Genomic DNA, 56,241 nt, shown 5'->3' with positions numbered 1-56,241 from the left:
GACCGGGGAACCGCGGGAGTGGCCCCCTGATGCAACAACCGGTGGGACGGGCCGGTGTCCGTGCGTCCGCTGCAAGGAGGTACGGACCCGGCGGTCTTGAGTCACCGACATGTCTTCCGCCCGATGCCGAAGCGCGAGCGGTGCGGTCGGGCCCTTCCGGGGGCTGGGGGCAGGCCTCGGCGCAAGGGTAGAACGAGCGGGCGGAAGCGGACAACGCCTTTCCGTACTCCGGGATGACCATGGCCCTGCCGCCTGCCATGCGTAACGCCGCCGATTAGTTCCGGCACGCTTCTCGGTCATTGACCCCGTAGCCGCGAGGATGAAGCCGCAAGAGCGGGCACGTGGCTGCCGAAGACGACTCACCTAGGAGACCTTGAGATGCGTACGTTGATCAGCACCGCCTTCGTCTCGCTCGACGGCGTCGTGGAGGCTCCGGGCGGCGAGGCCGGCTACCGGAACGCCGGCTGGACCTTCAAGGACATCGAGTTCCTGCCCGACGCGTTCGAGATCAAGGGCCGGGAGCAGCAGGAGGCCGCCGCGATGATGATGGGCCGGATCAGCTACGAGGCGTTCAGCCCGGTCTGGCCCGGCATGGAGGACTTCGCCGACTACAAGCCGATGCCGAAGTACGTGGTCTCCACCAGCCTCGCCGAGGGCGCCCTGGTGTCGGACTGGGGGCCGACCACGATCCTGCGCTCGCTGGACGAGGTGGCCGAGCTGAAGAAGACCGAGGGCGGGCCGATCATCGTGCACGGCAGTGCCACCCTGAACCGGAACCTCTCGGACGCCGGTCTGATCGACCGCTACCACCTGCTCGTCTTCCCGCTGCTGCTGGGCGCGGGCAAGCGGCTGTTCAGCGACACGGACAAGGACGCGCAGAAGCTGCGCCTCGTCGAGCACGAGGCGTACGCCAACGGGCTGCAGAAGAACGTCTTCGACGTGGTCCACTGACGGACTCCGGGCCGCCCTGCGCTCGTGCAGGCTAGCCTGCGGGACATGATCGTATGGCTCAACGGCACGCACGGCGCGGGCAAGACGACCACCAGCGCGCTTGTGCAGCAACTCATCCCGGACTCAAGGGTGTTCGACGCCGAGAAGGTCGGCGAGACGCTCATGGACATCACGCCGGGGCTGCCCGGTACGGACAACTTCCAGCACTGGCCGCCCTGGCGGCCGCTCGTCGTCGAGACGGCCCGGCGCGTGCTCGACTACACCGGCGGCACCCTCGTGATGCCCATGACCGTCCTGGTCGAGGAGTACTGGCGCGAGATCAGCGAGGGTCTCGCCCAGTACTCCATTCCCGTACGGCACTTCGCCCTCCATGCCGACCCGGAAACCCTGCGGGGGCGTATCGAGGGGGATGCCGTCATGGGCCCCTCCGCGTTCCGCTTCAAGTACCTGGAGCCCTATGCCGAGGCAGCCCGTACCTGGCTGCACGACGCGGCCGAGGTCGTCGACACCACACACCTCACGCCCGCCCTGGCGGCCGAGCGGATCGCGGCCGCCGTCAAGGGCTGAGGTGCCTACCCGCTGCGTACGACACAGTCCTCCGGCTGCGGTTTCCCGGTCGGCCAGGCCAGGCCCACGAAGGCCAGCGTCCCCGGACCCGCCTTCGTGCCCGGCTGCAACCTGACGACGGCGAGGGGCTTGTCGTACGGGTTGCCCGCCTTGGTGAGGCAGATGCGGCCGCTGGTGCCGTTCACGCGGTTCTTCGACTGCATCGTGGCCCAGCGGTTGCCCACCTGTTCGGCGGTGGGCGCCGCCTCCCCGGTGGGCTTCGCGCCGCGGATCGCCTCGACCGCGGTGCGTACCCCGTCGTGCACCATCATGGTGCGGGAGTCGCCCAGTTCCACGCCGCCGATGTCGCGGCCCGCGGACTTCAGCTCGCTGATCGTGCCCTTCAGTTCCTCCAGCGCGACCATCGGGTCGCGCAGTGAGGCAGGAGCCCGCGAGGCGGGCGGCTTCTTTCCGGTGCGCTTCTTCTCGTCGTTCTGCCAGTTCCGCACCGCGGTGCTCCAGGCATCGGGGTGGGCCGGTGCGGCGTACTGCACGGTCAGGCGCGGTTTGCCGGAGCTGTCCCGGAGTTCGGCCCAGTCCTCGTCGGTCATCCGGTTGTTCAGCGAGGCGGCGTCCGAGCCGGAGACCACGGTGAACTTCTTCTCCCCGCAGGCCTCCTTGGCCAGACGCTTCAGGAACAGCCGCAGATGCGTCGAGCGGCCCGCGAAGTAGACCGTGTCCGCGCCCGAGTTGCAGATCGTGTTGACCGTCGGCCTGAACTGGTTGTCGACGTCACCGGGATCGGCGACCCCGGGGGACGTGAAGGTCATGTCGTCGGGTCCCGCCGGGCCGTCCTCGGGGAGTCCCTGGAAGGCGCGCGCGAGCGAGCGCACATACGGGTCGGGGCGGGTGTCGCGGACCAGGACGGTCTGCCGGTCCTTGCGGCTGCCGTTGAAGGCGGCCAACGCCCTGGCCTGTTGCTCGTTGGTGGGGATGATCCGGGCGAGACCCTTGAAGTCGTACGTTCCGTCCTTGCTCTCCCGGTTGGCCAGCGAGCTCGCCGACGCCCGGGCCACGAGCACCGGCACCTGCTGCTCGGTGAGGCTGCGCACGGCCTTCTTGGTGGCGTCCAGGGAGAGGTTGAAGCCGGTCACCGCACGGAGGTTGTCGCTCCCGGAGTGGGCCATCCGCACCAGGTCCGGCACCAGCTCGTCCTGCCGCAGGTAGTCCTTGCCGGGGTTGGCGAGCACCAGCCGCACCACCGGCTTTCCCGGCTCCCGGTTGGCGATGTACTGCGCCAGGAACGCGCCCTGCAGTTCGCTGCGCAACTGCCGCCGCTCGGCCTTCGAGTCGGGCTGCAGCGGCAGCATCATCGCCACGGTGACGTGCGGCTGCTTGTCGATACGGCGGTTCTCCTCGGCTATCCGGGCGGCGACCGGGGCTATGCCGGGCTCCCCGAAGTCGTAGCCGGAGCCGTTGACGCCGATGCACTCGCCGCCGGACTCGGTGACGCCCTCGGCGCAGTCGTCGGCCTGCTCGGTGATGCGCGACACGAGGCCGTACGCCCCGACGGCGAGGAGGGCGGCGAGAACGCACGTGATGATCTTCTTCAGCAGCGTGTTCCACAGGTGCTCGTGCAGCCGGTCGGCGACGGTCTGGAACATCCCCTCAGCTCCCCTCTCCGATGTGGGACGTGCAGGAACAGGACTGCAGCGGCTGCCGGTTGCGGGCGCGGCGGTCCCACCGCCCGGCTCGTGCGGTCAGGACGGGCGCGGCCCCTGCATACTCACGGGCCAGCTCCTGAAGGAGTTGCGCCATCCGGTCCGCCGCCGCGATGTCCGGCGGCCGGGTGCGCTCCTCGCAGAGCCAGACGGCGTGCAGCAGCTCGTCCAGCTGGCGCTCCAGCCTGGTGCCCTGGACGCGGGCCACCGTCATCCTGGCGTGCCGCTCGTCGAGGCCGCCGGGCGAGGGAGCCTGGGCGAGGGCGAGCAGCTGGTCGCACCACTCCTCGGCGCCCACGCCGTCCGCCGGGAACCTGGCGGCGAGGTGGTGCACGGCTCGTTCGGGGCCGTTGGCGACCAGGTCGTGGTTGAGGCCGTGTGCCGCGGTGGTGCCGAAGGCGCGGTCGGGGGACTCCGCCCGGCTGCGGTAGTGCGCGTGCAGCAGGCTGTGGTTGCGGCGCCATTCGGAGCCCGCTTCCGGCGGTCCGTGCAGCCTGCTCATCAGCAGCTGCCGCAGGCCGAAGTCCCCGATGAAGTGCCGCTCGCAGGCGGGCCAGCCGCTCTCGTGGAGATACCTGCCCACCTCGTCGGCGGTGAGCCCGGCGGCCAGTTGTTCCAGCTCGGGGCTGCGCAGCAGGGCGCGGGCGCAGTCACCGGTGTGCGCGACGGACAGCTGGGTCAGCAGGTCGAGCCAGCGGCCGGTGTGCTCGACGGGGAGCCGCTCGGGCAGCTGCCTCAGCACCAGCTCGGCAAGCAGTACGTCCCGTACGGCGAGGGGCGCGCCGTCGAGCCCCGCGGGCTGGTCGAGCAGCTCCCGGTCGTTGTCCAGCTCCGGCAGCTCCCCGGCCGCCTCGACCAGGCGCTGCACCATCCGCGGGCGGCGGCCCGAGAGCCGGTGCACCGCGCTCTGTGCCCGGCGCAGGCGTGCCGCCTCGGGTGCGCCGCCGGTGTGCTGCTGGAGCTCTTTGTGGATGTGCTCGGTGGTGAGCAGCGGCATCCGCAGCATCAGCACGCCCTGGCCGAGGCGACCGCGGGCGGGCAGCCGCCGCCAGCCGGGCGGCTCCTCCTGGTCGGGCCGGTAGTAGGCGCGTTCCTCGGTGCGCGGCTCGTCGGCCAGGAACAGGGGTTCTCCCACCCGTTCGCTCGCCACGATGACCGTGCGCTCGCGGTGGCCGTCGGCCCGGTCGGCGAGCGCCGCGGCCAGGAGCCCGCGGCCCACGGGCCAGTTGGCGTGCTGCAGGAGCACGGCGGGGCGGCCGACCCGGTTGAGTGCGGCGCCGATGCCGGTGTAGGCGGCGTCCAGGTCCTCGCGCAGGGCGCGGAAGAGGAAACCCTCCGCGAACCGCCGCTCCTCGCCGCCCTCCTGGAAGTCGTGGGCGAGGAGCCGCAGGCCGGTGCCCGCGCTGCCGGCGGCGCCGGGATAGTCGCCGTAGGTGGCCTTCACCGGTTCGGCGCCGGTGCTCGCCAGCTTCTCCAGGAACTCCGTGAGACCCGCGCCCACCAGCGGCGCCGCCGCGGGGGCGACCACTCCGGCGAGCGCGGAGAGGTAGCCGGTCAGCAGATTGCGCATGAAACGGCCGAGCGCCCTGCGCGGCCGCAGCAGCGAGCGGTAGCGCTCCAGTTCCTGTTCCAGATCGCGCCGCCGCAGCCGCGCGCCCGCGGCGACCGCCGCCATTCCGGCGAAGAAGCGGGGCGTGGGCAGCGCACCGCCGGGCCCCTCCCACTCGCTCATCCGCAGGGCGACGTCGTACATGGTCTCCGTCGCCTCCGAACGGCAGGCGGGCCGCCGCCCGGCCTCCGCCGCATACCGTGCGTCCGCGCAGTCCGCGTACGCCACCGGCACCCTGCGTCCGAAGCGGTCCCGCAGCAGTTCGAGGAGCCGCTGCTTGCCCATGCCGGGGCCGCCGGTGAGCAGCACGACGGGCAGGTCGGGCCCGTAGAGCAGCTTCTCGTCGCGGCCCCTGGCGTTGCGGCCGAGCAGCCTGGGGAAGAAGCCCTCGTCCTCGATGAGCCCCTCGAATCCCAGTTCCCGGCTCATCCGCGCACCCCCGTGCCTGACGTGGCCGCTGTGCGGCGGGTGGTCAATGTCGCACGGAGCGTACTTGAGCGTGGCTCACGAATACATCAACTTTGCTGCACAGAGCGTCACTTGGTGACCTTCAGGCTGGTGAAGTACCGTCGGCGGCGCCTCGCCGTCCTGGTGTCAGTGGTTCAGGGGCGCGGTGCCGAGTCGGCTGACCATCACCGGGTCGCGGTGGTCGAAGAACTGTGAGGTTCCGGTGTCCAGGGCGGCGATGGACGCCATCTGGGCATCGGAGAGTTCAAAGCCGAAGACGTCGATGTTCTCCGCCATGCGGTCGGCGCGCACCGACTTGGGGATCACGACGACCTGCCGCTGAACCAGCCAGCGCAGCACCACCTGCGCCACCGACTTGCCGTGCGCGGCGGCGATCTCGCCGAGCACCGGGTGGGAGAAGAGATTGTTGCGGCCCTCGGCGAAGGGACCCCACGACTCGATCTGGACGCCTCGCTCGCGCATGACTGCCTGGTCGGTGGCGCGCTGGTGGAAGGGGTGCGTCTCGATCTGGTTGACCGCGGGCGTGATCTCGTTGTGCTCGATGAGGTCCACGAGCCGGTCGGGGTGGAAGTTCGAGACGCCGATCGCCCGGGCCCGGCCCTCACGGTGCAGGGTCTCCATGGCGCGCCAGGAGCCGTAGACGTCGCCGTAGGGCTGGTGGATCAGGTACAGGTCGATGTGGTCGAGGCCGAGCTTGCGCAGCGAGGTGTCGAAGGCGCGCCCGGCCTTGTCCTCGCCGGCGTCGGAGACCCACAGCTTGGTGGTGACGAACAGGTCGTCGCGCGGGATGCCGCTGCTCTTGATCGCGCGGCCCACGGCTTCCTCGTTGCCGTAGGAAGCGGCGGTGTCCAGGGAGCGGTAACCGGCGGCCAGGGCGTCGCCCACCGCCTGCTCGGTGTCCTCGGAGGGGATCTGATAGACGCCGAAGCCGAGGATCGGCATGTCGACGCCGTTGTTCAGGGTGACGGTCTGCATGGTGTTCCTTGCGTTGATCGGGGCGGGGCCTGAGGGGTCGGTTGTCAGCGCTCCAGCCACTTGCGGGCGCTCTTTGGGTGGGTCTCCCCGGCGGCGGACGGCAGGCTGCCGAGCTTCTCGATCTGCTCCGCGGTCAGCGCGATGCCGTCGGCGGCGGTGTTCTCCTCGACCCGGTGGACGCGCTTGGTGCCGGGGATGGGGGCGATGCCGTCGCCCCGGGCGAGGAGCCAGGCCAGGGCGATCTGGGCGGGGGTGGCACCGGCTTCTTCGGCGACGGCCCGGACCTCGTCGGCGATACGCAGGTTGCGCCGGAAGTTCTCGCCGGTGAAGCGCGGGTTGCCGTACCGGAAGTCGCCTTCCCCGAAGTCGTCCGTTGAGCGGATCGTGCCGGTGAGGAAGCCGTGCCCGAGCGGCGAGAAGGGCACGAGGCCGATGTTCAGCTCGCGCAGCAGCGGCAGCACCCGCTCCTCCAGGCCGCGGGTCCACAGCGAGTACTCCGACTGCACGGCCGTGACCGGCTGGACCGCGTGGGCGCGGCGGATCGTGTCGGGTCCGGCCTCGGACAGGCCGAACGCGCGGACCTTGCCCTCGGCGATCAGCTCGGCCACGGCCCCCGCGGTCTCCTCGATGGGCGTGTTCGGGTCCACGCGGTGCTGGTAGTACAGGTCGATGTGGTCGGTGCCGAGGCGCTTGAGGGAGCCTTCGACGGCGGCGCGGATGTTGGCCGGGCTGCTGTCCGGTGTCCACGCCGCCGGGCCCGCACCCGGGCCCGCACCGACTGCTGCGTCTGGACCCGTGTGCGAGACGAGGCCGAACTTCGTCGCGAGCACCACCTGGTCACGGCGGCCCTTCAGCGCGCGGCCGAGAAGCTCCTCGTTGGTGTAGGGGCCGTAGATCTCGGCGGTGTCGATGAAGGTGACGCCCAGTTCCAGGGCCCGGTGCACGGTGCGCACGGACTCCGCCTCGTCGGTCCCGGAGTCGGTGTAGCCGTGGGACATGCCCATCGCGCCGAGGCCGATCCGGGAGACCTCCAGGTCACGCAGCTTGATCTTCTTCATCTCGGTTCTCCTCCTCCTGGTCATTTCCCGCTCCGGACGCGGGGCGCGCAACCGCTCGGACGTCCCCGGGTACGTCATCCACGGTGCCGCCGCGCACGATCTTCAGGAAGGCCGGGTCGTGCCACGGAGCAGCCAGCCACGGTGTGACAGGTCCCCCCTCGCGCCCGTCGCTCACGCCCCGGCGGTGTGAGACTGGCGTCATGGCACCCGAGCAGCACAGCGGCACCGAGCTGGGACGCTTCCTGCGCGCCCGCCGCACCCAGACAAGCCCCGGGCAGGCGGGCCTCACCCCCGGCCCCGGCGTCCGCCGCACCCCCGGTCTGCGCCGCGAGGAGCTGGCTACGCTGTCCGGGGTCAGCATCGACTACTACGCCCGCCTCGAGCGCGGCAAGGAGACCCGGCCGAGCCCCGGGGTCGTCGACGCCCTGGCCCGCGCCCTGCACCTGGGCGACGACGAGCACCAGCACCTGCGCGAGCTGGCGGCCCGCGCCGCCCGGTATGCCCCCGAGCCGCCCCCGGCCCCCGGCCGCACCGTGCGCCCGCACATCCAGCTGCTCCTCGAGACCATGCGCCCGCACCCCGCGTACGTGGTCAGCCGCAGCATGGACCTGCTCGCCTGGAACCCCGGCGGCCTCGCCCTGTACGCCGGAATCGCCGACTGGCCCGCCAGACAGCGCAACCTCGCCCGCTACCTCTTCCTCCACCCCGCCGCCCGCGAGGTGTTCACCGACTGGGACAACCAGATCCGCGGCTGCGTCGCCCGCCTGCGCGCACTGGCGGGCACCGACCCCGACGCCCCCGACCTGACGACGCTGGTCGGCGAACTCCTCCTCAAGAGCCCCGACTTCGCGGGCCTTTGGGAGCGCTACGACGTCACGGGCCGCAAGTACGCGACCAAGACCTTCCACCACCCCACGGTCGGCGATCTCACCCTCGGCTTCCAGGCCATGCAGCTGGAAGGCACCCCCGGGCAGCGCCTGGGCGTGTACGTCGCGGAGCCGGGCACACCCGACCACGACGCGATGCTGCTGCTCGACCTCACCGCTCCCCGGCCCGCCGACGAGCGGAGCACCCCGCGCCAGTCGTGACGGTGGTGCCAGCACCACCCTGAGTCCGGGGGCTCTCCGGCTGCTCGCGGAATCCGCGGATTCATACGCTCGTCTACATGTTGAAGCGAACAGCACACACAGCCATCGCCGTCGCTCTCGCCACCGGAACCATGGCAGCCCTGACCTGCACGGCAACCGCCGCCGACACCAGCACCAGCACCGGCACCGGCACCGGCACCGGCACCGGCACCGGCAACAGCGCCGGCCCTTCAGTGATGCGGACCGACAAGGGCGCCGTGCGCGGCACCGTCACCGACACCGTGCGCACCTTCGTAGGCATCCCCTACGCCGCCCCGCCCACCGGCGAGCGGCGCTGGGCTCCCACCGCGCCCGCCGGGAAGTGGCGCGGGACCAAGGACGCCACCGCCCCGCGGTCCGCCTGCCCGCAGACCGGCCTCATTCCGCCCGCGGGGCCCGCATCCGACACCGAGGACTGCCTCTTCGTCAACGTCACCACCCCGCGCTCCGAGCCCACCAAGCCCCGCCCCGTCATGGTCTACCTGCACGGGGGCGACCACACCGACGGCGAGGGCGCCATGCACGGGGCGCAGCGGCTCGCCGCGCAGGGCGATGTGATCGTCGTGACCGTCAACTACCGCCTCGGGGCCCTGGGCTACCTCGCCCATCCCGACCTGGAGAAGGGTGATCGGCAGAAGGCGGATCGACAGAAGGGCCAGCGGCGCGGCGAGTCCGGCAACTACGGCTTCCTCGACCAGCAGGCCGCCCTGCGCTGGGTGCGGTACAACGCCTCCGCCTTCGGCGGCGATCCCGGAAACGTCACCCTCTTCGGCCAGTCCGCCGGCTCCCACAGCACCTGCGCCCACCTGGTCGCCCCCTCTTCCGCGGGCCTCTTCGACCGGGTCATCTCGCAGAGCGGTCCCTGCGCGAGCGCCGACGGCAAGACCAGCCGCGAGGCCGCACTGCGGCAGGGAAAGCAGACGGCCGCCGCCATCGAGAAGGAGCCCGGCGTCAAGGACTGGCGCAAGGCGCCGGTCGAGAATCTGATCCACCCCTTCGGGCAGGGCCCGCACTACTCCCCCGTCTACGGCGGCAAGTTGCTGCCGCTGACGCCCGAGGAGGCGTTCGCGACCGGCCGGTTCAACAAGGTCCCGGTCCTGCAGGGCATCAACCGCGACGAGCAGCGGGCGATGGTCTACGGGATGGAGCTGGCCAAGAAGCAGGCCACCGGTGACCCCGACGCGACGATCGACGCCGCCGACTACCGGGCCCGTCTGGAGGAGGAGTTCGGCGAGGAGAAGGCCGCGACCGTCGCCGAGCGCTACCCCGTCAGCGCCTACGACAACACCCCCGCCCTGGCCCTCGCCGCAGCCCTCACCGACGCCCTCTACGCCACGCCCGCCATCGACACCGGCCGCGCGCTGGCGACGCACGTACCCACCTATTCCTACGAGTTCGCCGAGAAGGAGACCCCCTGGTACGCGGACCCGGCATACCCGAAGCCCGGCTTCCCGGCAGGCGCCGGGCACCTCTTCGAGCTCCCCTACCTCTTCGAGATCGACGACTACGAGAAGCTCGACCCCGCCCAGCGCGACCTCTCCGACGCGATGATCCGCATCTGGACCGACTTCGCCCGCACGGGCAGGGCCGACTGGAAGCCCACCACCCCCACCGACCCCCACACGCAGGCCCTCGCCTCGGGCCCGGACGGCATCGGCCCGGTGAACTTCGCCGATGACCACCGGTACGGCTTCTGGAAGTCCCTGAACTGACGCCGGACGCGCGGCATCCATTGACGTCGCCACCGCGCGAGTATATGAATCCTCACATAGGTGAAGTCGCACATAGCTGAAGCCGCACATACGTGTCACGCAGAGGAGCCCGCGCCCGTGAAGTTCGAGTACGTCCTGCTTGGTCTGCTGACCCGGCGCCCCTACAGCGGCTACGACCTGCGCAAGTGGCTGGAGACCGAGGGGCAGTTCCTGTGGGCGCGGGCCCACCACAGCCAGATCTACCGGAAGCTCGGCCAGATGGAGGCCGACGGCTGGGTCCGGCACGAGATCGACGCGCGCGAGGGCCGCCCCGACGCCAAGGTGTACCGGCTCACGCCCCTCGGTCACGAGGTGCTCCTGGAGTGGGTGCGCTCGCCCTACGAGCCGCCGAGCCGCTTCCAGGAGATCGACTTCATCGCCCGGCTCAGCATCACCGGGCCGCTCGACAGGGACGCGACGATCCGGCTCGTCGAGACCGAACTCGACTACCGGCGACGGCAGATCGCGGAGAACCGGGGCCGCGACCGCACCTTGCGCTACGAGGATCCGGCACCCGGACTCGACCGGGACCTGGACCTGGAGATCCACAACGCCCTGCACGGGCTCGGCGCGGCGGCCATGGACCGCTGGGTCGCCTGGCTGGAACAGACCCGGCACAGCCTGACCGAAGGGAAGCCCCTCCGATGAAGGCGATCATGGTGATGTTCGACAGCCTCAACCGGCACATGCTGCCGCCCTACGGAGGCGACTGGACCCACGCACCCAACTTCGCCCGCCTCGCGGGACGGGCCGTCACCTTCGACAACGCGTACGCGGGCTCGATGCCCTGCATGCCGGCCCGCCGCGAGATCCACACCGGGCGGCACAACTTCCTGCACCGCAGCTGGGGCCCCCTTGAGCCGTTCGACGACTCGATGCCCGAACTCCTCAAGCAGAACGGCGTCTACACCCACCTCGTCAGCGACCACCCGCACTACTGGGAGGACGGCGGCGCCACCTATCACGGCCGCTACAACACCTGGGAGTTCTTCCGCGGCCAGGAGGGCGACCCCTGGAAGGGACAGGTCACCGAGCCCGACATACCCGAAGACCTGAAGCGGATGCGCTTCGGCGTCTACCGCCAGGACTGGGTGAACCGCCCCCACATGGCGACCGAGGACCGGCACCCGCAGACCCTCACCTTCGACGCGGGCCTGGAGTTCGTCCGCACCAACCAGGACGCCGACCGGTGGTTCGTCCAGATCGAGACCTTCGACCCGCACGAGCCGTTCTTCAGCCACCAGCCCTACAAGGACCTCTATCCGCACGACTACGAAGGCCCGCACTTCGACTGGCCCGACTACAAGCGGGTGGTCGAAACCGGCGACCAGGTGGAACACGCGCGCTTCGAGTACGGGGCACTCCTGTCGATGTGCGACCACTCGCTGGGCCGGGTCCTCGACACCATGGACGAGCTGAACCTGTGGGACGACACGCTGCTGATCGTCAACACCGACCACGGCCTGCTGCTCGGCGAGAAGGGCTGGTGGGGCAAGAGCGTCCAGCCGTGGTTCAACGAACTCGTCCATCTGCCGCTCTTCGCATGGGATCCGCGCACGGCGAACGCCGGGGCACGGCACGAGGCGCTGGTGCAGAGCGTCGATCTGGCCCCGACGTTCCTGGAGTTCTTCGGGGTCGACCGCCCTGGCGACATGCGGGGCGAGCCGCTGCCCATCGCCGAGGACACCCCCGTACGCGAGGCGGGCCTGTTCGGCATGCACGGCGGGCACGTCAACGTCACCGACGGCCGCCACGTCTACATGCGGGCGCCCGCATCACCCGACAACGCGCCCCTGTACGAACACACCCTGATGCCCACACACATGCGGGGCCGCTTCTCCCCCGCCGAGCTCGCGGACCTGGAACTGACCGAGCCGTTCGACTTCACCAAGGGCGTCCGCACCCTGCGCGTGCCGGGCCGCACCCTCGTGAACCCGTATCACCACGGCACGCTCCTCTTCGACCTGGAAACCGATCCGGAGCAGAGCTCGCCGCTGGTCGACGACGCGGCCGAACTGCGCATGGCCACCTTGATGGTGGAGCTGATGCGGGCGAACGACGCCCCGCCCAGCCAGTACGAACGTCTGGGGCTGCCCGCCGAGGGGCCGGTGACCGAGCGGCATCTGCTGGTCCGCTCCCAGCGCGAGCAGGCACAGCGGGCCGCCCAGCCGCTCCCCCGCGCCGAGGACTACCCCGAGGGCCGTCTCTCGCTGCGTACGCCCCTCAAGGCCCTGCTCTCCGATCCGGTCGCCGTCGAGGTGCTGCGCAAGCATCTGCCCGGCGTCGTCGACTCCGAGCTCCTCCAGATGCTGGGCGCCACACCGCTCATCGACGTCGCCGCGATGGCGGGAGCACTGTTCCCGGCGCCGGGTCTCCGCCGTGTCGCCGAGGAACTCGCACAACTCTGAGCTCTTCAGGGCCACTTGAGCCGGTGACGGGGTTGCAGCCCCGCCACCGGCGTTCGCCCTCCGTCTCCCCCGCAGATCTCCCGCCAAGAAAATCGCAGAGAAAAGAGATGGCGCGATGCCCGAGCTTAGCCAGAGCACCGTCATGCCCGGATCCGAGGTCAAGGTCAAGGGGCGCTGGCGGCAGCTGTCCCTGCTCGGCGGCACCATGCTCGTCGACAGCACCGAGGCGAGCCTGGTCAGCAGCCTGTTCCCGCTCATCCGGCAGTCCCTGGGGGTCTCGCTCGGCGCCCTCGGCATCCTGACCGCCGCGGGCAAGATCGCGGGCGCGTTCACCGGGCCCCTGTGGGTGTGGGCGGCCCAGCGCTGGTCGCGCAAGAGCGTCCTGGTCGTGGCCACCGGGCTCTGGGGCGTCTGGGGCGTGGCCGCGGGCTTCTCGCAGAACTTCGGCCAGCTCTTGGTCCTCTACACCGTCCTGGCGGCGGGCTACGCGGCAGCGCACCCCATCATCACCGAGCTGATCGGCGACCTCTTCGGCGGCTCGTCCCGCGGTCGCGCGGTCGGCGTGGTCTACGGTGCGGTCTCCCTGGTCAGCGCCGGGATCGGCCCGCTCAAGGGCCAGCTCGCGGGCGTCGACGACGGCTGGCGCTGGGGCCTGTGGGGCATCGGCGCCTTCAACATCCTGCTCGGCATCGGACTGTGGGTGTGGTTCCGCGATCCGGGACGGGGAGCGGCCGAGGAACAGCTCGCCGACCTCGACCGGGCCACGCGCGAGGCCCACTCGAAGCTCACATGGGACAAGGCGCTCTCGCTGCTCGGGATCCGCAGCCTGGTCGTCCTGCTGATATCGCGGCTGATGTCGGGCCATCTCCTGGTGGGCACGTTCGGAGTGGTCTTCCTGGTGGACGTGTACGGCTTCAGCACCCAGAAGGCCTCGATCGTGCTGCTGCCCTTCGGCATCGGCTACTTCCTCGGCACGCTCCTGGGCGGTGTCACGGCCGACTGGGCCCATCGGCGCAGCCCTCGCCACGGCCTGGTCGCGGTCCTGCAGACGGCCCAGTTCGTGTTCGCTCTCGTCGCCTACTTCGGTACGCAGTTCGACTACGGCAGCATCGCCCTGTTCGGTGTCTTCTTCGCCCTCATGGGCGCGGCGCAGGGAGTCAACCCGAGCGTCAACCGGCCCATGGTCATGGCGATCACGCCGCCCGAGCTGCGCGGCGCCGCCTTCGCGGTCTACGTCTCCGTCTTCGAGGCGATCGCCTGGGCCGGCTTCAGTCTCGGCGCGGGGTTCCTCGGCGACGCCATCGGCCTGCGCGCGGTATTCCTGTGGGTCCTGGTGTTCCTCATGCTGGTCAACGGCGCGTTCCTGACCCTGCTCTACCGCCCGTACGCCGATGATGTCGCCCGCGTCCAGCGGGAACTGCACGCCCGGCGCGAGGCCGCGGACGCTGTGCGAAGGTGATCTCGTACCTCCGAACGCCTCGTACGCCTCGAAGAACGCTCGAAGAACGCCTCGAACGCAAGGAGCCGGATACCGATGGCAGCCACCGCAGCGAGCCTGGCCCTGGACGTGACCTCAGGGCTGCGGGCCAGCGACCTGGAGGCCTACTACCAGGACCTGCACCGCCATCCCGAGCTCTCCTTCCAGGAGCACCGCACGGCCGGCATCCTCGCCGAACGGCTGCGCGGCGCCGGGTACGCGGTGACCACCGGCGTGGGCGGCACGGGGGTCGTGGGTGTCCTGGCGAACGGTGACGGGCCCGTGGTGTGGCTGCGCGGCGACATGGACGCGCTGCCGGTCAAGGAGACCACCGGCCTCGCGTACGCCTCCACCGTCGACGGCGTCATGCACGCCTGCGGCCACGACACGCACGTGACCTGGCTGACGTTCGCCGCCGACGCGCTCGCGGCGGCCCGCGAGACCTGGTCGGGCACGCTCGTGGTGATCGGGCAGCCCGCCGAGGAGGCGGGCGGCGGGGCGGCCGCGATGGTCGCCGACGGGCTGCAGGAACGCTTCCCACGCCCCGACGCGGTCTTCGGCCAGCATGTCGCCCCCGGCCCGGCGGGTTTCTTCGCCCACACGCCGGGGCTGATCATGTCGGCCGCGGACAACGTGGAGATCGTGGTGCACGGCGTCGGTGGCCACGGTTCACGGCCTGAGGCCACCGTCGATCCGGTGGTGACGGCCGCGTACATCGTGACCCGGCTGCAGACCGTGGTCTCCCGCGAGGTGTCCGCGTCGGATGCGGTGGTGCTCACGACCGGGCAGTTCCACGCGGGGCAGCGGCCCAACATCATCCCGGCGGAGGCCCGGCTCGGCCTCAACCTCCGTACGCAGGACGTGGCGGTGCGCGATCGGGTCCTGGCCGCCGTCCGCCGCATCGTCGAGGGCGAGTGCCGGGCGGCCGGGTGCCCCACGCCGCCCGAGGTGACCGTCGGCGCGAGCTTCCCCGCCACCGTCAACGACGCCGCGCTCGACGCGGACATCACGGCCGTGCACCGTGAAATCTTCGGCAAGGACAGCGTGTTCGACTTCGGCCCCGCGATGGGCAGCGAGGACTTCTCCCTCCTCGTGCCCACCGGGGTGCCCTACAGCTTCTGGTTCGTGCCCTCGACGACGCACGCCACCTGGCAGGCCGCGCCGGGCAGGGAACTCGCCGAGAAGATCACCGGCGTGCCGGGCAACCACAGCCCTCTGTTCGCCCCTGACCTCTCGGTCCTGCTGCCCGGCGTCCAGACGCTGGTGGGTGCCGCGCTCCACGAACTCGGCGCCTAGAGCGCCCCGGCCGTCGGCCGTCAGCCGTCGGCCGGGGTCAGGCTCCTTGCGGGTGGTCGAGCAGACGGTCGATGTCCGCTTCGTCGTAACCGAGTTCGGCGAGCACCTCCCTGCTGTGCAGGCCGAGAGTGGGCGGTGCGGTGCGTACGGCGGGGCGCTCGCCGCGGAAGCTGACGGGGAAGGCGACCTGCCGCAGCGGGCCCACGTCCGGGTGGTCGACCTTCTGGACCATGCCGAGCGCTTCGGTCTGCGGGCAGTCGTAGACCTCGTCGAGGGTGCGGATGGGGGCGACGGGGACACCGTGCGTCTTGAGCAGCGCGCACCAGTGGGCCACCGTTTCGTCGACGAGGACGGCTTCCAGCTTGGCGTTGAGGGCACGCCGGTGGGTGACGCGGGCGCGGTTGGTGGCGAAGCGCGGGTCGTCGGCCCACTCGGGGTGGCCCAGCGTCCGACTCAGGCGGCGGAAGAGCCCGTCGCTGCCGACGGCGATCACGAAGTGGCCGTCGGCGGCCGGGTAGGCCTGGTACGGGACGAGGCTGGGATGGCCCGAGCCGAGGCGGGCGGGGCGTTCCCCGGTGGCGAAGTAGCCGGTGGCCCAGTTGATGTGCAGGGCGAGCTGCGACTCGTAAAGGGAGGTCGTGACGTACTGCCCGCGTCCCGTGCGTTCGCGCTCGACGAGGGCCGATGTGACGCCGATGAGGCCGAAGAGGGCGGCGCCCAGGTCGCCCATGGCGTAACCGGCCTTGACGGGCGGTCCGTCCGGCTCGCCCGTGAGGGACATCAGACCGGCGCTCGCCTGCGCGACCATGTCGTACCCCGGCTCGTCGCGAAGTGGCCCGGTATCGCCGAAGGCCGAGATGTGGAGCAGGACCAGGCGCGGGTAGCGCTCGCTGAGGGTGCGGTAGTCGAAGACGTCGGCCAGGGAGCTGCCGGGGCGGAAGTTCTCCACCAGGACGTCCGCGTCGGCGAGCATCCGGTGTACGGCCTCCTGTCCCTCGGGGGACTTGAGGTCCAGGGTCACCGAGCGCTTGTTGCGGTTGGCCGCCAGATAGTAGGTGGCGTCGGGGCCGTTGAAGGGCGGGCCCCAGGCGCGGGTCGGGTCGCCGCCCTGAGGGTGCTCGACCTTGACGACGTCCGCGCCGAGGTCGGCGAGGGACATGGTGACGTAGGGCCCCGCGAGGATCTTGGAGAGGTCCACGACCTTCATTCCGGCCAGGGGTGATGCGGGGTTGTGCTGTTCGGACATGTGCGGCCTGCTCCTTCACCGTGGCGATCGGGATCCGTCCACCCTCGGCCAGTTCGGCCGGGCGGTCCAGAGCGGGCCCGGCTGCCCGGCAGAAGATCGCCACCGGCAATTCGTCTGATCGTCTTCCCCTGTCCGGGTCGATATGGGAGAACGCTCGGATGTGCGATGACGAACTGATACCGCCGCGGGCGGATCTGACCGAGAAGCAGTGGCTGCGGGCCGACGCGCCGCTCGCCGCGGATCTCGCCGACAAGTGGGGGCCGCAGGCGCTCACGCTGCACCGCCGCACGCTGCTCGGCGGTGCCGCCGCCGGTGCCGCGCTCGCCGTGCTGCCGTCCGGCGCGCGCCGGGCCGCCGCCGCGCAGGGCGTCGCGAGGTTCCCCTTCCCCGACGAGCCGAACCTGAACGGGGAGTTCGCCGTCCTGGTGACCGGGGACGCCGGCACCGGCGGCGATGAGCAGCTGGCCGTGACCGAGGCCGCCCGGCGTGTGTGCCGCGACGAGGGGATCTCGCTGGCCGTCGGCCTGGGCGACAACATCTACGAGAACGGGCCGGAGTCCGACCACGACTCGGAGTTCCGGGACAAGTTCGAGACGCCCAACACCGGCATCGACGTCCCCTGGCTCATGGTCCTGGGCAACCACGACTGCTCGGGCCTGATCCCGGGCAGCGGCGGTGACCCGGCGCGCGGCGACCGCGAGGTCTCCTACGCGGCCTCCTCGCCGCGCTGGTACATGCCGAGCCGCTACTACAACGTCGCGCTGCCCTCCGCCGACGGGCCCGGCCGCGGCGACCCCGTGGTGGAGTTCTTCGCCCTCGACACCAACCCCGTGGCCTCGACGGTCGCCCAGATCTCGCCCCACTACCGGTGGGACGGCCCCTACATGCGCGACCAGCGGCAGTGGCTGGACACCGCGCTCTCCGCGTCCCGGGCGCGCTGGAAGGTGGTTCTGGGCCACCACCCCTACCTGAACAACGGCAAGCACGGCAGCGCCGGTTCGTACGACGGGTTCGTCATCGGCCACTACACGAGCGGGATCCACCTCAAGGAGCTGTACGAGCAGGTGGTGTGCGGCCGGGCCGATCTCATCCTGTCCGGGCACGACCACACCTTGCAGGTCCTGGAGCCCACGACCCGCACGGCAGGCACCCGCCAGATCGTCTGCGGGGCGGCCGCCAAGTCCGGTGACGGCCGCGCCCACTTCGACCACCCCGCCGCCTGGCAGAACTTCTCCGACGTGGGGTTCATGGTCCTCAAGGTCTCCGAGCGGGCCATGACCGTGGACACCTACACGGTCGACGTCCCGACGCGGACGGCGCGCCTGGCGCACACCACGGCGACCTCCACGGCGGTCGCGGGCCGCAGCACCGTGAGCCAGGGCTAGGACGCGCGACGGGCCGCCCCTGCCACGTTCCTGGCCCACAGCACGAGCGGAACCTGGAGCGGGAGGCGGCCGATCGCCGCGGCTTTGAGCGGGGCGGGGCGGCTCTGCCAGTCCACCGCCATCTTCACGTTGGCGGGGAACACGCCGACGAAGAAGGCCGCCGTGGCAAGCGCGGCGGGGCGCCGGGTGCGGGGCAGCGCCACTCCGGCCGCGAGCGCGAACTCGACCACCGCGCTGCCGTACGTCCAGCTCCGCTGCGAGCCGGGCAGGGAACGCGGCACGGTGGCGTCGAACGCCTTCGGGGCGGCGAGATGAGCGACGCCCGCCCCGGCCAGCAGACCGGCCAGGAGCAGGGGCGAACGGGGCACCAGCGACATGCTGCCTCCTCGAGTGGTGACGGAGGCCCGACCTTACTCGACGGTAAGTACTGCGTCACCGTGCCCCTGGTCTCACAACAGCCGGGCCCCGCGCTTCGCGAGATAGCGGACCGGATTGATGTCCGACCCGTAGCCGCGCCGGGACCGGATCTCCAGGTGGAGGTGGGGCCCGGTGGCACGGCCCGTGGCCCCGCTCCTGCCGAGCCGGTCGCCGGTGCCGACGCGGGCGCCCCGGCGCACCGAGATGCGGGAGAGGTGCGCGTACACGGCGTAGTGCCCGTCCCGCATCCGCACCGTCACCGCCTTGCCGTACGCCCCCGACCAGCGCGCGAGGACGACGGTGCCCGAGCCGACCGCATGGACCGCGGTGCCCTTCGGGACGGCGAGGTCGATGCCGGTGTGGTGCCCGGCGGCCCAGTCGCCGCGCACGCCGTAGCGGGCGCTCACGCGGTAGCGCCGGCGCAGCGGCAGGGTGAATCTCCGGCGGGGTTTCTCCGGGGCGAGCGAGCGGGTCTCCGGGACCGCCTCGTCCCCTTCGGCGAGGGCCTCCTCGAACTCCGCGTCGTAGCCGACGCCGCAGCCGTCGCCGGACTCGGACTCGGCGGCGTGCGCCGGGCGTCCCGCCACCGTGAGCGCGCCGCCTGCCATGAGACCGGCGGCGACGGTCAGTACGTCACGTCGTGTGCTGCCCGCTTCACGCGGGCTGTCTATGTCATAGCCCATGAGGGCCAGCACACTGGCGGCGGGCCCGGCGCGCACGCCGAATGCTCCGCTTGGCGTAACACCCCGCATGCCCGCGGCACGGCACCGTCGGCGTCAGTCGGGGGTAGGCCGGTACACGGTGAGCGCCTCGGGGAGCTTGTCGAGGAGCAGCGAGGCGGGCGCGGGGGCGAGTTCGCCGTCGTACGCCATCTGGGTTTCCTCGGGCAGGCCCGAGATCAGCAGACGCTGCGCCTTGGCCGACGCGTACAGACGGGTCTTGGCCAGCTGTCCGGCCAGTGCCGCGGCGAGCAGGCGGCTGCGGGCGAAGCTCCCGCCGTTCGCGATACGGACGTCGAGCAGTCCGTCGGCCAGGTCGTGCCTGCGCACCGGGGCGATGCCGGTGCTGCGGTAGGCGCCGTTGCCCGCGAACAGCAGCCACATGTCCCGCGCCTTGCCGTTCACCACCGCGCGCAACGGCTTCCCGGTGTGCAGGATCTGGGCGACGCCGAGCAGGGCGGCGGGCGGGCCGCCGATCTTCGGGGACCACTCCTCCCTGATGCGTACGAGCTCGGGGTAGGCGCCGAGGCTGAACGTGTTCAGGAAGTACACCGGCTCGGAGAACGTCCGGCCGTCAGGACCGATCCCGGCCAGCGGCTTGACCCGGCCGACGTCCGCCCGCACGGCGCTGCCCGTGGCGAGGGCGGCGCAGGCGTCCGCGACCGTGTCGACGCCCAGGTCGGCGGCGAAGTGGTTGAACGTACCGCCGGGCAGGACCATCAGCGGCACGTCGAACTTCAGGGCCGGGGTCACGGCGGCGTTCACCGTGCCGTCTCCCCCGCACACGCCGAAGACGCCGCCGCGCCGGGCCGCGTCCCTGGCCGCTTCCTCCAGGACCTTGGGCAGCGGCCCCGCCTCCTCCTCGTAGAGGATGACCTCCGCGCGGGGCAGGGCGGTCTTCAACTGCCTTACAGGGTCAAGGAGTTGCGGCTGCGCCCCGGAGGAGGGGTTGACCACCACGACAAGGCCCTCGCCCTCCGGCAGCGCGGGCGCGTCCGTACGGGGGCGTGCGGGCGGCGGCAGCTGCGCCCTGGAGGGCACCATGCCGCGCACCGCGTAGGCGGCGCCCACGCCGAGGGCCGCGCCGACCAGGACATCGCTGGGGTAGTGCACGCCGGTGTAGACGCGGGAGAAGGCGACGGACGCCGCGATCGGGGCCACGGCCGCGCCCATTCCCCGCGACTCCAGGGCCACACCCGTGGCGAAGGCCGCCGCCGAGGCCGAGTGCCCGGAGGGGAAGGAGCTGGTGATCGGCTGGTGGGACAGGTGCCGTATCACCGGCACGGTGTCGAGGACCGGCCGGGAGCGGCGCACCGCGCTCTTGCCCAGGGTGTTGACCGTGGCCGACGCGAGCGCCAGGGAGGCGACACCGCGCACCGCGGCGCGCCTGCCGCGTGCGCCGCCGAACGCCCACATCCCCGCGGCGATGCCGAACCACAGCAGTCCGTGGTCGGCGCTGCGGCTCAGCCGCGGCAGGACGGGCTGGGCCGCCGGCCAGGAGCGGGCGGCCACCCGGCTGAACGCGAGGCGGTCCGTGGCGCCGAGCAGTCTGCGGATGTGCGACGTCGGTAGATCACTCATGAACCCCCTATACCCGCGCACGCCGTTCGCATCGCACACATCTTGCGCCGGCACTGTGACGTTCACTTCAATCAGTCATATGGCAGCCCCCCGCCCGACCTCACCCCGGCACCGGCCGTCCGCCGAGCTGCCGCCGACCGCGTGGGCCGTGCTCGGTCTGCTCTCCTTCCCCGGAGAACGCACGGGGTACGAACTGAAGAAGTGGGCGGACGCTTCGCTGCGCCACTTCTACTGGTCGCCCGCCATCAGCCAGATCTACGCCGAACTGCGCCGCCTCGAAGGGCTCGGGTACGCCACCTCGCGGCGCTCGGGACCCGAGGAGCCGCGCGCGAAGCGGTCGTACGCCATCACGGCGGAGGGCCGTGCCGCGCTCGTCGGCTGGGCGGCGGGCGCCGGGGACGCGGGTCCGCCCGTCCTGAAGCACCCGCTGCTCCTGCGGGTCTGGCTCGGGCATCTCGCGGCGCCGGAACATCTGCGGGCCCTGGTGACCGAGCACATCGCGCACACGCGGGGCGAGCTGACGGAGATCGACGACGCGCTCGCCCGTGCGGACGGCCAGGAGGCGTGGACGCATCCGCAGATCGCGCTGCGCTGGAGCCGCCGGCGTCTGGAGGCGGAGATCGAACTGGCTCAGGCGATGCTCGCCGACCTGGCGGAACTTGCCGGTCCCGCGCGACCGGCGGCGGCGACGCGCACCGATCCCGCCGAAATCACCGGCACCGCGCCCCCCGGTCAACCCTGACGGGACTCGCCCACCCACGGGTGACGTGGCTCGCGGTGCGGTGGCGCCGAGCGGTAGGACGGGCGGGGTCAGCCGACCCCGCCGTATGGAGCAGTGCACCTGTGAGCACCCGCGCCGTCCTTGCCGCCGCCGTCATCACCGGGCTCCTGCTCGGCATCGCGGGAACCAGAACGGACGACTCCGATTCTTCCTGGCGCCCCCGTACGGGCGGTTCCTTCGCGGAAGCGGGCCGTTAGGCTGCGACATTGCCGCGTGGCACCCCTGTCCTCGCCCCGCGGCCACCGAGCCGCCGTCGACGGAAGCGAGTGAACCTTGAACTTCCTCACCATCGGTCACCGCGGGGTCATGGGTGTCGAACCCGAGAACACCCTCCGGTCCTTCATCGCCGCGCAAGCCGCGGGCCTCGATCTCATCGAGCTCGATCTGCATCTGAGCAAGGACGGCGCCCTCGTCGTCATGCACGATGCCGACGTGGCCCGTACGACCGACGGCAAGGGACCGATCGCCGAGAAGACCCTGGCCGAGCTGCGGGAGCTCGACGCGGGGCGCGGTGAGCGGATCCCGGTCTTCGAAGAGGTCCTGGACGCCGTGAAGGCGCCGCTGCAGGCCGAGATCAAGGACGTGGCCGCCGCCCGCGCCCTCGCCGAGGTGATGCACCGGCGCGACCTGGTCGGCCGGGTGGAGGTGATCTCCTTCCACGACGAGGCGATCGCCGAGATCGCCCGCCTCGTCCCCGGCGTACGCACCGCGCTCGTCGCGAGCCGCTACGGCACCGACGTCGTGGAGCGCGCCACGGCGGTCGGCGCCACCACCCTCGTACTGAACATCCGGCGCCTGACCCTGGAGATCGTCGAGCGTGCCAGGAAGGCCGACCTGCGGATCATCGGCTGGGTCGTGAATTCGCAGGACGATCTGCGCCTTGTGCGCGCGCTGCAGTTGGACGGGGCGACCACGGACTATCCGGAGATCAAGCGGACGGGCCGCTTCACGGCCTGACCGCTCGTCGCCTCCGTGCTCAGCCGAGGGGCTTGACCAGCAGCTCGAACTGCAGGTCGGCCCGCTGCGGGATGCCGAAGCGCTCGTCGCCGTACGGGAAGGGGGTCATCTTTCCCGTACGGCGGTAACCGCGCCGCTCGTACCAGGCGATGAGGTCGTCGCGCACGGAGATCACGGTCATGTGCATCTCCTGCACGCCCCACGCCTCCTGAGCCGTCCGCTCGGCCTCCGCGATGATCACCTTGCCGAGGCCCGCGCCCTGGAGCTTCGGGCTCACCGCGAACATCCCGAAGTAGGCGTGCTCGCCGCGGTGTTCGAGCTGGCAGCAGGCGACGACCTCGCCGTCGCGCTCGACCGTGAGCAGCTTGCTGACCGGGGACTCGATGACGTCGACGACACCCTGCGGGTCGGTCCGATTCCCCTGGAGAATGTCCGCCTCCGTGGTCCAGCCGGCCCGGCTGGAGTCGCCGCGGTACGCCGACTCGATGAGCGAGACGAGCACGTCGACGTCCGCGTCGGTGGCGGCGCGGAAGGTGAGGTCGCTCGTGCTGGGGCGCGGTGCGGTGTCCATGGGGCGGATTCTCCGATCTCTCTGGCCCACCGCTGTCCGGCGCGGCGCGGGCGAGGCACCGTAGAGGGTATCCCCCCACTAAGGTGCGGCTGCATGGTGCATGTACTGAGCAGCAGGATCCTTCTCCGCCCCACCGACCCCGAGCGGTCCAGGGCGTTCTACGGCGATGCGCTGGGGCTCGGCGTCTACCGGGAATTCGGTACGGGCCCCGAACGCGGCACGGTCTATTTCCTCGGCGGCGGCTTCCTGGAGGTCTCCGGACGCTCCGAGACTCCGCCCGCACCCGGCCTCCAGTTGTGGCTGCAGGTGGCGGACGCGCGGGCGGCGCACGCGGACCTCGTGGCGCAGGGGGTGGAAGTGGTGCGTGAGCCGGTGAAGGAGCCCTGGGGTCTCATCGAGATGTGGATCGCGGACCCGGACGGCGTCAAGATCGTCATGGTGGAAGTCCCGGAGGACCACCCCATCCGTTACCGCCCCGGCATCTGAGACGCCCGCGAACGGCACACGTCGGGGCGGCTGCGGCTGATCCGGCGGATCGGGGGTACCCGGGTTCCCCGCCCGGCGCATCCGACGTGCGCCGGGCCGCCCGCCGTCGGAGGATGAACCGGACCCTTCGCCCAGGAGGACCCGCGTGTCCGGGCCTTCGTCGTCGCCACGCTCGCCTGGCTCGGGTGAGCCCAACCCTGGAGCGATCTCTTATGCAACGTCCCCGGATTCTGATCATCGGCGGTGGCTTCGCCGGTATGGAGTGCGCGCACAAGCTGGAGCGGACGCTCAAGGCGCAGGACGCCGAATTGCGGCTCATCAGCCCGCAGGACCACCAGCTGTACCTGCCGCTGCTTCCCCATGTCGCCTCCGGCGTGCTCACCCCGCAGTCGGTCGCGGTGCCGCTGCGCCGCATGCTGCGCCGTACGGCGATCGTGCCGGGCGGGGCCATCGGGGTGGATCCGCACGCGAAGGCCGTGATCGTACGGAAGATCAACGGCGAGGAGGTCGTGGAGCGCTACGACTACCTGGTCCTGACGCCGGGCAGCGTGACCCGGCAGTTCGACATCCCCGGTGTCGACCGGTACGCCGTGGGCGTGAAGACGCTGGCCGAGGCCGCCTGGATCCGGGACCACGTGATCTCGCAGCTGAGCCTGGCGGCGGCGAGCTCGGACCGGGCCGAGCGGGAGTCGCGGCTGCAGTTCGTGGTCGTCGGAGGCGGCTACGCGGGTACGGAGACGGCGGCGTATCTGCACCGCCTGACGAGCGCCGCCACCAAGCGGTATCCGGGGCTCGACCCGTCGCAGATCAACTGGCACCTCGTCGACGTCGCGCCGAAGCTGATGCCCGAGCTGGGCGACCGGCTCGGGGAGAAGGCCCTGGACATAGTGCGCCGGCGCGGGATCCATGTGTCGCTCGGGGTCACGGTGGAAAAGGCGACCGAGGACACCGTCACCCTCACCGACGGGCGCACACTGCCCTGCCGGACGCTGATCTGGACCGCCGGCGTGGCGCCCAGCCCGCTCATCGCCACGCTGGGCGCCGAGACCAACAGGGGCCGCCTGGTCGTACAGCCGGACCTGACGGTGCCCGGCCTGGACGGCGTGTTCGCGCTCGGCGACGCGGCGGCCGTCCCCGACCTCGTCAAGGGCGGCGACGCGATGTGCCCGCCGACCGCACAGCACGCGATGCGCCAGGGCTGGGCCGCCGCGAAGAACGTCACCGCGGCGCTGCGGGGCGCGCCCCTGAGCGACTACCGGCACAAGGACATGGGCCTGGTCGTCGACCTCGGCGGCATCCAGGCCGTGTCGAAGCCGATGGGCGTGCAGCTGACCGGCCTGCCCGCCCAGATCGTCGCGCGCGGCTATCACCTGGGGGCGCTGCGCACCGTCACCGCGCGTTTCCGCACGGCCGCGAACTGGGGGCTCAACGCGCTGGCCGGCGACGACTACGTACGGACCGGATTCCAGTCCCAACGGCCCGCCACGCTCAGGGACTTCGAGATGACGGACGTCTATCTCTCGCCCGAGGAGATCCAGGCGCGGGTGACGGCTGAGGTGGCGCGGCGGTCGATGGCACCGGAGAAGCCGCTGTTCCCGTAGCGCCCGCGACAAGGAACGACCGAGCAGCCCGCATCGGGGTGGCCTGAGCCACCCTGGTACGGGCTGCCGGCCGTGACGGGCCGGCGGTCGGCAGTGGCGCAAACACGCGCCTCTTCGGCTTTGCGCAGGTCTGAATGGTTAATGCCGCCGTCTGAAGGCCGGGGGGACGCCCACGGAAGGCGCCGTCCTGCCGCCTCGTTGATCGCGGCGTGCGTCACTTCCGTACTACGCAGCACCCGTCGCCACACGAAGGACTCCACCACCATGCGTATCGGCATCGATGTCGGTGGGACCAACACCGACGCCGCCCTCCTCGGGTACGACGACCGCGTGCTCGCGGCCGCCAAGTCACCGACAACGCCCGACATCACCTCCGGTGTCACCGCCGCGGTCCGGGCCCTTGCCCCGCCCGTCGAATCCGTCACCGCGGTGATGATCGGCACCACGCACTTCCTCAACGCGCTCGTCGAGGGCGCCCGGCTCACCCCCGTGGCGGCCGTGCGTCTGGGCCTGCCCGCCACCGCCGCCCTGCCGCCCATGGCGGACTGGCCCGCCCGGCAGCGGGCCGCCGTCGGCGGACACGGCTATCTCTGCCACGGCGGGCGCGAGTTCGACGGGCGGCCGCTTTCGCCGCTCGACCCGGAGGAGCTCAGGCGCACGGCGGCCGACATCGCCGCGCGCGGGCTCACCTCCGTCGCCGTTTCCTCGGTGTTCTCGCCGGTCGCGGAGACCGACGAACAGCACGCCGCCGAGATCCTGCGGGCCGAACTCGGCGAGGGCGTGCACCTGTCGCTCTCGCACGACCTCGGCCGGGTCGGTCTGCTCGCGCGCGAGAACGCCACGATCATCAACGCGTCGCTGCGGGACCTGGCCACCGTCATCGTCGAGTCGTTCGGCAAGGCGCTGGCCGAGATGTCGATCACGGCGCCGTTCTTCCTCTCGCAGAACGACGGGACGCTGATGGACGTCGACTTCGCGCGCACGTGCCCCGTCGCGACGTTCGCGTCGGGACCGACCAATTCGATGCGGGGCGCGGCCGTCCTCTCCGGGCTCGGGGACTGCGCGGTCATCGACGTGGGCGGCACCACGGCCGACATCGGCATCCTCACGGAGGGCTTTCCGCGCGAGGCGGCGGGCGAGAGCGAGGCCGCGGGGATCCGCGTCAACTTCCGTATACCCGACGTCCTTTCGCTCGGTATCGGCGGCGGTTCCCTGGTGTCGCGCGGCGGCGGAACGGGCCCGCGGTCGGTCGGTCATCTGCTCACGCGGGAGGCGCTCGTCTTCGGCGGTACGCGGCTGACGGCGACGGATCTGGCGGTGGCCGCGGGCCGGGCGGACATCGGCGAAAGCGCTCATGTCGCGCATCTGGACCCGGAGTTCACCGACCACGCCCTGGGGCGCATCGCCGGGCGGCTCGCCGAGGGCGTCGACCGGATGCGGACCTCGGCGGCGCCCCTTCCGGTGGTCGCCGTCGGCGGTGGCTCCGTCCTGGTTCCCGAGCCCTTACCCGGCTTCACCGATGTGCGAAGGCCCGCGCACTTCGACGTGGCCAACGCGGTGGGCGCGGCGATCGCGCAGGTCGGCGGCGAGGTCGACCGGGTCTTCCGCGTCCCCGAAGGGCGCCGGGACTCGGTGCTCGCCGGGGCCCGCGACGAGGCCGTCGGGCGTGCCCTGGATGCCGGGGCGCGCCACGGCAGCGTACGCGTCGTGGACATCGAGGAGGTACCGCTGGCCTATCTGCCCGGCGGTGCGACGCGTATCCGCGTCAAGGCGGTGGGGGAACTCGACCTGCAGCGGATCGGCGACACCACCCGGTGCGGCGCCGGGGCGATCCCCGATGCGTGAGATCACCCTGGACAACCTCGACGACATCGCCCGCGGCTCGGGCATCCTCGGCACGGGCGGCGGCGGAGACCCCTACATCGGCAAACTGCTCGCCCGCGAGGCGATCCGCGCGCACGGTCCGGTACGGGTCAAGCGCATCGACGAGGTCGACGCAGAGGCGACCGTCGTCCCCGTCTCCGGCATGGGCGCGCCCACCGTCCTCCTGGAACGCGTGCCCAACGGCAGGGAGGACCTGGCGGCGCTGCGGGCCCTGGAGAAACACATCGGACGCCGGGCGACCCACCTGACCCCGCTGGAGGTCGGCGGGGTCAACTCGATGCTGCCGATCGCGTGTGCCGCGCGGACCGGCCTTCCGCTCGTGGACGGGGACGCGATGGGTCGGGCGTTCCCTGAGGCGCAGATGGTGCTGCCGGGACTTGCCGGAATCCCCATCTCGCCGATGGCGCTCGCCGACGACAAGGGCAACACGGTCGTCGTGGAGGCCGTCGACAATCACGCGGCCGAGCGCATCGCGCGCGCGGTGTGCGTGGAACTCGGCTGCCAGATCAGTTGCGCGGACACGGTGTTGCGGGGCGATCAGCTCGCCGACAGCCTGGTGCCCGCCACCCTGACGCTCGCCGGGCGGCTCGGCGCGGCGGTGCGCGAGGCGCGCGCGGCGCACGGCGATCCGGTGGCGGCGGCGAGGGCGATGCTGGCCGGTGTCCCGCTCCTGACGGGCAAGGTGGTCGACGTGATCCGTCGTACGGAGGGCGGCTTCGCGCGCGGGCGCGCCCGCATCGAGGGAACTCAGGACGACGCGGGCCGGGCGGTCGAACTCGGCTTCCAGAACGAGCACTTGCTCGCCACACGCGACGGGGTGACCGTCGCGACCACACCCGACCTGATCTGCGTCCTGGACAGCGAGACGGGCGATCCGGTGACCACGGAGGGCCTGCGCTACGGGCTGCGCGTCAGCGTCTTCGCCGCCCGCTGCGACCCGCGCTGGATCACCCCGGTCGGGCTCGCGCTGGCCGGTCCGCGCTGCTTCGGGTACGAGGTGGACTACCTGCCCTTCGGATCTTCGGCCCCCTGAGCCCGCGCCCCGGCGGACGGTCGCAGCGTGATCGTCCGCCGCGTGTGCTTCTCCACCGCGTCGCGGGAGTAGAGGAGCGGGAAGGACCCGTCGGCGGCCCAGCTCGCGAACAGGTCGTCGTAGTGCGGACTGCCCGGAACACCGGACTGCCCCGGCGAGTTCATCGCCACGGAATCGTCCCAGGAGCCGACGTCAACGACGATCCGGAAGGTGGCCCCCGCGGTCTGCCGGAACCCCGGCCCGTAGGCGGCGGCACCCACGGTGTCCCCGCTGCCGCCGCGCGGAACGGGCCCCACGGAGGCCCATTCCGGGGCGGGTCCGTCGAGCAGGGCCGCGATGGGGTGGTGCGGGTGGGCATGGTGGAGGGCGCCCCACGACCAGGCGGCCGGGTCGGGACCCAGGAGCCCGCTGAGTTCACCGACGGCCGCGGAAAGCGTGCCGAGCAGCAGCCCGGGGTCCGGATCACCGTCGAGCAGCTCCAGATCGATGCGGGCGTCCGCCGCAGCGTCCTCGACGGGAAGCACCCGCGCCAGGGCCCGCTCACGCGGCCCTTCGCCCGCGATCCCTTCGAGGGCGCGCGCGAGGAGGGCGGGCCGCAGATGCCGCCGGTACCAGACCTCGAAGAGCGCGGCGGCCGGGGATTCGGGGGTGAGGCGGGCGTCCCAGTCACGGAGGAGGTCGAGGGCGGTGGCGAGGAGGTCACCGGAGGCGGCGGGGCCGACGGGGTCGGCGGGGCCGACGGGGCCGACGGAACCGCCCGGGTCGGCAGGACTGGCAGGGCCGACGGAACCGCCCGGGTCGGCAGGACTGGCAGGGCCGACGGAACCGCCCGGGTCGGCAGGGCTGGCGGGGCCGACGGGATGGCCGGATCCGGCCACGCCCGCCGCGACACCGGCACCCTCGCCCGTCACCGCGTGCGGGGACCCGCCGTCGCTCCTCGGGCCACCCCCGACGCCCGCCGCCGCGTGCGCAGTCGAACCGTCGCCGCACAAATCAACGTGGTCGCCCGACGCCCCGTCCACGGACATACCCTCGCCGCGCGGGCCGCCCTCACTCGCCCCCGTGCCTGACACGCCATGGCCGGATGCGGGGGCGTCGGCCTTCGCATCGCCGGGCGCGGAAGCCCCGGACACCGTGGTCCCGACAGGCAACTCCGCGAGCAGCGCCCGCACCCGCCGCCCCGGCAGGCTCACGTAGTCCGTCTGGAGGCGGACGCAGTCCTCGACCGTCCAGGACGCGTGTGCGGCGAGTTCCCCCGTGATGCGGTCGTGGCGGGTCGGTGCGTACCAGTCGTACGTGACCGTCTTCTCCGCGTTCGGGTACGCGGGCGGCAGATTCAGCTGGTTGGCCGTGGCGAACCAGCCCTCGGACGGGTTGCGGGCCGAGGGGAGTTCCTCCACGTCCAGGAAGCCGTCCCACTCGTAGCGGCCGTCGCCCGGTACGGGCAGTGTGCCGTCCCAGCCAGGGCGGACGGGGACGCGGCCCGCGGGGCGCCAGCCGATCGTGCCGTCGGGGGACGCGTAGACCTGGTTCTCGCCGGGGGCTCCCCAGCGGCGCATCGCCGCGACGAACGCGTCGGGGCTCGCCGCCCGCATGTAGTCCATGCTGCCGAGATAGGGGGCCATGCCGGGACCCAGCCAGGCCGCGCGGACCGCGAACGCGGCGTTCCGGTCGGGCAGTTCGCGGATCACCGGGCCGTGGCGCGTGAACCACAGATCCGTGCGGACCGCCTCGCCGCCGCGCACCGGAACCGACTCCGTGACGCGCGTCATCGGCTCCCAGCGGTTCTCCTACCAGTACTCGTGCGGGTTCGCCGGGTTCGTGCGGTAGACGTACAGATCCTCCTGGTCGATCGGGAAGATCGTCAGGCCGAAGGCGATCCGCCCGTTGTGGCCGATGGAGACGCCGGGCAGGGCCGGTTCGCCCGCCCCGATGACGTCGATGCCCGGCGCCGACAGGTGCGCGAGATAGCGCAGCGCGGGCAGGGCGATCCCGCGGTGCGGATCGTTGGCCAGGAGCGGGCGGCCGGTGGCCGTGCGGGCCGGGGCGATGACCCAGTTGTTGGAGCCGTCCAGGCCCTGGCGGGGCGCCGCGCCCGCCGCCCACGGGGGCGTGGTGGCCATCTCGTACACGCGCAGGACATCGGCCGGGATGACGGACAGGTCGAGCCCCTCGGGGACGCGAAGCCGGTGCGGGGCGGGCTCGCGGCGGCGGCGCAGGTCCTCCGTGCCGGGGCCGTGGTCGCGCAGGGTGAGGGCACGGGCGACCTCGTCACGGAGGTTGTACTGCAGGCCGTGGCTGCGGATGCGGGCCACGTCGGAGGGCTCCCAGTACGACGGTTCGTATGACAGGAGGGCGAATTCGGGCGGGAGTTGGCCGGAGTCGGCGCGGCACAGCGTCACGTACGCGTTGATGCCGTTCACGAACGCCGTCGTCACCCGCTCCGTGTCGTCCCCGTACGCGCGCCACTCCTCGGCCATGTCGCCGCGGTAGAGGAACAGCCGGGCCGCGCGGTCGTGTTCGGCGTACCGCTCCCCCAGCACCTCGGCGAGCAGGCCGAGTCCGCGGCGCCGCCACAGGTCCAGCTGGAAGAGGCGGTCGCGGGCGGCGTTGAAGCCCTGGGCCAGGAAGAGGTCGTCCTGCGACGCGGCGTACAGATGAGGGACGCCCCACTGGTCGATCCGGATCTCCACGGGCTCCCGGAGGCCCGGCACCTCGAAGAAGTCGCCCTTGTCGCCCTCGTTCGTCGTCATGCGCGCTTCACTCCCTCTTCCGGTACGGCCGGGGCCGCGGAAGGGGCCGGGGCCGGTCCCGGGCCCGGTGCGAACCAGACGACCGCGAGCAGTACGACGAGGTTGGCGGCGAGCGCGATGATGCCGCCGTTCACCCCGTGGTACGGGTCGTTGTCGGTGGCCCACAGCAGGGTCATCACCGCGAGCCCGGTGAGCATGCCGGATACGGCGGCCCGCGCGGTCAGCCGCCGCCAGAACAGGGCGAGCAGCACGACGGGCACGAGTTGCGCCAGGCCCTCGTACGACAGGACGGAGAGCTCGACGAGGGTGTTCGGGTAGAAGAGGCTGCCCGCGAGGGCGATCAACCCGGCGATTACGCAGACCAGTTGGGAGAGCCGCTTGGCCCGCATGTCGCCGGCGTCGCCCGATGTGCCGAGCGCACGGCGGCGCGCCCGCGGATCGGCGCCGTTGCCGCCGCCGAGGATCGTGCGGCCCCACAGCGTGCCGATGGAGAGCATGAAGACGCTCATCGGCACGATCGCCGAGAGGGCGCCCGCGACGCCGATGAGCGCGACGACGGGTGAGGGAAGGGAGTCGGTGACGAGGCTGAAGAGGGCCAGGTCGGGGTTGCCCAGGGTCGGCATCACGAACAGGGCGGTGGCGCCGACCACCATCGGTACGAACAGGAGCAGTTGGTACCAGGGCAGGAGCAGCGCGTTGCGGCGCAGGGCGTTGGGGCTCTTGGCGCTGAGGTAACCGGCGACGGTGGTCGGGAAGATGGTGATCGTCACGGCGTTGAGCACTACGGTGCTCAGGAACCACATGGCGTTGCGCCCGCCGGACTCGTGACCGGGGAAGGTCAGCCACTCGGGCCTCTCGGTGACCATGCGCTGCATGAAGTCGCTGACGCCGCCGAGGTAGTGCATCGGGATGTACACGGCGAGGAACACCACGGCGACGATCACCAGCATGTCCTTGAGCGCGCTCACCCACGCCGAGCCGCGAAGCCCTGACACGAGGATGAACACTTCGGCCACGACGAAGGAGATGACGGCGGCGACCTTCAGATCGACGCTGCCGTACGTCATCGCGTTCACGACGACGCCCATGCCCTGAATCTGCACCTGGATGTAGGGGACGATGAAGACCGTCGCGACGACGGCGACGAGAATCCCCACCGGGCGCGAGCGGAACCGGAATTCGGCGATGTCCGCGATGGAGATGAGGCCGTGCCGGCTCGCGTACGTCCACAGGGCGGGGCCGACGACGTACGCGACGGCGAAACCGACGGTCAGGTAGGCGACCAGGTAGAGGATCGGCGCGCCGAAGGAGTACGACCAGCCGGCGGTGCCCAGGAACGAGAAGCTCGTGTACGTCTCGCCTGCCATGAGCAGCCAGATGAACAGGACGCCGAGCCCGCGGCTGGAGACGGACCACTCGGCGAGGCCCTTGGACCGGCCGCGGGCGCTCCACAGGCCGATGCCGATGGTGGCGACCATGGCGAGCCCGAAGATGGTGGTCGCGACGGCTGCGGAGCCGTTCATCGGCGGCCTCCCTCGGGGGCGGGGTCGCTACCGGGGAGGTCGTCGGCCGGGATGGGCTCGACGGCGTTCGTGCGGTACGCCGGGTCGAGCCGGGCGGCGAGCCAGATGACCAGAGGGCTGATCACCGTGGCGGCGATGACCCAGAACAGGAGGAAGGGGATGCCGAGGATGCGCGGCTCGATGCGGTTGGCGACGAACGGGGCGGCGCCGTAGAGCAGGACGGGGACGAGGAGCAGCCAGAGGGAGGGGCGGGCCACGCCGCGGAGGGTGGGGAGGCCGTCCAGCGGCGAGGCCGCGGCGTCCGGTGGGCCTGGTGGGCTCTGCTCGCCGCTGTCTTCTGCTGTCGGGGGCATGGGGGGACTCCTTGGGGAAGGGCCGGGAGGGTCACGCGGGGTTGCACGGAGGGGGGCGCCACGGATCAGACAGCGGGGTCGTAACGGATCAGACCGAGGGGTCGTAACGGCCGTCGACCGCGGTCCAGCCTCCGTCGACGCTCAGCACGGTGCCGGTGACGAAGGTGGAGGCGTCGGACACGAGATAGGCGACGGCGCCGGCGAGTTCGTCGGCGCGGGCCCACCGCTTGAGCGCGGAGGCCCGGGCGTAGGCATCGAACCATTCGGGGTCGGCGGCGATCTGATCGGTGAGCGGAGTACGGACGACGCCGGGCGCGACCGCGTTGAACCGTACGCCCTGCGGCCCCCATTCTGCAGCGGCGGTCCGCAGCAACTGGACAAGGCCCGCCTTCGACGCGGCGTACGGTCCCTGGCCCGGCTCCACCTGGAAGGCCCGCATCGAGGCGAACCCGACCACGCTCCCCCGGCCGCGCTCGGCCATGCCGGGGGCGACAGCCTGGATGAGCGTGAGGTAGGAGCGCAGGTTCAGCGCGATGACGCGGTCGAACTCGTCGAGGCCGTAGTCGGCGATGCGCTTGCGCACGTTGGCCCCGACGGTGACGACGAGCCCGTCGAGCGCCCCCCATGCGGCGACGGCGGCGCGGACGGCGTCCGGGTCAAGGACGTCCAGGGGGTGGTTGACCGCCGTGCCGATGCCGGAGGCCCCCGCCTCGCCCTTCCCTACCTCGCCCTTCCCCGCCGCGAGCGCCGCCGTCTCGGCCGCTCCTTCCGCGTCCCGGTCGGCGACGATGACGTGCGCGCCCTGGGCGACCAGCGCGCGGGCGGCCTCGCGCCCGATACCGCTCGCGCCGCCGACGACCGCGACGCGACGGCCGTCGAGCCGGAACAGATTGCCGTAATCCATGGTGGTGATGCCTCTCTTGCCGGGGCTGGGGGTCGGGGTCGGGGTCGGGTGACCGGATCGGCCGTTGTCCGCTGCTGGCCCAGGGCCTGCTGTTGCTGGCCTAAGGCCTGATGACCGCCATCCGGGTCACCGTCAGTTCCTCGATGGCGAACCTGGGGCCCTCGCGGCCGATGCCCGAGTCCTTGACGCCGCCGTACGGGGCGACGTCGCTGCGGTAGCCGGGGACCTCGTTCACCACCACACCGCCGGCGTCCAGGCGGTCCACGGCCTGCAGCGCTGCCCGCAGGCCGCTGGTGTAGACGGACGCGTGCAGGCCGTAGCGGCTCGCGTTGACCATGTCGTACGCGGTGTCCAGATCCGGCACCGTACGCAGGCAGACGACCGGGCCGAAGATCTCCTCGTCCCAGGCGGGTTCGCCGTCGGGGACCTCCGCGAGCAGGGTCGGGGCGACGCACCGGCCCCCTCCCGCGTCCCGGGCTCCCCCGGCCACGAGCCGTGCGCCCGCAGCCCGGGCCCGTCCGACCCAGTCGAGCACCCGCTCCGTCGCCGTCTCGTCGATGAGCGCCGATACGCGGGTCCCGGCGTCGCGGGGGTCGCCGACCACGATGTCCGGCAGCCGCTCCGTGAGCCGCTTCTCGAACTCCTCCGCGACCGCGGCGACGACGATGACCCGCTGTACGGAGATGCAGGCCTGGCCCGACGCGTAGAACCCGCCCCGCACCACCGCGTCGGCCGCCGCGTCGAGATCGGCGTCCGCGGCCACGACGAGCGCCGCGTTGGAGCCGAGTTCGAGGACCACCTTGCGGGGAGCCGCGTCCCGGGCGATGCGGTGGCCGACGGCCGCGGACCCGGTGAAGGAGACCGCCGCGACCTCCGGATGCGTGGTGAGCGTTCGGCCGACCTCCGCGTCCCCCGTGACGAGCTGCACCGCTCCGGCGGGCGCGCCCGCCGCAACGAGCTGCTCCCGTACGAGATGGACGAGCCGCAACGTGGCGAGCGGTGTCGCGGGGGCGGGCTTGACGATCACCGGGCAGCCCGCGGCGAGCGCCGGTGCGATCTTGTGGGAGGCGAGCAGGACGGGGTAGTTGAAGCCCGCGATGCCGACCACGACGCCCACGGGCTTGCGCGTCCAGAAGCCGAAGAGGCCCTCCCCGGACGGCTGCAGGTCCAGCGGCACGGTCTCCCCGTGCAGATGGGCCACCTCGTCCGCGGCGGCCTGCCAGGTGGCCACGGCCCGCTGCATCTCGACCCCGCAGTCGACCCGCGGCTTCCCGGTCTCCAGGACGAGCAGGTCCACGAGGTCGGGCACCGCTTCGGCGAGCGCCGCCGCGACCCCGGCGAGCACCTGCCGCCGCACTCCCGCGGTCAGCCTGCCGACCCGCACGCGGACCGCCGCGGCGTGCTCGACGGCCCGCCCCGCGAGGTCCGCGTCGCCGACCGGCGCCGCGGCGATCTCGGTTCCGTCGTACGGGAAGAGGACCGGCTGACTGGCGCGCGCGGCCACCCAGCCGTCCCCCACGGGCAGTCCTGCGGGGCAGGTCATCGCGTCGGGGCGGGTCATCGTGCGCCTCCCGTGGTGCCGTTCAGGAACGAGCGGGCCGCCGCGGCGTACACCCGCGTGTACTCGACGATCTCGCGCACCTCGACGAACTCGTCCTTCTGGTGCGCGATCCACTTCCCGCCAGGGCCGTAGACGACGGTCGGCAGACCCGCGTCGCGGGTGAGGATGGTCCCGTCCGTGGTGCCGGGCACTGCACCGAACGGCGGGGCGGTGCCGTGTACTTGGCGGTGTCCGTCGACCAGCGCGGTGACCACCGGATGGTCATCGGCGATCTCGATGGCGGGCCGGTCGTCGACGACGGTGAGCCGGACGCCCACCCCCACACTCCCGGCCGCGTCGACCGCGAACTCCTGCACCTTGGCGATGAGTTCGGCGTGATCGGTACCGGGAATCGTGCGTACGTCGACGCCGACGAGCCCATGCGCGGGGATGACGTTGAGCTGGTCCGGGTCCCCGCCGTGCAGCACGGTCGGTGTGACCGTCACGCTCCCGGCGTGCGGGTGGGTGCCGTACCGCTTCAGGGCCCAGTCCTGCACGCCGCCGAGCGCTTCGACGATGCGCGCCCCGGCGACGATCGGGCTCCTGGCCTCCTGCGGCATGGCGCCGTGGGCCATCACCCCGTCGAGATCGAGCCGGAGCCGGATGCCGCCGCGGGCGGAGGTGCACACCTCGTACCCCTCGGGCTCGCAGACGATGACCCCGTCCACCTCGCGCGCGAGCGGTGTCGCGGCGAACGCCTTCGCGCCGAGCATCAGCCCTTCCTCGTCGCACAGCACCCCGAGGACGACACGGCCGGGGAAGGGGCCCGCGAGCTGCAGGGCCCGTACCCCGTGGATCATCGCCGCGACGCCGGACTTCATGTCGGCGGAGCCGCGCCCCCACAGCTTGCCGTCGCGGATCTCGGCGCCGTAGGGGTCGACGCTCCAGTCCGCCGGATTCCCCTCCGTGACGACGTCGATGTGCCCCTCGAACATCAAGGTCGGTCCTTCGCCGCCCCCGCCCTCGATGACGGCGACGGTGTTGGGCCGGCCGGGCGCGACCTCCACCACGTCGTACGTCCAGCCGAACTCGGTGAAGAGCCGGGCGACGAGTTCGGCGGCGGGCTGCTCGACCTCGGTGGCCCCGGCCGCGTTGACGGTGCGCAGCCGGACCAGATCCCGGGTGAAGGAGACAACGGCAGTCGGGTCGACGGTCGGTTCGACGGCGGGCGCGCTTGAGCTGGTGTGACGTGAGCCGGTGTGCATGGAACCTCCAAGTCGGCCGACCACGAGGCCAGTCGACTGGTCAGACCAGTTGAGTTCCCGTACTCTGCCTCCACGTTCACGGCCGGGTCAACCACCAGATCTTGGTTTTCCCGTGCCGATATCGCGTATCAGCTACGTACGTGGAGGGGGCGGGCCGATGGCCGCCGACGACGCCGACCTGTTCCGGCCGGTCACACCGGTCCGCGCCTATCAGCGGGTGGCGGAGCAGATCGAGGAGCGCATCCTCAGCGGGGATCTGCCGCCCGGTTCACGGCTGCCCGCCGAGCGCGAGCTGGTCAACCGCTTCGGGGTGGGCCGCTCCACGGTCCGCGAGGCGCTGCGCGTACTGCAGTCGGCGGGCCTGATCCGTTCACGCCCCGGCGATCCGCTGGGCGCCGAGGTGCTCGGCGTCTCCCCGGACAATCTCAGCCAGGCCCTGGGCCGCCTGACCCGCTCCAGCGTGGCGACGCTCGGCGAACTGGTGCAGTTCCGCATGGTGTTGGACGCCGAGAGCAATCGCCTCGCGGCCCGCCTGCACGGCGCGGACGACCTCGCGAGGATGCGCGAGCAGATCACCCGCATGGAGGCGCTCAGCAGCGGAAGCGGCAGCGGCCCGGCGGCCCTGCACGCGTTCAGCGAGGCCGATGCGCTCTTCCACCGGGCGATCGCGGAGGCCAGCGGCAATTCCCTCCTTGCCCTGTGCGCACGGGCCGTGCACGAGGCGGTGGTGGAGGTCATCGAGAAGAAGATCGCGGGCGTCACGGACACCACGGCCTGGATGGAGCGCTCCATAGCCCACCACCGCGAGGTCCTGGCGGCGATCACCGCGGGCGACGGACCTCTCGCGGCCCGCCTCGGCCGCACGGCGCTGCACGAGTACTACGCCGGGCATGTGGAGCCCTGCACAAGGGAGATGCTGGCGGCTTCGGTCGAGGATCACTGACGGGCTCGCCCCCCGTACGAGCCGGTCAGTCAGCCCCGGAACCCCGGCGAGAGACCGAGCCGCCCCTCCAGCTGTTGCAGCAACTCCCCCAGCAGTGAACTGAGTTGACCCTGCCCGTCCTCGTCGAGCCCGGCGAGGACCACGTTCTCGTAGGCGAGCTGGTCGGGCAGGAGCGAGTCGACGAGATCTCGGCCCGTGTCGGTCAGGCCGACGTGCGAGACCCGGCGGTCACGGGTGTCGGCGCGCCGGTCGACCAGGTCGCGTTCCTGGAGCTGCTTGAGGCGCTTGGTGACGGCGGCCCCCGAGGAGAAGGTCTCGCGGGCCAGTTCGCCGGGGGTCAGTTCATGACCGGTGCGCCGCAGCGCGCCCAGGAGGTCGAACTCGGGGCGGGTCAGACCGACGCGGCGCAGCGGCGCGTCCTCGGCCTGCTGCAGGAGGGCCGCGCAGCGGTTGATGCGGCCGATGACCTCCATCGGGCCCGTGTCGATGTCCGGCCGCACCGCCTGCCACTGCCGCACGACGGCGGCGACGGTGTCACGGGGCACGACGCCGGGAACACCGCCCGCAGCATCCGTGGACCCCACCGCGGCGGCACCGTCCACGGCACCGCCCGCGCCGCCGTCTCCCGCGCGGGCCACGGCGTCCGCCGCCGTGTCCCGTTCGCTCCCGTTCCTCATGCGCCCCTGTCCTCGCCCTTCCGCGTCGCCCGGCTGGTCACACCCGTACGCGCTCGCCGTGCTGCATGCCGCGTACCGTCGCCGCGAGCGTACGGTGTCCTGCCTGCTCGGCTGCCATCACCCGCTGGTCCGGCAGGGCGCGCTGCCACCATTCGCCCGCCGCCGCGTCGTGGGCGGTGCGCAGGTCGACCAGGGCGGCGGTCAGGCCGCGACGGGCCGGGCGCAGGGCGCCGGGGGCGGGGCGCGGGGCCGCCAGGGCCTGTTCGGCGCGGGCGCGGGCCCGGTCCGTGGCGTCGATGGCCAGCTCGATGTGGTCGGCGGCACGCCGGTTGGTGACGGCGATGGCCGCGACGATGCCGAGCAGCGCGCCCACGAACGTGTCCACGACCCGGTCGAGGATGAGGTCGCCGGGCTGCTGGAACCGTGCGAACTCGGTGACGAGGAGCGCCATCGGCGTGACGCACACGCTGCCCAGCCAGTAGTTGCGGCCGATGAGTGCCTCCGCGCCGAAGGCGAGCGCCAGGCAGCAGACGATGAGCGCGGCGTGGCTGAGGTGGGCCAGCGGGGCGATCGCGGCGAAGGCGAGCACTCCGACGAGGTTGCCGACCACGCGCTGCACTCCCCTGTTCCAGGTGAGCGTGACGTTGGCCTGGTAGAGCGAGGCCGCCGTGACGAGGGCCCAGTAGGGGCGGCCGACACCGAGGGCCAGTGACGCGTATCCCGCGAGCGCGCAGCCGACGGCCGTCCGCAGCGCGATGGGCAGCAGCGGCGATCCGGGGCCCAGGCGCCGCCACAGGGCGCCCTTCGGCGGGCGGGCCGCCAGTTCTGACTCCACCCCTAGGAGTTCGTCGTCCGCGCCGGGCCGTACGTCGCCGGGGCGCGGCACCGCGCCCGTGCCGCGCAGGCCCGTCGCCCAGGAGCGGAGTTGGGCGGGGTCGGCCGCCGAGGGCTCTGCCAGGGCGTCCTCGGCGCGGATCACCAGGCGCTCCAGGGCGCGGCGGGCCGCCGTGCGGGAGCCGGTGGCGAGCAGTGACTGCCAGGCGGCGTGGACGGCCGCGGCCGCACCGGGGCGGGCGCGCTCCCGGTCGGGCCCCGTGGCCTCGGCGTAAGCGGCTGCCGCGTTCAGGGCCCGTGCGGTGGCGCGGCGCTCGGGGCCGTGCGGCCGGACCAGGGCGGGGGCCATGCCGACCAGCCAGGCGATGGCGCCCGCGCCGAGAGTGAGGGCGAGGTGGCCGGGGACCTGTCCGATGGCCTGCGGCGCGAAGAGGGTGGCGGAGCTGATGAAGGTGAAGATGAGGTGGCCGGGCGGGCCGATGCGGGTGGCGTCGCAGAGCGTCTTCTGGGCGGCGGCGAGCAGCGATCCGACGGCCACGAGCACGACCGCCGACGTGGTGAGCGAGGCGGCGACCATGGCGATGCCGACGCCGGCCAGCATGCCGAGGACGACCCCGGCGAGGGCGCGGGCCCGTGCGGCGTAGGGGAGGTTGTGCGTGTAGAGGGCGCAGAACGATCCGGCCATCGTGTACATGACGAGGTCGAGGCGGCCGAGCGCGAGGAGCGTCAGATTCGGTATCGCGGTGGCGACGACCACACTCGACGCGGGCTTGAACCAGATGTCGGACGGCTTGCCCGGACGCAGCACACCGGCGAGCGGGAGTCGGCGGGCGCGGGAGGGGGCGAAGGGGCGGGGCGAAGGGGGTGGTGCACTGCTCATACCAAGAACATTAGCAAGTGTTTTACTCGAAAACGATTTACCCCGGAAGTCTCCTCCGTCACGCCGCGTCCGCTCCCTCCGCGCTCCCCGCGTACACCCGTGCGCTCGCATACGACGCCCCGCGGGAGGGCATCGACCCGACGACACCGTCGATCGGGGAGGTGCGCGGTGCACGGACCGGCGCAGGCCGGCTGGCTGCTCGTCGCGCTGTGCGCGGCGACCGGGTCCTACTGCCTGCTGCGGATGCGCAGCAGAGTCGAGGAACAGCGCCGGGCGGCCGGCGGTGAAGCGCTCATGGGCTTCGGAATGGCCTTGATGGCCGTGCCCGCGGCCGTCCTCGACCCGCCGCGGGGGGTCTGGCTTGCATACGCGGCCGTGTTCGGCGCGGCGGCACTGCGCGCGCTGTGGGCCGCCCGGAGCAATCGCCACCACCTGCATCACCTGGTCGGCGCCTGCGCCATGGTCTACATGGCGGCGGCCATGACCGCGACGCCCGCCGCCCACACGGGCCACGGCGGCGGTGGCGCACCGGCGCTCACCGGAGCGCTCCTGCTGTACTTCGCCGGATACGTGCTGTGGTCGGGAGTCCGCCTCCTGCCCGTGGCGCCCGTACCGACGCTCGCGGCAGCGGAGGGGGGCGGCGGGGGCACGGTCACGGGGTGGGGCGACCGCACGGAGCTGGCGATGGCGTGCCGGCTGTCGATGGGCATCGCCATGATCGCGATGCTGCTTACGCTGTAGAGCGGTGCGGCTTACGCTGCAGAGCATCGCTGCTTACGCTGCAGAGCGGCGCGGCAGACGCGAGGACCAGGCCCCCGCGGGCCCGTAACGGGTGATATCCCGGCGATCGGCCGTGGCGTGCGTCACTTGAGGCGATAGGCCATACCCTCCGGGAGCGCCGCCCTCATAGTCTTGACACATGTTGCTCCCCGTTGCGCTGTTGCTGCTGGGCGCCCTCACCGCCGTCGTCGCCCCGCGCCTCCTCGCACGCGCCGACTGGCCGGAGCGCGAACCGGTGGTCGCGCTGTGGGCATGGCAGTGCGTCGTGGCGGGTGTGCTCATGTGCTGCGCCCTGTCGATGACCCTGAGCGCCGCCGCCGCGTGGCAGGCCGTGCGCGGCCATGTCTTCGCGCCCGCGCCGCACGACGTGGTCGACGCCTACGCGCTGGGGGCGGGCGGCTCCTGGGCGCCCGCGACCGCGGTGGCGCTGGCTCTCGGCGGCGTGTGGACCGCGGCGATGCTGACCCGCGAGATCGCCGGGGCGCGGACCCGGCGCCGCAGGCGGCGCGCCGAACTCCTCCTCCGATCCCCGCTGTTGCCCGGCGAGGCGCCCGGCGCCGACCGTCTCGTCGTCCTGGAGGGCGAGCGTCCCGACGCCTGGTGGCTGCCGGGCACGGCGCCCCAACTGGTCATCACCACCGCCGCGTTGCGCCGCCTGAAGGGCCGGCAGCTGGATGCGGTGCTCGCCCACGAGCAGGGGCACGCCCAGGCCAGGCACGACTGGCTCCTGCACTGCTCGGGCGCGCTGGCCACGGGGTTCCCGCAGGTGCCGGTGTTCGCCGCGTTCCGGGACGAGATGCACCGCCTGGTCGAACTGGCCGCCGACGACGTGGCCTCGCGCCGCTTCGGCCGCCTGACGATCGCCCTCGCGCTGATCGAGCTCAACGAGGACCGTGGGGTATTCGGCCCCTGCCCGACCCCGCAGGCACACGTACCGCAGCGGGTACACCGCCTGCTGTCCGCCCGCCCGCGCCTCACCGCGGGCCGCCGCCTGCGCCTGACGGCAGCCGCGGCACTGGTGCCGGTGATCCCGCTACTGGTGACGTTCGTGCCGGGGCTGCGCGCGCTCGGCTAGCCGCCCGGCCGGCATGACTCGCCCACCGGATCACGCACCGGGATGGCCCCCGTCGCCGCCCGTCGGCGAGGATCACTTCATGCACTCCGCCGCACCGCTCGACTCGCCGCCCAGCCCGCCGCGCCCGGACAAGCCCCGTGCCGCGCTCACCGCCGCGCTCCTGTGCGTCCCCTCGCTCCTGCTGATCCTCCTGGTCGAGCTGGAGTGGCGCCCGCTGCGCACCCTCGACGGCGACATCGCGCGCACCACGCACCGCTGGGCGGTCGAGCACGACGGCCTCACCCGGGCCAGCCGCATCCTGACCGACTGGGTGTGGGACCCGTGGACGATGCGCGCGCTGATCACCGTGGCCGTGCTGTGGGTCGCCTTCCGCGGCGCGTACCGCCTCGCCCTGTGGCTCGCGGTGACCTGCGCGGTGGGCACGCTGGTGCAGCAGGGGCTCAAGGCGGCGGTCGACAAGCCGCGCCCGGTGTGGCCGGATCCGGTGGACTCCGCGCACTTCGCGGCCTTCCCCTCGGGCCACGCCATGACGGCGACGGTCGTGTGCGGTCTTGTCCTGTGGCTCCTGCGCATGTACGGCGCCGGGCCCGCCCTGTGGCGCACGGGGGTGACCATCGCCGTGGTCTCCGTCGCCGGGGTCGGCGTGACCCGGATCTGGAACGGCGTGCACTGGCCGTCGGACGTCCTGGGCGGCTGGCTGCTCGGCGCGCTCGCGGTGGCCCTCGCGATCGCCACGTACACGCGCCGCCCCGGCGCCCGCACGCAAGCCGACCCCGCGTAACCGGCCCGCGGCCGAGCGCACTTGACCGCTCATCGGCCGTTCCCGGAGGATCCGGGGCATGACGATCAAGGCCACGCTCTTCGACTTCTCCGGGACCCTGTTCGGAATCGAGTCCACCGCCGCCTGGCTGCGCGCGGTGCTCCAGGAGGCCCGGCTCCCGCTCACCGACACGGAGTTCGAGCGGCTGGCGGCGGACCTGGAGCGGGCGGGCGCGCTGCCGGGCGGGGCGCGCCCCACCGCCGTACCCGAGCGTCTCGCCGAGCTGTGGGCCCAGCGCGACCGCAGCGCCGCACAGCACCGCGCCGCCTTCACGGGCCTCTCGCGCGAGGTCACGCTGCCCGATCCGCGCCTGCACGACGCCCTGTACGAACGCCACATGCAGCCTGCGGCCTGGCGGCCCTACGCCGACGCGGCCGAGGTACTGGCCGGGCTCCGCGAGCGGGGCATCCGTATCGCGGTGATCAGCAACATCGGGTGGGACCTGCGCCCCGTCTTCCGCGCCCACGGCCTCGCCCCGTACATCGACGCCTACACCCTGTCGTACGAGCACGAACTCCAGAAGCCGGACCCGCGCCTGTTCGCCCGCGCCTGCGGGGAACTCGGCGTCGATCCGGCGGACACGCTGATGATCGGCGACGACCGGCACGCGGACGCCGGCGCCGCCGCGCTCGGCTGCGCCGTGCACTTCGTGGACCATCTGCCCGTGGACCGCAGGCCGGACGCGCTGCGCCCCGTCCTGGGCCTCGTCGACCAGAGCTGAGAGGGACCCAGGGGCCGGGCGGTCTACGACCGATAGCCCTCGACCTCGGCGACAGGACGCACCCTCGCCTCGTCGGGGTTCTCGCCGAACTCGGCCTTCGCGCGCCGCTGGCGCAGCAGGTCCCAGCAGCGGTCGAGTTCACGTTCGATCGCGCCGAGCCTCGCACGCTCCGTCGCCACGTCGATCGCGCCCGACGCCAGGGATTCCCGCAGGGTCCGCTCGTCGTCGACCATCGACGCGATCCGGGCCAGAATCTGCTCTTGGTCCATCTCAGCAAGCCTCCTCGGCCCCCCGGCCCACTGTAAGGAGGGTTCGGCCGATCGGCACCCGTGAGCAGGCAACACTCCCCCGCGGTGTTGCCTGCCCCAGGTCACACCGGACCAGATGCCCACTGAGGGTCTTGGTCCGAGTCACGCTGAGTATACTGGCTCAGAGCCAGTCAACGCAGGAGTTACAGGATGTCCCCGCGTAGCGCATCGGTCAATGAAGAGTTGCGAAGGCGTTCCAGGGAACGACTCCTGCAGGCCACGGTCGAGCTCGTGGGCGAGCGCGGCTATGAGGCGACCACGCTCGGCGACATCGCCGACCGCGCGGGCTCGGCCCGCGGTCTCGTCTCGTACTACTTCCCGGGCAAGCGGCAACTCCTGCAGTCCGCGGTGCACCGTCTGATGCACCGCACGCTGGAGACCGCCCTGGAGCGGGAGCCGCGCAGCGCGGACGGCCAGGAGCGCCTCGCCCGTGCCATCGACGCGATCCTGGGCCTCGCGAGGGACCAGCCCCTCCTCATGCGCACGCACATGGCGGGGATCCTGCAGGCGGACGGGTTCGTGCGCTGCCCGGAACAGCAGCACCTCGCCGAACTGCTCCGCGACACCGTCGTACGGCACGGGTCGCTCGACGTGGACACCGACTATCCGCTGCTGCGCGCACTGCTCATGGGCGCGGTCTTCGCGGTACTGCTTCCGGGGGCGCCGATGCCGCAGGGTGCCCTGCGGGCCGAGCTCTTCCAGCGGTACGGGCTCGCGTGGGAACTGGGTGTCCCGCCGGGCGACGAGCCGCCCGGCGGGACACATGAGCGAGCGGACGACCAGGCCGCGCAGGAGACGCGGTCCGCTCAGCGTGCCACCCGCCCGAAATAGTCCGGTCAGTCGAAGTAGTCCGGCTGGGTCTGGACGTTGAGCTCACGGACGCGGACCCGCTCGGCGGGGTCCGTCCGCTTGTCGTCGATCTTCAGGACGTCGAAGCCCTTGGCGATGTCGTTCGAGTAGATGTAACCGTTGTAGTAGTACGCCGACCAGGAACCGCCCGTCTGGATCGCGTCGGTGGACAGGGGGCCGCGCTCGAAGTAACCGATCTCCTTGGGCTTCGAGGAGTTGGTGAAGTCCCAGACGGAGACGCCGCCCTGGTACCACGCCTGGACCATCAGGTCCTTGCCCTTGACCGGGATCAGCGAGCCGTTGTGGGCCACGCAGTTCTCGGTCGCGGCCTGGTGGCGCGGGATCTTGTAGTAGCTCTTGAAGACGAGCTTGCGGTGGTCGCCCTTGCCCCTGACCTCGTAGATGCCGTTGGCGCCGCGCTCGGGACCGGTGGCCTCGTCGCAGGTCGCGGCGCCGCCGCCGCCCAGCTCGTCGGTGAAGACGACCTTGTCGGCCCTCTGGTTGAACGTCGCCGAGTGCCAGAACGCGAAGTTCTTGTTGTCCTGGACCTGGTCGATGACCTTCGGCTTCTCCGGGTTCTTGATGGAGAAGAGGATTCCGTCGCCCATGCAGGCACCGGCGGCGAGGTCCTCGGAGGGCAGCACGGTGATGTCGTGGCAGCCGGTGGTCTTGGAGACGCCGGGGTTGGTGGGCCCGCCCGGGTTTCCGCCGCCGTCGGGGCCTTCACCCGGGAAGAGCACGGGGAAGTCGACGACCGCCGCCTTCTGCGGGGCCTTGCGGGGCACCTTGATGACGGAGATGCCGTCGTGCGGGGGCTGGCAGTCCGGGAACGTCGCGCTCGGGGAGTACGAGGAGACGTACACGTAGACGTTCTTCTTCTCCGGCACCAGGGTGTGCGTGTGCGAGCCGCAGGCGGTCTCGACGGCGGAGACGTACTTCGGGTTCGACTTGTCGCTGATGTCGAAGACCTTCATGCCCTCCCACGAGGACTTCTCGGTCGCGGGCTGCGTGGTGCTGTTGCAGGAGCTGTCGCTGCGCGAGGAGTCGGTGGAGAGGAAGAGCAGGTTGCCCGAGACCGAGATGTCGTTCTGCGAGCCGGGGCACAGGACCTGGGACACGGTCCGCGGCTTCTTCGGGTTGCTGATGTCGTAGATGCGGAAGCCGTCGTAGTTGCCCGCGAAGGCGTACTTCCCCTGGAAGGCGAGGTCGGTGTTGAACCCCGGCAGCGCGTCCTTGGGGATGTTGGCGAGATGTTTGATGTTGTCCGAGTGGACGATCTCGTCGGGCGCGGGTATCTCACCGCTCTTGACGGCCGCCTTCGCATCGGCGGCGTCGCTCCTCGACACGCTCTTGGGCGCGGCGGGCGAGTCGCCCGGGTCGGGCGTCGCTCCGGCGGGCGCCGCGCTGAACAGCGCGGCAATCAGACCGAGCGCGGCCGCGCCGACGCCGAAGCGTCTGCGCCGTGTTCGGGAATTGTTCAACAGGGTCACTGCGTCCTCCCTTGTCGCCGTTCGTAGTTGAACGGACCACGGACACCCCGCAGTATCGTGCTCCTCATGCACAGATCAACAGATGGCAACGCACCTGTAATGAAAGTTTTTGATCACTCACGCTCGTAAGCGTGCTAGGACGGTCCTCAACTCCCCCGCGCGCCACAGGAGGCAGCCGTGCACCACCGTCGTACGCCCGCCGTCGCCGTGTTCCTCACGGCCGCCGTTCTGGCGCTCGGCGCCTGCGATTCAGGAGGCTCCGACTCCGGTTCGCCGTCGGACAAGAAGGCCGCATCCGGCCCTTCGGTCATCGCTCCGGGCAAGCCGGGCGAGAAGGCGGAGACCATGTCCGCCGAGGACGCGGCCAAGAAGAGAGCCGACGACGACGCCCCCAACTCGGCGGACTTCACCTACACCCAGATGATGATCAAGCATCACGGGCAGGCCCTGACGATGACCGAACTCGCGCCGAAACGCGCCGAGTCCACCAAGGTCAAGCGCCTCGCCGACCGCATCGCGGCCTCCCAGCGCCCGGAGATCGGCGCCATGAAGGGCTGGTTGAAGACCCACGGCGGCGCGAAGAAGCAGCCTGGGCACGACCACGGGACGATGCCGGGCATGGCGACGGAGGGGCAGCTGAAGCAGCTTCGCGCCGCGAAGGGCAAGACGTTCGACGAGCTCTTCCTGAAGCTGATGATCACGCACCACAACGGCGCGATCACGATGGCGACGGATCTGCTCTCCGACGGCAACAACATCCAGGTCGAGGAGATGGCGAACGACGTGGTCGCGCAGCAGACGGCGGAGATCACCCGGATGCGCAAGATGTGAGACGGGGCGCCGGGGCGAGTTCTCAGGTGTGACTGGGGGCGGCGGCGTCCCGCTCGTCGAGCGGCGCGTGGTCGCGCCTCGGCAGCAGCAGCGGTGAGGCCAGGAGGAGGACTCCGGCGATCCCGACCGCGGTGCGCGGTCCCGTGACGGCGGCCAGCAGGCCCCAGAGACCGGTCATGGCCGCGATACTGAGCTTGCTGGTGACCGACCACGCGGAGAGGGTACGGGCCACGCGGTCCGCCGGGGTGTGATCGAGCCGGACGGTGGCGAACACCGGGTTGAACACGCCCGAGCAGGTGATCAGTCCGAACTCGACCACGATGACCAGGACGAGCCCGGCGGCACCGGGGCCGATGAAGGCGAGGCCGAACAGCCAGCACGCCCGCAGCGTCCCCGCGGTGAGCAGGACCCGGTGCCGTCCGAAGCGTTCGACGAGCGGCCGGGCGAGCCGTGATCCGATCAGGCCGCCGACGCAGGGCGCGGCGAAGGCCAGGCCGTACTGCCAGGGCGCGAAGCCGAGTTCGCCGACCATCAGGACGATGAGCAGGGGCGACGTCGCCATGATCAGGCCGTTGTTCAGGAGCGTGTTGAAGAACAGCGGGCGCAGCACCGGGCCCGCCAGGATGTAGCGCCACCCGTCGAGCAGGTCGCCCGGCCGGAACGGGGTCGGCGGCACGGTGCGCTCGGGGCGGGGCTCCTTGCCGCCGATCGCGCGGATGCCCAGGGCCGAGAGCAGATAGCTGACCGCGTCGGCCACCACGGTCATCACGGGGCCGAAGAGTCCGATCGCGGCCCCGCCGAGGGGCGGCCCGAGCACCAGGGCCGTCCAATTCGTGGACTCCAGGCGGCCGTTGGCGACGAGCAGGTCCGCCGGTCGTACGAGCGCCTTGAGGGCCGCGCCGCTCGCCGCGGTGAAGGTGATGTCGGCCGCGCCGACGACGACGGCCACGACCAGGAGCTGTCCGAAGCCGAGCAGGCCGACGGCGTACGCGGCGGGGATGCTGAGCAGCGCGGCGCACCGGATCAGATCCGTCGCGATCATCACCGCCCGTTTGCGGCGGAACTCGACCCACGGTCCGAGCGGCACCGCCACCACAGCGCCCACCGCGACGCCCGCCGCCGCGAGGACCGACACCTGAGCCGGCCCCGCGTCCAGGGCGAGGATCGCGATCAAGGGGAACGCGTCGAAGGCCAGCCGCGTGCCGAACGCACTGACCGCGTAGGCCGTCCACAACCATCCGAACTGCCGCCCGAGGTGCCTCCTGGCTTCCATGCCGGTGCCGCTCCCCGTCGTTCCGCTCGATCAGCCTGGCTCTGACCTGCGGCATCCAAACCGGCGACGGTCCCGCGGGTCAAACAACCGCATCGAGCGGACCCACAACCTTCGGTTGTATTCCAAGGAAGCGGCGTCGGCGCGGCCCCTATCGGCGGTTGTGGCGTGCGGGCAGGGCGCCCGCGTCCCGCGCGGCGGCGATGAGCTTGAGCGACCTGCGGCGGCTGCGGCCGCTCGCGTGCATCACCGCGAGCACCGGGTCCCGCCCCTCGGCCTGCGCCGTGCGGTACTCCCGGGCCGCCATCAGCCGGCCCTCGCGCCCGCGCGGCCACGCGGGGCGGGCGCGTCGTACGGCGGATTCCTCGTCGAGACGCACGACATTGCCGTGACCGGGTGCGAGGGGTGCGTCGGCAGCCGGAACCGGCGGGTGAGCGTGCAGGCCCTCCAGGGTGATCCGCCCCTCCGACACCACGGCCCGCGCGTCGACGGCGGCACCGTCACCGAAGGTCAGCCGCACATGGAACGAGGGCGAGGGAGAGGGAGCGGGCGGACATGAGGGAGATTCAGCAGTGTTCGGTCGATAGTGATCAGAAACGCCAAAAAAGGAGCTCTCAAGCACAATCAAAAGGTAGCCGTGCGATCGCATTAGGTCACGAACGGCACGCAGGTGGCACACAGGCGGCGCACAAGCCCTCGCGGAGACCCGGGGGTGCGAAGGCCGGTCCCGGAGCGTGCCGACCGGCCCCGGAGCGGGGCGCCCGGAACAACGCGCCCCCGCACCGCATCTCCCCCTCGACGCACGGGGGTGCGATGCTGAATTCATCCCCCGAGGCCGCCTCGCGGAAGGAGCACCGCCGTGCTGCAGGTCGCCGTCGTCGGATCGGGCCCGAGCGGGGTCTACACCGCGCAGTCCCTGATCCAGCAGGACCTCGTGCCGGGGGTGCGCGTCGACGTCATCGACCGGCTCCCCTGCCCCTACGGCCTCGTCCGCTACGGTGTCGCGCCGGACCACGAGAAGATCAAGTCCCTCCAGAACAACCTGCGTTCAGTTCTGGAGCACGACCATGTCCGCTTCCTCGGCGGCATCGAGATCGGCCCCGGCGGCCTGCCCGCCACGCGCCTTCTCGACATGTACCACGCGGTGGTCTACTGCGTGGGCGCGGCGGCGGACCGCAAGCTGGGCGTGCCGGGCGAGGAGCTGCCGGGGAGCCATTCGGCCACGGAGTTCGTGTCCTGGTACAGCGCGCATCCGGACGCGACGGCCGACGGATTCGTGGCGGGCGTGGAGTCCGCCGTCGTCATCGGCGTCGGGAACGTCGCGGTGGACGTCGCCCGGATGCTGGCCCGCGGCGTGGCCGAGCTGCGGCCCACCGACATGCCGCAGGCGGCGCTCGGCGTGCTCGCCGGGAGCCGGGTGCGCGAGGTGCACATGGTGGGGCGGCGCGGCCCTTCACAAGCGCGGTTCACCACCAAGGAACTGCGCGAGCTCGGCTCGCTCCCGGACACCGAAGTGATCGTGGATCCGGCCGAGTTGGCGCTCGATCCCGCGTACGCCGACCCCTCGGGTCTGCCCGCGGCGGGGCGCCGCAACATCGAGGTGATGCGTGCCTGGGCCGAGCGCCCGGCGCAGCACCTGCCGCGCAGTATCCGGCTCCGGTTCTTCCTGCGCCCCGTGGCCGTGGCGGAGGCGGCCGGGCGGGTCGGCGGGGTGCGGTTCGAGCGGACGCTGCCGGACGGGCTCGGCGGAGTGACGGGTTCCGGGCAGTACGAGGACATCGCGGGGCAGCTGGTCCTGCGCTCGGTCGGCTATCGCGGGGTGCCGATCGACGGTCTTCCGTTCGACCCCGGGCTCGGCACGGTGCCGCATGCGGCGGGGCGGGTGCTGCGGGACGGTGCCGCGTCGCCCGGCGAGTATGTGGCGGGCTGGATCAAGCGGGGGCCGACGGGCGTCATCGGAACCAACCGTCCGTGCGCCAAGGAGACGGTGCTTTCGCTGATCGACGATGCGCCCGCTCTCTCACGGAGAGGGGTTCCGGAAGATCCGCTGGCCGCGCTGCGCGCGGCGGGGCTGCGGCCCGTCGAGTGGCAGGGCTGGCTTTCGATCGAGCGGGCGGAGGCGGCGCTCGGTCTCTCCCTGGGGCGCGGGCCAGTGAAGATTCCGGACTGGGCCGGACTGCGGGACGCTGCGCGGGGGCTTGAGCAGTGAAAGCCGGGCTGTAGTTCGTCTGCGGGTCGTGGGGGCTTGGCGCGCAGTTCCCCGCGCCCCTATAGGGCGCTTGCGCGCCCTTCCTGTGCCGTTGCCGCCGTGAGGACCGTGTCCAGGAGGCCCGGGAACAGCGCTTCCAGGTCGTCCCGGCGCAAGCCGTTCAGCTTGGCCGTGCCGCGGTAGATCTGCTGGATCACACCGCTCTCGCGCAGCACCCTGAAGTGGTGGGTGCTCGTGGACTTCGTGACGGGCAGGTCGATCTGCGAACAGGACAGACCGTCGACCCCCGCCTCGCTCCTGGCCAGCTGCCGCACGACCCGCAGCCGCATCGGGTCCGACAGCGCGTGGAGCACACCCTCCAGCCGGATCTCCGCACGCGCCGGGTGGTCGAGCGCACGGGTGCTGACGGGTGCGGCGGTGGTCATGACGGCTCCACTTCGTCGGGGCTTCACGTCTTCTCGAAGGCCTCCATAGTACGAGAACCATCGTAGTTTGACATCTGCCGTACTACGAGGTCTATCGTACGAGCAGCTACCGAAGTCCGTGACGAATGGAGTCCGCCGTGAGCGCGCTGTTCGAGCCCTACACCCTGCGATCGCTGACCGTCCCCAACCGCGTGTGGATGGCGCCGATGTGCCAGTACTCGGCCGAGGTCTTCGGACCGAACGCGGGTGTGGCGAACGACTGGCACTTCGCCCACTACGCGGCGCGCGCCGCCGGCGGCACAGGCCTGATCCTCGTCGAGGCGTCGGCCGTCAGCCCCGAGGGCCGCATCAGCCCCGCGGACCTCGGGATATGGAACGACACGCAGGTCGAGGCCTTCCGCCGCATCACCGGCTTCCTGAAGTCCCACGGCACGACTCCGGGCATCCAGATCGCCCACGCGGGCCGCAAGGCCTCGACCGACCGCCCCTGGAAGGGCGGCGGACCGCTGGGCCAGGACGAGCACGGCTGGCAGCCGGTCGCGCCCAGCGCGCTCCCCTTCGACGAGGGCCACCTCCTGCCGCACGAACTCACCACCGAGGAGATCCGGGACGTCGTCGGCCAGTTCGCGGACGCGGCCCGGCGCGCGCTCGACGCCGGTTTCGATGTGGTCGAGATCCACGGCGCCCACGGCTACCTCATCGGCGAGTTCCTCTCGCCGTTCAGCAACCACCGCACGGACGAGTACGGCGGCTCCTTCGAGAACCGCTCCCGGCTCGCCCTCGAAGTGGTCGACGCCGTTCGCGCCGTCTGGCCCGAGGAACTGCCCCTCTTCTTCCGGATCTCCGCGACCGACTGGCTGACGGAGAACCCCGAGGACGAGCGCGAGGGCTGGACGGCCGACGACACGGTCCGCCTCGCGAAGGAACTGCACGCCCACGGCGTGGACCTCCTGGACGTCTCCACCGGCGGCAACGCCCCCAAGGCACGCATCAAGGCGGGCCCCGGCTATCAGGTTCCCTTCGCGGCCCGCGTGAAGGCCGAGACGTCGCTCCCCGTGGCGGCCGTCGGCCTGATCACGGACCCGGAGCAGGCCGAGAAGATCCTCGCCAACGGCGAGGCGGACGCCGTGCTCCTGGGCCGTGAACTCCTGCGCAACCCCTCGTGGGCCCGGCACGCCGCGAACGAACTCGGCGGCGAGGTCGCCACCCCGCAGCAGTACCACCGGATGGTCTGAGGCCAAGGGTCGGGGCCCGGGGACATCCCTAGGTGACTCCCCGAAGCGCCCGGCGCACCGGGGTTCCTACCGTGGCCCTGTCGCGATGTGTCACGGTTCGGGGCCCCGTACCGGCCCTCGGGAGGGCGTTGTGCGTTACGTCATCGAGGTGTTCCGCTCGCCGGGGGGCGTTCACGGGAACGTGGTGGACGAGAGCGACGAGGAAGGGGACGCGGGCCACCGCACACCGTTTCACGGCTGGCTCGAACTGCTCTCGCTGCTCGAACCGCCGGATGCCGCGTCCGCGGAGAACGGAGAACCGGCCTCCGCGACGGATGGCGACTCCTGTGACGCCTGATCCCACGGCACGGCAAACAGCTCTGCGGGAGCGCGGAATGTGCTTGTATCCGGGCCGGTCCCGGCATCATCGTGGACGTTCAGGGCCATGCGCCCGGCACGCGTCGCCGTCACCGTCCCGGCGCCCGTACCGGGTGCCGACATGTGGGGGCGGTGATGACGTCCGGCGACACCCTGTACGGCCATGCCCGGGCACCGGCGCCGCATGAGGCGTTCGCCGGGCGCACGGACGAACTCGCCGCGCTTCAGGAGGAGTTCGGCCTGGCGTGCGAAGGCGCGCCGCGCCTCGTCCTGATCGACGGGCCCGGCGGCATCGGCAAGACCGCGCTGGTGCGCAGGTTCCTGGACACCGCGGGCGACGCCTGCGTGCTGCAGGCCAGCGGCGAGGAGAACGAGAGCGCGCTGCCCTGCGGGGTGCTCGCCCAGTTCGTCGGGCAGAGTCCGATCCCGATCCCGGACTGCCTGGGCACGCTGGTGCGCACACCTCGCTCGGCGCCCGGCACCCTGCCGCCGCTCGCGGCCGGCTTCGGACTGCTCGACCTGCTCAGCGAGTTGCAGGACAAGGGCCCGGTCATCCTGGTGCTCGACGACGCCCACTGGGCCGACTCCGCGTCCCTGAACGCGCTGACGTTCGCCCTGCGGCGGCTGCGCCTCGACAAGGTCCTCGCGATCGTGATGGCCCGGGACCCGCAGGCCCCCCAGTTGCCGGACGGCATCCGCAGGCTGCTCGCCGACGTCCGCACCCGGCGGATCCCGCTCCACGGGCTCAGCCCGGACGAACTCGCCTCTCTGGGCGCCCAGTTGTGGAACGACCGCCTGCCGCACTCCGCGTCCGTACGCCTGCACGACCACACGCACGGCAATCCGCTGCACGCCCGCGCGCTCCTGGACCAAGTGCCCTCGCACGTGCTGAGGGATGTCACCACGCCCCTGCCCGCCCCGCGGTCGTACGCCATGCTGGTGCTCGCCAACCTCGCGGAGTGCGGACCCCCGGCGCTGCGGCTCGTCCAGGCGGTCAGTGTGCTCGGGCTCTCCTGCCCGCTGAGCACGGCCGCTTCCCTCGCCCGTGTCACGGCGCCCCTGCCCGCGCTCGAACGGGCCGTCAAGGCGGGGCTCCTGAAGGAGACACAGCCGGGGGCCGCGCCCGAGATCGCCTTCCCGCATCCGCTCGTCCACGCCGCGGTCTACCAGGACATCGGACCCGCGCACCGGGCGGACCTGCACACCCGGGCCGCCGCCCTGGTCGACGACGACTACGCGAGCCTGCGCCACCGGGTGCTCGCCGCCACCGGCCCCGACGAGCACCTCGCCGCCGCCCTCGCAGCGTGCGCCCGGCGCGAGGCGGCCACCGGGCAGTGGGCGGTCGCAGGCACCCACCTGCGGCACGCCTCCCGCGTGGCGACGACCGGCATGGAACGTGACCGGCTCGCCGTCGAGGCGGTCGAGGCGCTGCTCCTCGACGGCCGGGTGCACGAGTCGGCGGAGCTCGCGGCCGGTCTTCCGGTCGGCGCCGACCCGGCGTTGCGCGGCTATGTACGCGGATATGTGGCCCGCGTACAGGGACGCATGGAACAGGCGCAGACGCTGCTTCTCGACGCCTGGAACAAGTGCGATCACGAGAGCGATCCGTCCCTGGCCGCGCGGGCGGCCGAGCAGCTGAGCTACGCCGCCGTGATGCGGGGGCGTTCCGCCGACGCCGCCCAGTGGGCGGAGCGCGCGCAGCGGCTCTCCACCCTTCAGGGGCCGAGCCGGATGCTGCGCTTCAACCACCTGCTCGCTCTCGGCCTCAGCGGATTCGCCAAGAAGGGCATCGAGCTCGCCGGTGACCTGCCCGATCCTCTCCTCGTCCCGCCCGCGAACATCGATCTGCTGCTCGCGCGCGGCCAGTTGAGGCTCTGGTCGGACGATCTGCGGGGCGCGCGCGCCGATCTGCTCGGGGCCGTGGCCAACTGCCGCAGGGGGACCGTGCCGCTGCGTCTCCTCTCGGCGTCCGCGCTCGCGCAGACCCTGCACCGGCTCGGCGACTGGGACGAGGCGCTGATCCACGCCGAGGCGTCCGCGTCGATCGCCGACGACACCGAGCAGTCGTGGCTGAAGCCCGTCACGCACGCCATCGCCAGCTGGATCCTCTCGGCACGCGGCACCTGGGACCGCGCATCGGCCCATCTGCGGCTCGCCCTGGACGCGCCGGGCTGCGACGAGAGCGCCCTCGCCTACGCGTACGCGGCCTCGGCGCACGGGGCCTTCGCCGAGGCGCGCGCCGAGCCGGAGCGGGTCGTCGAGGCGCTGCGGCCGCTGCTCGACTTCGCCGCGCACGACGGGGTGAACGAACCCGGCGTGGTGTCCTGGCGTGAACTCCTGGTCGACGCGCTCATCCAGCTCGGTGAGCTCGACGAGGCCGAGGCGGTCCTGCTGCCCTACGAGGAGCGGGCATCGGAGCGCGGGCAGCACGCGGCGCTGTCCGCCGCGGCACGGGTGCGCGGCAACCTGCACGCGGCGCGCCGGGAGACGGACCGTGCGCAGGCGGCGTTCCTGCGGGCGCACGACCAGGCGGCGCAGATCCCCTCGCCTTTCGGCCGCGCCCGCGTCCAGCTCGACCACGGGGCGTTCCTGCGCAGGATCGGCCGCCGCTCGGTGGCCGTGGCCCAGCTCCAGGCGGCGTACACGACGATGGGCGAGCTGGGCGCCGCGCCCTACCGCGCGCGGTGCGAACGGGAGCTGGACGCCTGCGGGCGTGCGGCGCCCGCGCGGCCCGCGCACGATCCGTCGGCCGCCGACTCCGCTTCCGCCGCCGAAGGGCTCACCCCGCAGGAACTGGCCGTCGCGCGCCTTGCCTCGCAGGGCTTCACCAACCGGCAGATCGCCACCGCGCTCGCGCTGAGCGTCAAGACCATCGAATACCACCTGGGCCACACCTATACGAAGCTCGGGATCACCTCGCGTATCGGGCTCGTGCACCACTTCGCCCCCCTGGACCGGCGCACGTCGTCCTGACCTGCCCCCGTGGTCGGAGCCCTGACAAACCGGGGTTATCCCTGGGCAGTTCCCTGAGGCACCCTTGCCGCTGCCCGGCGTAACTTCGTTGCTGGTCAGGGGATGTGATGCACGACTGGGGGTGCACAGATGGCTGTCACGGACTGTCCGGGGATACGCGGCGACGCGCCACCGGCCCTGCGCCTGCAGCTGCTCGGCGGATTCCACCTCAGCCGCGGCGAAGGGCACGGGGGCTCTCAGGTCGACGTGTCCGCCAGCGGGCAGCAGTTGCTCGCCCTGCTCGGTCTGCGCGGCCCCGCGACGCGTTCGGTGCTCGCGGGGACGCTGTGGCCCGACGTCGCGGAGGAACGTGCGCGCGCCTGTCTGCGTACCGCCATCTGGCGCCTCAACACGGCGGGTTCGGCCGTCACCGACCCCCGCCCCGGGGTGCTCGGGCTCAGCCGGCACGTCCGGATGGACATCCAGGACTTCACCGCCACGGCACACCACATACTCGCGGCCTCGGCAGAGGGAACCGGGGCCGCGTGCGCCTCGCTGATGGGCATGGGCGAACTGCTGCCCGGCTGGTACCAGGACTGGGTGGTGTTCGAGCGCGAGCGGCTGCACCAGCTGCGGCTGCACGCGCTCGAGGCCCTTTCGGCACGGCTCGTCGTGCAGGAGCAGTACGCCCCCGCCCTTGAGGCCGCGTTGGAGAGCACCCGGATCGATCCGCTGCGCGAGAGCGCGCACCGGGCGGTCGTGACGGTGCACCTCGCCGAGAACAACCTCGCGGAGGCGGTACGCCACTTCAAGGCGTTCCGCGGCCTGCTCCGCACGGAACTCGGCATCGAACCCTCGGAGCAGTTCCGCACGATGGTGCGCTATCCGCCGGATGAGCGGCACGACAAGGAGGCGAGGCAGCCATGGTGAGCTCGACGGCAACGGCGGGCTCGACGGCAACGAGGGTTTCCCGCATACGGGTGACGCGCCACCACTACGTCACCGTCGGCCTGTCCGTCCGTGCGCGCTCGGGGGCGCACGGGCCGCAGGCCGGGCCAACCACACCTGCCGGCCGTGTCGGGGGACGCGGCCGGCAGGCCCTGCCGACGCTCCGCCGCGCGCGGACACGGGGGTGCCGCGCGCGGTAACGGGGGGAGACGTCGGACACGGCGACGGCCGGGAGGCACTGCCTCCCGGCC

General features: G+C 72.0%; 50 protein-coding genes and 1 pseudogene. 28 read left to right on the top strand and 23 right to left on the bottom strand.

All coding sequences use genetic code 11. The features are described from left to right. The first annotated feature begins 378 nt into the window (after positions 1–378). Together ACWFR3_RS31585 and ACWFR3_RS31580 are read left to right on the top strand one after the other, a co-directional pair. A complete protein-coding gene (locus ACWFR3_RS31585) occupies positions 379–951 on the top strand; it encodes a dihydrofolate reductase family protein (RefSeq protein ID WP_453738079.1) in 573 nt (190 codons plus the stop codon). Positions 952–996: 45 nt separating this feature from the next. Further along, complete coding sequence (locus ACWFR3_RS31580; protein ID WP_453738078.1) at positions 997–1,518, top strand: ATP-binding protein; 522 nt, start codon at positions 997–999, stop codon at positions 1,516–1,518. A 5-nt stretch (positions 1,519–1,523) separates the two neighbouring features. On the opposite strand, the gene ACWFR3_RS31575 is transcribed toward ACWFR3_RS31580, so the two are convergent. The 4 genes from ACWFR3_RS31575 to ACWFR3_RS31560 all read right to left on the bottom strand — a co-directional run bounded on the left by ACWFR3_RS31575 (position 1,524) and on the right by ACWFR3_RS31560 (position 7,328). After that, entirely contained in the window at positions 1,524–3,161 is a 1,638-nt protein-coding gene (locus ACWFR3_RS31575; protein ID WP_453738077.1) for an ABC transporter substrate-binding protein, read from the bottom strand. Between the two features lie 4 nt (positions 3,162–3,165). Then, the gene (locus tag ACWFR3_RS31570) at positions 3,166–5,256 is read right to left on the bottom strand and encodes a hypothetical protein (RefSeq protein WP_453738076.1); all 2,091 of its coding nucleotides are present in this window, start codon (positions 5,254–5,256) and stop codon (positions 3,166–3,168) included. Positions 5,257–5,421: 165 nt separating this feature from the next. After that, the gene (locus ACWFR3_RS31565; RefSeq protein WP_453738075.1) at positions 5,422–6,270 is read right to left on the bottom strand and encodes an aldo/keto reductase; all 849 of its coding nucleotides are present in this window, start codon (positions 6,268–6,270) and stop codon (positions 5,422–5,424) included. Between the two features lie 44 nt (positions 6,271–6,314). Continuing rightward, on the bottom strand, positions 6,315–7,328 hold the full coding sequence (locus ACWFR3_RS31560; RefSeq protein WP_453738074.1) for an aldo/keto reductase: 1,014 nt from the start codon (positions 7,326–7,328) through the stop codon (positions 6,315–6,317). Positions 7,329–7,528: 200 nt separating this feature from the next. Here ACWFR3_RS31560 and ACWFR3_RS31555 point away from each other — a divergent pair, with 200 nt between their 5' ends. From ACWFR3_RS31555 to ACWFR3_RS31530, 6 genes are all read left to right on the top strand, one after another. Next, a complete protein-coding gene (locus ACWFR3_RS31555; protein ID WP_453738073.1) occupies positions 7,529–8,416 on the top strand; it encodes a helix-turn-helix transcriptional regulator in 888 nt (295 codons plus the stop codon). 77 nt (positions 8,417–8,493) lie between these two features. Continuing rightward, complete coding sequence (locus ACWFR3_RS31550; protein ID WP_453738072.1) at positions 8,494–10,167, top strand: carboxylesterase/lipase family protein; 1,674 nt, start codon at positions 8,494–8,496, stop codon at positions 10,165–10,167. Positions 10,168–10,284: 117 nt separating this feature from the next. After that, entirely contained in the window at positions 10,285–10,854 is a 570-nt protein-coding gene (locus ACWFR3_RS31545; protein ID WP_453738071.1) for a PadR family transcriptional regulator, read from the top strand. Further along, positions 10,851–12,614: a sulfatase gene (locus ACWFR3_RS31540; protein ID WP_453738070.1), complete on the top strand. Its 1,764-nt coding sequence runs from the start codon at positions 10,851–10,853 to the stop codon at positions 12,612–12,614. The genes ACWFR3_RS31545 and ACWFR3_RS31540 overlap by 4 nt, the downstream gene beginning before the upstream one ends. 115 nt (positions 12,615–12,729) lie before the next feature. Continuing rightward, the gene (locus ACWFR3_RS31535) at positions 12,730–14,073 is read left to right on the top strand and encodes an MFS transporter (protein WP_453738069.1); all 1,344 of its coding nucleotides are present in this window, start codon (positions 12,730–12,732) and stop codon (positions 14,071–14,073) included. A 75-nt stretch (positions 14,074–14,148) separates the two neighbouring features. Continuing rightward, a complete protein-coding gene (locus ACWFR3_RS31530) occupies positions 14,149–15,387 on the top strand; it encodes an amidohydrolase (RefSeq protein WP_453738068.1) in 1,239 nt (412 codons plus the stop codon). 37 nt (positions 15,388–15,424) lie between these two features. Here the strand turns inward: ACWFR3_RS31530 and ACWFR3_RS31525 are convergent, their stop codons facing one another. Continuing rightward, positions 15,425–16,633, bottom strand: coding sequence for a CaiB/BaiF CoA transferase family protein (locus ACWFR3_RS31525; protein ID WP_453738067.1), 1,209 nt, complete (start codon positions 16,631–16,633; stop codon positions 15,425–15,427). 158 nt (positions 16,634–16,791) lie between these two features. Here ACWFR3_RS31525 and ACWFR3_RS31520 point away from each other — a divergent pair, with 158 nt between their 5' ends. Continuing rightward, positions 16,792–18,018 (top strand): metallophosphoesterase, encoded by a 1,227-nt coding sequence (locus tag ACWFR3_RS31520; protein WP_453738066.1) that lies wholly within the window; start codon positions 16,792–16,794, stop codon positions 18,016–18,018. Here the strand turns inward: ACWFR3_RS31520 and ACWFR3_RS31515 are convergent. The 3 genes from ACWFR3_RS31515 to ACWFR3_RS31505 all read right to left on the bottom strand — a co-directional run bounded on the left by ACWFR3_RS31515 (position 18,015) and on the right by ACWFR3_RS31505 (position 20,735). Further along, a complete protein-coding gene (locus ACWFR3_RS31515) occupies positions 18,015–18,395 on the bottom strand; it encodes a DoxX family protein (protein ID WP_453738065.1) in 381 nt (126 codons plus the stop codon). The two genes, ACWFR3_RS31520 and ACWFR3_RS31515, sit on opposite strands and share 4 nt — an antisense overlap. 72 nt (positions 18,396–18,467) lie before the next feature. After that, positions 18,468–19,154, bottom strand: coding sequence for a M23 family metallopeptidase (locus ACWFR3_RS31510; RefSeq protein ID WP_453738064.1), 687 nt, complete (start codon positions 19,152–19,154; stop codon positions 18,468–18,470). 57 nt (positions 19,155–19,211) lie between these two features. Continuing rightward, positions 19,212–20,735: a phosphatase PAP2 family protein gene (locus tag ACWFR3_RS31505; protein WP_453738063.1), complete on the bottom strand. Its 1,524-nt coding sequence runs from the start codon at positions 20,733–20,735 to the stop codon at positions 19,212–19,214. Positions 20,736–20,814: 79 nt separating this feature from the next. On the opposite strand from ACWFR3_RS31505, the gene ACWFR3_RS31500 reads away from it, so the two are divergent. The 3 genes from ACWFR3_RS31500 to ACWFR3_RS31490 all read left to right on the top strand — a co-directional run bounded on the left by ACWFR3_RS31500 (position 20,815) and on the right by ACWFR3_RS31490 (position 22,473). Next, positions 20,815–21,477 carry a PadR family transcriptional regulator gene (locus tag ACWFR3_RS31500; protein WP_453738062.1) on the top strand — a complete coding sequence of 221 codons (663 nt, stop codon included), beginning with the start codon at positions 20,815–20,817 and terminating at the stop codon, positions 21,475–21,477. Positions 21,478–21,578: 101 nt separating this feature from the next. After that, a complete protein-coding gene (locus ACWFR3_RS31495; protein WP_453738061.1) occupies positions 21,579–21,713 on the top strand; it encodes a hypothetical protein in 135 nt (44 codons plus the stop codon). Between the two features lie 76 nt (positions 21,714–21,789). Then, on the top strand, positions 21,790–22,473 hold the full coding sequence (locus tag ACWFR3_RS31490; RefSeq protein WP_453738060.1) for a glycerophosphodiester phosphodiesterase: 684 nt from the start codon (positions 21,790–21,792) through the stop codon (positions 22,471–22,473). Between the two features lie 19 nt (positions 22,474–22,492). Here the strand turns inward: ACWFR3_RS31490 and ACWFR3_RS31485 are convergent, their stop codons facing one another. Next, positions 22,493–23,044, bottom strand: coding sequence for a GNAT family N-acetyltransferase (locus ACWFR3_RS31485; protein WP_453738059.1), 552 nt, complete (start codon positions 23,042–23,044; stop codon positions 22,493–22,495). Between the two features lie 93 nt (positions 23,045–23,137). Between ACWFR3_RS31485 and ACWFR3_RS31480 the strand changes: the two genes are divergently transcribed. From ACWFR3_RS31480 to ACWFR3_RS31465, 4 genes are all read left to right on the top strand, one after another. Further along, a complete protein-coding gene (locus ACWFR3_RS31480) occupies positions 23,138–23,530 on the top strand; it encodes a VOC family protein (RefSeq protein WP_453738058.1) in 393 nt (130 codons plus the stop codon). A gap of 212 nt (positions 23,531–23,742) precedes the next feature. Further along, complete coding sequence (locus ACWFR3_RS31475; protein ID WP_453738057.1) at positions 23,743–25,131, top strand: NAD(P)/FAD-dependent oxidoreductase; 1,389 nt, start codon at positions 23,743–23,745, stop codon at positions 25,129–25,131. A gap of 264 nt (positions 25,132–25,395) precedes the next feature. After that, complete coding sequence (locus ACWFR3_RS31470; RefSeq protein ID WP_453738056.1) at positions 25,396–26,976, top strand: hydantoinase/oxoprolinase N-terminal domain-containing protein; 1,581 nt, start codon at positions 25,396–25,398, stop codon at positions 26,974–26,976. Next, positions 26,969–28,048, top strand: coding sequence for a DUF917 domain-containing protein (locus ACWFR3_RS31465; RefSeq protein ID WP_453738055.1), 1,080 nt, complete (start codon positions 26,969–26,971; stop codon positions 28,046–28,048). Before ACWFR3_RS31470 ends, ACWFR3_RS31465 begins: the two co-directional genes overlap by 8 nt. On the opposite strand, the gene ACWFR3_RS31460 is transcribed toward ACWFR3_RS31465, so the two are convergent. From ACWFR3_RS31460 to ACWFR3_RS31430, 7 genes and pseudogenes are all read right to left on the bottom strand, one after another. Next, positions 28,018–29,076: a penicillin acylase family protein gene (locus ACWFR3_RS31460; RefSeq protein ID WP_453738085.1), complete on the bottom strand. Its 1,059-nt coding sequence runs from the start codon at positions 29,074–29,076 to the stop codon at positions 28,018–28,020. The two genes, ACWFR3_RS31465 and ACWFR3_RS31460, sit on opposite strands and share 31 nt — an antisense overlap. A 132-nt stretch (positions 29,077–29,208) precedes the next feature. Then, positions 29,209–30,801: pseudogene (locus ACWFR3_RS31455) on the bottom strand (penicillin acylase family protein); the annotation flags it as partial. Further along, positions 30,798–32,324, bottom strand: a complete 1,527-nt coding sequence (locus ACWFR3_RS31450) for a sodium:solute symporter family protein (protein WP_453738054.1) — start codon at positions 32,322–32,324, stop codon at positions 30,798–30,800. The pseudogene ACWFR3_RS31455 and the gene ACWFR3_RS31450, both read right to left, overlap by 4 nt. Beyond that, a complete protein-coding gene (locus tag ACWFR3_RS31445; RefSeq protein WP_453738053.1) occupies positions 32,321–32,677 on the bottom strand; it encodes a DUF3311 domain-containing protein in 357 nt (118 codons plus the stop codon). Before ACWFR3_RS31445 ends, ACWFR3_RS31450 begins: the two co-directional genes overlap by 4 nt. Before the next feature lie 88 nt (positions 32,678–32,765). Beyond that, positions 32,766–33,581 (bottom strand): SDR family NAD(P)-dependent oxidoreductase, encoded by an 816-nt coding sequence (locus tag ACWFR3_RS31440; RefSeq protein WP_453738052.1) that lies wholly within the window; start codon positions 33,579–33,581, stop codon positions 32,766–32,768. 100 nt (positions 33,582–33,681) lie between these two features. After that, complete coding sequence (locus ACWFR3_RS31435; RefSeq protein WP_453738051.1) at positions 33,682–35,142, bottom strand: aldehyde dehydrogenase family protein; 1,461 nt, start codon at positions 35,140–35,142, stop codon at positions 33,682–33,684. Further along, positions 35,139–36,386 (bottom strand): M20 family metallopeptidase, encoded by a 1,248-nt coding sequence (locus ACWFR3_RS31430; protein ID WP_453738050.1) that lies wholly within the window; start codon positions 36,384–36,386, stop codon positions 35,139–35,141. The genes ACWFR3_RS31435 and ACWFR3_RS31430 overlap by 4 nt, the downstream gene beginning before the upstream one ends. A gap of 157 nt (positions 36,387–36,543) precedes the next feature. Between ACWFR3_RS31430 and ACWFR3_RS31425 the strand changes: the two genes are divergently transcribed. Then, a complete protein-coding gene (locus ACWFR3_RS31425) occupies positions 36,544–37,329 on the top strand; it encodes a FadR/GntR family transcriptional regulator (protein WP_453738049.1) in 786 nt (261 codons plus the stop codon). Between the two features lie 29 nt (positions 37,330–37,358). Here ACWFR3_RS31425 and ACWFR3_RS31420 read toward each other — a convergent pair whose 3' ends face one another. Both ACWFR3_RS31420 and ACWFR3_RS31415 read right to left on the bottom strand, forming a co-directional pair. Beyond that, positions 37,359–38,006, bottom strand: a complete 648-nt coding sequence (locus ACWFR3_RS31420) for a MarR family winged helix-turn-helix transcriptional regulator (protein ID WP_453738048.1) — start codon at positions 38,004–38,006, stop codon at positions 37,359–37,361. A gap of 37 nt (positions 38,007–38,043) precedes the next feature. Then, positions 38,044–39,720: an FUSC family protein gene (locus ACWFR3_RS31415; protein ID WP_453738047.1), complete on the bottom strand. Its 1,677-nt coding sequence runs from the start codon at positions 39,718–39,720 to the stop codon at positions 38,044–38,046. 168 nt (positions 39,721–39,888) lie between these two features. Between ACWFR3_RS31415 and ACWFR3_RS31410 the strand changes: the two genes are divergently transcribed. The 4 genes from ACWFR3_RS31410 to ACWFR3_RS31395 all read left to right on the top strand — a co-directional run bounded on the left by ACWFR3_RS31410 (position 39,889) and on the right by ACWFR3_RS31395 (position 43,116). After that, entirely contained in the window at positions 39,889–40,461 is a 573-nt protein-coding gene (locus ACWFR3_RS31410) for a DUF5134 domain-containing protein (protein WP_453738046.1), read from the top strand. Positions 40,462–40,639: 178 nt separating this feature from the next. Continuing rightward, a complete protein-coding gene (locus ACWFR3_RS31405) occupies positions 40,640–41,575 on the top strand; it encodes a M56 family metallopeptidase (protein WP_453738045.1) in 936 nt (311 codons plus the stop codon). Positions 41,576–41,654: 79 nt separating this feature from the next. Continuing rightward, on the top strand, positions 41,655–42,356 hold the full coding sequence (locus ACWFR3_RS31400) for a phosphatase PAP2 family protein (protein WP_453738044.1): 702 nt from the start codon (positions 41,655–41,657) through the stop codon (positions 42,354–42,356). 58 nt (positions 42,357–42,414) lie between these two features. Continuing rightward, positions 42,415–43,116 carry an HAD family hydrolase gene (locus ACWFR3_RS31395; RefSeq protein WP_453738043.1) on the top strand — a complete coding sequence of 234 codons (702 nt, stop codon included), beginning with the start codon at positions 42,415–42,417 and terminating at the stop codon, positions 43,114–43,116. Between the two features lie 23 nt (positions 43,117–43,139). Here the strand turns inward: ACWFR3_RS31395 and ACWFR3_RS31390 are convergent, their stop codons facing one another. Beyond that, on the bottom strand, positions 43,140–43,385 hold the full coding sequence (locus ACWFR3_RS31390) for a DUF2630 family protein (protein WP_453738042.1): 246 nt from the start codon (positions 43,383–43,385) through the stop codon (positions 43,140–43,142). 189 nt (positions 43,386–43,574) lie between these two features. On the opposite strand from ACWFR3_RS31390, the gene ACWFR3_RS31385 reads away from it, so the two are divergent. Continuing rightward, positions 43,575–44,255 carry a TetR/AcrR family transcriptional regulator gene (locus ACWFR3_RS31385; protein WP_453738041.1) on the top strand — a complete coding sequence of 227 codons (681 nt, stop codon included), beginning with the start codon at positions 43,575–43,577 and terminating at the stop codon, positions 44,253–44,255. Positions 44,256–44,260: 5 nt separating this feature from the next. Here the strand turns inward: ACWFR3_RS31385 and ACWFR3_RS31380 are convergent, their stop codons facing one another. After that, positions 44,261–45,763, bottom strand: coding sequence for an LVIVD repeat-containing protein (locus ACWFR3_RS31380; RefSeq protein WP_453738040.1), 1,503 nt, complete (start codon positions 45,761–45,763; stop codon positions 44,261–44,263). 177 nt (positions 45,764–45,940) lie between these two features. Between ACWFR3_RS31380 and ACWFR3_RS31375 the strand changes: the two genes are divergently transcribed. Beyond that, entirely contained in the window at positions 45,941–46,594 is a 654-nt protein-coding gene (locus ACWFR3_RS31375; RefSeq protein ID WP_453738039.1) for a DUF305 domain-containing protein, read from the top strand. 22 nt (positions 46,595–46,616) lie between these two features. Here the strand turns inward: ACWFR3_RS31375 and ACWFR3_RS31370 are convergent, their stop codons facing one another. Together ACWFR3_RS31370 and ACWFR3_RS31365 are read right to left on the bottom strand one after the other, a co-directional pair. After that, positions 46,617–47,867, bottom strand: a complete 1,251-nt coding sequence (locus ACWFR3_RS31370; protein WP_453738038.1) for an MFS transporter — start codon at positions 47,865–47,867, stop codon at positions 46,617–46,619. A gap of 148 nt (positions 47,868–48,015) precedes the next feature. Beyond that, complete coding sequence (locus ACWFR3_RS31365; protein ID WP_453738037.1) at positions 48,016–48,384, bottom strand: DUF6214 family protein; 369 nt, start codon at positions 48,382–48,384, stop codon at positions 48,016–48,018. Between the two features lie 339 nt (positions 48,385–48,723). Here ACWFR3_RS31365 and ACWFR3_RS31360 point away from each other — a divergent pair, with 339 nt between their 5' ends. Further along, positions 48,724–50,073: an FAD-dependent oxidoreductase gene (locus ACWFR3_RS31360; RefSeq protein ID WP_453738036.1), complete on the top strand. Its 1,350-nt coding sequence runs from the start codon at positions 48,724–48,726 to the stop codon at positions 50,071–50,073. Between the two features lie 59 nt (positions 50,074–50,132). On the opposite strand, the gene ACWFR3_RS31355 is transcribed toward ACWFR3_RS31360, so the two are convergent. Beyond that, the gene (locus ACWFR3_RS31355) at positions 50,133–50,498 is read right to left on the bottom strand and encodes an ArsR/SmtB family transcription factor (RefSeq protein ID WP_453738035.1); all 366 of its coding nucleotides are present in this window, start codon (positions 50,496–50,498) and stop codon (positions 50,133–50,135) included. 137 nt (positions 50,499–50,635) lie between these two features. On the opposite strand from ACWFR3_RS31355, the gene ACWFR3_RS31350 reads away from it, so the two are divergent. The 4 genes from ACWFR3_RS31350 to ACWFR3_RS31335 all read left to right on the top strand — a co-directional run bounded on the left by ACWFR3_RS31350 (position 50,636) and on the right by ACWFR3_RS31335 (position 55,972). Then, positions 50,636–51,733, top strand: coding sequence for an NADH:flavin oxidoreductase/NADH oxidase (locus ACWFR3_RS31350; protein WP_453738034.1), 1,098 nt, complete (start codon positions 50,636–50,638; stop codon positions 51,731–51,733). Between the two features lie 130 nt (positions 51,734–51,863). Continuing rightward, a complete protein-coding gene (locus ACWFR3_RS31345; protein WP_453738033.1) occupies positions 51,864–52,070 on the top strand; it encodes a hypothetical protein in 207 nt (68 codons plus the stop codon). Between the two features lie 155 nt (positions 52,071–52,225). After that, on the top strand, positions 52,226–55,063 hold the full coding sequence (locus ACWFR3_RS31340; protein WP_453738032.1) for an AAA family ATPase: 2,838 nt from the start codon (positions 52,226–52,228) through the stop codon (positions 55,061–55,063). 129 nt (positions 55,064–55,192) lie between these two features. Beyond that, positions 55,193–55,972 carry an AfsR/SARP family transcriptional regulator gene (locus tag ACWFR3_RS31335; RefSeq protein WP_453738031.1) on the top strand — a complete coding sequence of 260 codons (780 nt, stop codon included), beginning with the start codon at positions 55,193–55,195 and terminating at the stop codon, positions 55,970–55,972. The last annotated feature ends 269 nt before the right edge of the window (positions 55,973–56,241 follow it).

The sequence above is a fragment of the Streptomyces sp. NPDC055189 genome, assembly GCF_053606765.1.
Note: the sequence above shows the minus strand (reverse complement) of the source record. Positions and strands in the feature narration are given on the sequence as shown.

What these genes read in the sequence shown, in the direction of transcription:
- ACWFR3_RS31480 (WP_453738058.1), top strand. Translation starts at nt 23,138, where the DNA reads ATGGTGCATGTACTGAGCAGCAGGATCCTTCTCCGCCCCACCGACCCC.
- ACWFR3_RS31580 (WP_453738078.1), top strand. Translation starts at nt 997, where the DNA reads ATGATCGTATGGCTCAACGGCACGCACGGCGCGGGCAAGACGACCACC.
- ACWFR3_RS31460 (WP_453738085.1), bottom strand. Translation starts at nt 29,076, where the DNA reads ATGTCCGTGGACGGGGCGTCGGGCGACCACGTTGATTTGTGCGGCGAC.
- ACWFR3_RS31395 (WP_453738043.1), top strand. Translation starts at nt 42,415, where the DNA reads ATGACGATCAAGGCCACGCTCTTCGACTTCTCCGGGACCCTGTTCGGA.
- ACWFR3_RS31445 (WP_453738053.1), bottom strand. Translation starts at nt 32,677, where the DNA reads ATGCCCCCGACAGCAGAAGACAGCGGCGAGCAGAGCCCACCAGGCCCA.
- ACWFR3_RS31550 (WP_453738072.1), top strand. Translation starts at nt 8,494, where the DNA reads ATGTTGAAGCGAACAGCACACACAGCCATCGCCGTCGCTCTCGCCACC.
- ACWFR3_RS31420 (WP_453738048.1), bottom strand. Translation starts at nt 38,006, where the DNA reads ATGAGGAACGGGAGCGAACGGGACACGGCGGCGGACGCCGTGGCCCGC.
- ACWFR3_RS31525 (WP_453738067.1), bottom strand. Translation starts at nt 16,633, where the DNA reads ATGTCCGAACAGCACAACCCCGCATCACCCCTGGCCGGAATGAAGGTC.
- ACWFR3_RS31500 (WP_453738062.1), top strand. Translation starts at nt 20,815, where the DNA reads ATGGCAGCCCCCCGCCCGACCTCACCCCGGCACCGGCCGTCCGCCGAG.
- ACWFR3_RS31530 (WP_453738068.1), top strand. Translation starts at nt 14,149, where the DNA reads ATGGCAGCCACCGCAGCGAGCCTGGCCCTGGACGTGACCTCAGGGCTG.
- ACWFR3_RS31575 (WP_453738077.1), bottom strand. Translation starts at nt 3,161, where the DNA reads ATGTTCCAGACCGTCGCCGACCGGCTGCACGAGCACCTGTGGAACACG.
- ACWFR3_RS31405 (WP_453738045.1), top strand. Translation starts at nt 40,640, where the DNA reads ATGTTGCTCCCCGTTGCGCTGTTGCTGCTGGGCGCCCTCACCGCCGTC.
- ACWFR3_RS31565 (WP_453738075.1), bottom strand. Translation starts at nt 6,270, where the DNA reads ATGCAGACCGTCACCCTGAACAACGGCGTCGACATGCCGATCCTCGGC.
- ACWFR3_RS31505 (WP_453738063.1), bottom strand. Translation starts at nt 20,735, where the DNA reads ATGAGTGATCTACCGACGTCGCACATCCGCAGACTGCTCGGCGCCACG.
- ACWFR3_RS31355 (WP_453738035.1), bottom strand. Translation starts at nt 50,498, where the DNA reads ATGACCACCGCCGCACCCGTCAGCACCCGTGCGCTCGACCACCCGGCG.
- ACWFR3_RS31415 (WP_453738047.1), bottom strand. Translation starts at nt 39,720, where the DNA reads ATGAGCAGTGCACCACCCCCTTCGCCCCGCCCCTTCGCCCCCTCCCGC.
- ACWFR3_RS31425 (WP_453738049.1), top strand. Translation starts at nt 36,544, where the DNA reads ATGGCCGCCGACGACGCCGACCTGTTCCGGCCGGTCACACCGGTCCGC.
- ACWFR3_RS31440 (WP_453738052.1), bottom strand. Translation starts at nt 33,581, where the DNA reads ATGGATTACGGCAATCTGTTCCGGCTCGACGGCCGTCGCGTCGCGGTC.
- ACWFR3_RS31430 (WP_453738050.1), bottom strand. Translation starts at nt 36,386, where the DNA reads ATGCACACCGGCTCACGTCACACCAGCTCAAGCGCGCCCGCCGTCGAA.
- ACWFR3_RS31515 (WP_453738065.1), bottom strand. Translation starts at nt 18,395, where the DNA reads ATGTCGCTGGTGCCCCGTTCGCCCCTGCTCCTGGCCGGTCTGCTGGCC.
- ACWFR3_RS31540 (WP_453738070.1), top strand. Translation starts at nt 10,851, where the DNA reads ATGAAGGCGATCATGGTGATGTTCGACAGCCTCAACCGGCACATGCTG.
- ACWFR3_RS31465 (WP_453738055.1), top strand. Translation starts at nt 26,969, where the DNA reads ATGCGTGAGATCACCCTGGACAACCTCGACGACATCGCCCGCGGCTCG.
- ACWFR3_RS31400 (WP_453738044.1), top strand. Translation starts at nt 41,655, where the DNA reads ATGCACTCCGCCGCACCGCTCGACTCGCCGCCCAGCCCGCCGCGCCCG.
- ACWFR3_RS31570 (WP_453738076.1), bottom strand. Translation starts at nt 5,256, where the DNA reads ATGAGCCGGGAACTGGGATTCGAGGGGCTCATCGAGGACGAGGGCTTC.
- ACWFR3_RS31585 (WP_453738079.1), top strand. Translation starts at nt 379, where the DNA reads ATGCGTACGTTGATCAGCACCGCCTTCGTCTCGCTCGACGGCGTCGTG.
- ACWFR3_RS31560 (WP_453738074.1), bottom strand. Translation starts at nt 7,328, where the DNA reads ATGAAGAAGATCAAGCTGCGTGACCTGGAGGTCTCCCGGATCGGCCTC.
- ACWFR3_RS31335 (WP_453738031.1), top strand. Translation starts at nt 55,193, where the DNA reads ATGGCTGTCACGGACTGTCCGGGGATACGCGGCGACGCGCCACCGGCC.
- ACWFR3_RS31435 (WP_453738051.1), bottom strand. Translation starts at nt 35,142, where the DNA reads ATGACCCGCCCCGACGCGATGACCTGCCCCGCAGGACTGCCCGTGGGG.
- ACWFR3_RS31555 (WP_453738073.1), top strand. Translation starts at nt 7,529, where the DNA reads ATGGCACCCGAGCAGCACAGCGGCACCGAGCTGGGACGCTTCCTGCGC.
- ACWFR3_RS31470 (WP_453738056.1), top strand. Translation starts at nt 25,396, where the DNA reads ATGCGTATCGGCATCGATGTCGGTGGGACCAACACCGACGCCGCCCTC.
- ACWFR3_RS31385 (WP_453738041.1), top strand. Translation starts at nt 43,575, where the DNA reads ATGTCCCCGCGTAGCGCATCGGTCAATGAAGAGTTGCGAAGGCGTTCC.
- ACWFR3_RS31450 (WP_453738054.1), bottom strand. Translation starts at nt 32,324, where the DNA reads ATGAACGGCTCCGCAGCCGTCGCGACCACCATCTTCGGGCTCGCCATG.
- ACWFR3_RS31485 (WP_453738059.1), bottom strand. Translation starts at nt 23,044, where the DNA reads ATGGACACCGCACCGCGCCCCAGCACGAGCGACCTCACCTTCCGCGCC.
- ACWFR3_RS31340 (WP_453738032.1), top strand. Translation starts at nt 52,226, where the DNA reads ATGACGTCCGGCGACACCCTGTACGGCCATGCCCGGGCACCGGCGCCG.
- ACWFR3_RS31475 (WP_453738057.1), top strand. Translation starts at nt 23,743, where the DNA reads ATGCAACGTCCCCGGATTCTGATCATCGGCGGTGGCTTCGCCGGTATG.
- ACWFR3_RS31370 (WP_453738038.1), bottom strand. Translation starts at nt 47,867, where the DNA reads ATGGAAGCCAGGAGGCACCTCGGGCGGCAGTTCGGATGGTTGTGGACG.
- ACWFR3_RS31520 (WP_453738066.1), top strand. Translation starts at nt 16,792, where the DNA reads ATGTGCGATGACGAACTGATACCGCCGCGGGCGGATCTGACCGAGAAG.
- ACWFR3_RS31390 (WP_453738042.1), bottom strand. Translation starts at nt 43,385, where the DNA reads ATGGACCAAGAGCAGATTCTGGCCCGGATCGCGTCGATGGTCGACGAC.
- ACWFR3_RS31535 (WP_453738069.1), top strand. Translation starts at nt 12,730, where the DNA reads ATGCCCGAGCTTAGCCAGAGCACCGTCATGCCCGGATCCGAGGTCAAG.